This is a genomic window from Flavobacterium sp. UBA7680, assembly GCF_002482975.1.
Taxonomy (GTDB): Bacteria; Bacteroidota; Bacteroidia; order Flavobacteriales; family Flavobacteriaceae; genus Flavobacterium.
This window is the reverse complement of the sequence record NZ_DLHA01000034.1, coordinates 1-57,671: the sequence shown is the minus strand read 5'-3', so window position 1 is coordinate 57,671 and position 57,671 is coordinate 1. Positions and strand designations below refer to the sequence as shown.

General features: G+C 33.0%; 57 protein-coding genes and 2 pseudogenes (1 of these 59 running past the window's edge). 39 read left to right on the top strand and 20 right to left on the bottom strand.

The genetic code is table 11. The annotated features are described in order from the left end of the window. Together B3C18_RS16725 and B3C18_RS26060 are read left to right on the top strand one after the other, a co-directional pair. Nucleotides 1-195 carry part of the coding region annotated (locus B3C18_RS16725; RefSeq protein ID WP_349680586.1) for an RHS repeat-associated core domain-containing protein on the top strand (this coding region is incomplete at its 5' end). Its footprint begins 2,803 nt before the window's first position, so 195 of the 2,998 annotated nt are shown. Nucleotides 196-627: 432 nt separating this feature from the next. Beyond that, nucleotides 628-916, top strand: a pseudogene (locus tag B3C18_RS26060) (transposase); the annotation flags it as partial. A gap of 53 nt (nucleotides 917-969) precedes the next feature. On the opposite strand, the pseudogene B3C18_RS16720 reads toward B3C18_RS26060, so the two are convergent. Beyond that, nucleotides 970-1,151, bottom strand: a pseudogene (locus B3C18_RS16720) (pyridine nucleotide-disulfide oxidoreductase); the annotation flags it as partial. A 155-nt stretch (nucleotides 1,152-1,306) separates the two neighbouring features. Between B3C18_RS16720 and B3C18_RS16715 the strand changes: the two are divergent. Then, the gene (locus B3C18_RS16715) at nucleotides 1,307-1,912 is read left to right on the top strand and encodes a hypothetical protein (protein ID WP_256636566.1); all 606 of its coding nucleotides are present in this window, start codon (nucleotides 1,307-1,309) and stop codon (nucleotides 1,910-1,912) included. 19 nt (nucleotides 1,913-1,931) lie between these two features. Here B3C18_RS16715 and B3C18_RS16710 read toward each other — a convergent pair whose 3' ends face one another. After that, a complete protein-coding gene (locus tag B3C18_RS16710) occupies nucleotides 1,932-3,182 on the bottom strand; it encodes an NAD(P)/FAD-dependent oxidoreductase (protein WP_291149104.1) in 1,251 nt (416 codons plus the stop codon). A gap of 101 nt (nucleotides 3,183-3,283) precedes the next feature. On the opposite strand from B3C18_RS16710, the gene B3C18_RS16705 reads away from it, so the two are divergent. The 18 genes from B3C18_RS16705 (at nucleotide 3,284) to B3C18_RS16620 (ending at nucleotide 19,398) form a co-directional block, all read left to right on the top strand. Next, nucleotides 3,284-4,804, top strand: coding sequence for an HAL/PAL/TAL family ammonia-lyase (locus tag B3C18_RS16705; RefSeq protein ID WP_291149101.1), 1,521 nt, complete (start codon nucleotides 3,284-3,286; stop codon nucleotides 4,802-4,804). 27 nt (nucleotides 4,805-4,831) lie between these two features. Further along, nucleotides 4,832-5,941: a WG repeat-containing protein gene (locus tag B3C18_RS16700; RefSeq protein WP_291149099.1), complete on the top strand. Its 1,110-nt coding sequence runs from the start codon at nucleotides 4,832-4,834 to the stop codon at nucleotides 5,939-5,941. 39 nt (nucleotides 5,942-5,980) lie between these two features. Further along, complete coding sequence (locus B3C18_RS16695; RefSeq protein ID WP_291149096.1) at nucleotides 5,981-7,207, top strand: WG repeat-containing protein; 1,227 nt, start codon at nucleotides 5,981-5,983, stop codon at nucleotides 7,205-7,207. Nucleotides 7,208-7,309: 102 nt separating this feature from the next. Next, entirely contained in the window at nucleotides 7,310-8,041 is a 732-nt protein-coding gene (fabG, locus tag B3C18_RS16690) for a 3-oxoacyl-ACP reductase FabG (protein ID WP_053472934.1), read from the top strand. 59 nt (nucleotides 8,042-8,100) lie between these two features. Next, on the top strand, nucleotides 8,101-9,336 hold the full coding sequence (locus B3C18_RS16685) for a beta-ketoacyl-[acyl-carrier-protein] synthase family protein (protein ID WP_291149092.1): 1,236 nt from the start codon (nucleotides 8,101-8,103) through the stop codon (nucleotides 9,334-9,336). Further along, the gene (locus tag B3C18_RS16680) at nucleotides 9,329-9,583 is read left to right on the top strand and encodes an acyl carrier protein (protein WP_053472936.1); all 255 of its coding nucleotides are present in this window, start codon (nucleotides 9,329-9,331) and stop codon (nucleotides 9,581-9,583) included. The genes B3C18_RS16685 and B3C18_RS16680 overlap by 8 nt, the downstream gene beginning before the upstream one ends. Then, a complete protein-coding gene (locus tag B3C18_RS16675; RefSeq protein ID WP_291149089.1) occupies nucleotides 9,583-10,464 on the top strand; it encodes a lipid A biosynthesis acyltransferase in 882 nt (293 codons plus the stop codon). The genes B3C18_RS16680 and B3C18_RS16675 overlap by 1 nt, the downstream gene beginning before the upstream one ends. A 214-nt stretch (nucleotides 10,465-10,678) precedes the next feature. Then, the gene (locus tag B3C18_RS16670) at nucleotides 10,679-11,581 is read left to right on the top strand and encodes a dialkylrecorsinol condensing enzyme DarA (protein ID WP_291149087.1); all 903 of its coding nucleotides are present in this window, start codon (nucleotides 10,679-10,681) and stop codon (nucleotides 11,579-11,581) included. A 15-nt stretch (nucleotides 11,582-11,596) separates the two neighbouring features. Next, a complete protein-coding gene (locus B3C18_RS16665; protein WP_291149085.1) occupies nucleotides 11,597-12,730 on the top strand; it encodes a beta-ketoacyl-ACP synthase III in 1,134 nt (377 codons plus the stop codon). Then, a complete protein-coding gene (locus B3C18_RS16660; RefSeq protein ID WP_053472940.1) occupies nucleotides 12,730-13,161 on the top strand; it encodes a FabZ in 432 nt (143 codons plus the stop codon). The genes B3C18_RS16665 and B3C18_RS16660 overlap by 1 nt, the downstream gene beginning before the upstream one ends. A gap of 1 nt (nucleotide 13,162) precedes the next feature. Continuing rightward, on the top strand, nucleotides 13,163-13,630 hold the full coding sequence (locus B3C18_RS16655; RefSeq protein ID WP_291149081.1) for an ABC transporter permease: 468 nt from the start codon (nucleotides 13,163-13,165) through the stop codon (nucleotides 13,628-13,630). A 28-nt stretch (nucleotides 13,631-13,658) separates the two neighbouring features. Further along, nucleotides 13,659-14,063, top strand: a complete 405-nt coding sequence (locus B3C18_RS16650; RefSeq protein WP_291149079.1) for a hypothetical protein — start codon at nucleotides 13,659-13,661, stop codon at nucleotides 14,061-14,063. After that, a complete protein-coding gene (locus B3C18_RS16645) occupies nucleotides 14,063-15,061 on the top strand; it encodes a BtrH N-terminal domain-containing protein (protein WP_291149077.1) in 999 nt (332 codons plus the stop codon). The genes B3C18_RS16650 and B3C18_RS16645 overlap by 1 nt, the downstream gene beginning before the upstream one ends. 6 nt (nucleotides 15,062-15,067) lie before the next feature. Beyond that, nucleotides 15,068-15,820, top strand: a complete 753-nt coding sequence (locus tag B3C18_RS16640) for an ABC transporter ATP-binding protein (RefSeq protein ID WP_291149074.1) — start codon at nucleotides 15,068-15,070, stop codon at nucleotides 15,818-15,820. Next, entirely contained in the window at nucleotides 15,810-17,093 is a 1,284-nt protein-coding gene (locus B3C18_RS16635; RefSeq protein ID WP_073483973.1) for an ABC transporter permease, read from the top strand. Before B3C18_RS16640 ends, B3C18_RS16635 begins: the two co-directional genes overlap by 11 nt. Further along, nucleotides 17,068-17,517 carry an acyl-CoA thioesterase gene (locus B3C18_RS16630; protein ID WP_291149070.1) on the top strand — a complete coding sequence of 150 codons (450 nt, stop codon included), beginning with the start codon at nucleotides 17,068-17,070 and terminating at the stop codon, nucleotides 17,515-17,517. The genes B3C18_RS16635 and B3C18_RS16630 overlap by 26 nt, the downstream gene beginning before the upstream one ends. 156 nt (nucleotides 17,518-17,673) lie before the next feature. Next, a complete protein-coding gene (locus B3C18_RS16625; RefSeq protein ID WP_291149067.1) occupies nucleotides 17,674-18,813 on the top strand; it encodes a beta-ketoacyl-[acyl-carrier-protein] synthase family protein in 1,140 nt (379 codons plus the stop codon). Between the two features lie 3 nt (nucleotides 18,814-18,816). Further along, entirely contained in the window at nucleotides 18,817-19,398 is a 582-nt protein-coding gene (locus tag B3C18_RS16620; RefSeq protein ID WP_291149064.1) for a Fic/DOC family protein, read from the top strand. On the opposite strand, the gene B3C18_RS16615 is transcribed toward B3C18_RS16620, so the two are convergent. Then, entirely contained in the window at nucleotides 19,369-19,554 is a 186-nt protein-coding gene (locus B3C18_RS16615; RefSeq protein ID WP_291149061.1) for a hypothetical protein, read from the bottom strand. The two genes, B3C18_RS16620 and B3C18_RS16615, sit on opposite strands and share 30 nt — an antisense overlap. Nucleotides 19,555-19,578: 24 nt before the next feature. Between B3C18_RS16615 and B3C18_RS16610 the strand changes: the two genes are divergently transcribed. The 18 genes from B3C18_RS16610 to dusB all read left to right on the top strand — a co-directional run bounded on the left by B3C18_RS16610 (nucleotide 19,579) and on the right by dusB (nucleotide 38,438). Next, a complete protein-coding gene (locus B3C18_RS16610) occupies nucleotides 19,579-20,196 on the top strand; it encodes a 3-oxoacyl-ACP synthase (RefSeq protein ID WP_291149058.1) in 618 nt (205 codons plus the stop codon). 2 nt (nucleotides 20,197-20,198) lie between these two features. Then, the gene (locus B3C18_RS16605; RefSeq protein ID WP_012023174.1) at nucleotides 20,199-20,456 is read left to right on the top strand and encodes a phosphopantetheine-binding protein; all 258 of its coding nucleotides are present in this window, start codon (nucleotides 20,199-20,201) and stop codon (nucleotides 20,454-20,456) included. Nucleotides 20,457-20,592: 136 nt separating this feature from the next. Then, nucleotides 20,593-21,792: a beta-ketoacyl-[acyl-carrier-protein] synthase family protein gene (locus B3C18_RS16600; RefSeq protein ID WP_291149053.1), complete on the top strand. Its 1,200-nt coding sequence runs from the start codon at nucleotides 20,593-20,595 to the stop codon at nucleotides 21,790-21,792. 1 nt (nucleotide 21,793) lies between these two features. After that, the gene (locus B3C18_RS16595; protein ID WP_291149050.1) at nucleotides 21,794-22,855 is read left to right on the top strand and encodes a beta-ketoacyl synthase N-terminal-like domain-containing protein; all 1,062 of its coding nucleotides are present in this window, start codon (nucleotides 21,794-21,796) and stop codon (nucleotides 22,853-22,855) included. A 68-nt stretch (nucleotides 22,856-22,923) separates the two neighbouring features. Continuing rightward, nucleotides 22,924-23,637, top strand: coding sequence for a polysaccharide deacetylase family protein (locus B3C18_RS16590; RefSeq protein WP_291149048.1), 714 nt, complete (start codon nucleotides 22,924-22,926; stop codon nucleotides 23,635-23,637). 116 nt (nucleotides 23,638-23,753) lie between these two features. Next, on the top strand, nucleotides 23,754-24,380 hold the full coding sequence (locus B3C18_RS16585; protein ID WP_291149046.1) for an outer membrane lipoprotein carrier protein LolA: 627 nt from the start codon (nucleotides 23,754-23,756) through the stop codon (nucleotides 24,378-24,380). Beyond that, on the top strand, nucleotides 24,346-24,981 hold the full coding sequence (locus B3C18_RS16580; protein ID WP_291149043.1) for a hypothetical protein: 636 nt from the start codon (nucleotides 24,346-24,348) through the stop codon (nucleotides 24,979-24,981). The genes B3C18_RS16585 and B3C18_RS16580 overlap by 35 nt, the downstream gene beginning before the upstream one ends. Nucleotides 24,982-25,018: 37 nt before the next feature. Next, nucleotides 25,019-25,618: a porin family protein gene (locus B3C18_RS16575; RefSeq protein ID WP_291149040.1), complete on the top strand. Its 600-nt coding sequence runs from the start codon at nucleotides 25,019-25,021 to the stop codon at nucleotides 25,616-25,618. After that, nucleotides 25,618-26,238 carry an outer membrane beta-barrel protein gene (locus B3C18_RS16570; protein WP_291149037.1) on the top strand — a complete coding sequence of 207 codons (621 nt, stop codon included), beginning with the start codon at nucleotides 25,618-25,620 and terminating at the stop codon, nucleotides 26,236-26,238. Before B3C18_RS16575 ends, B3C18_RS16570 begins: the two co-directional genes overlap by 1 nt. Before the next feature lie 3 nt (nucleotides 26,239-26,241). Continuing rightward, nucleotides 26,242-26,883 carry an outer membrane beta-barrel protein gene (locus B3C18_RS16565; protein ID WP_291149034.1) on the top strand — a complete coding sequence of 214 codons (642 nt, stop codon included), beginning with the start codon at nucleotides 26,242-26,244 and terminating at the stop codon, nucleotides 26,881-26,883. A 9-nt stretch (nucleotides 26,884-26,892) separates the two neighbouring features. Next, a complete protein-coding gene (locus B3C18_RS16560; RefSeq protein ID WP_056207124.1) occupies nucleotides 26,893-27,264 on the top strand; it encodes a 3-hydroxyacyl-ACP dehydratase in 372 nt (123 codons plus the stop codon). A gap of 2 nt (nucleotides 27,265-27,266) precedes the next feature. After that, entirely contained in the window at nucleotides 27,267-27,752 is a 486-nt protein-coding gene (locus B3C18_RS16555) for a hypothetical protein (RefSeq protein ID WP_291149028.1), read from the top strand. Between the two features lie 18 nt (nucleotides 27,753-27,770). Continuing rightward, a complete protein-coding gene (locus B3C18_RS16550; protein WP_291149026.1) occupies nucleotides 27,771-28,958 on the top strand; it encodes a DUF2062 domain-containing protein in 1,188 nt (395 codons plus the stop codon). A 164-nt stretch (nucleotides 28,959-29,122) separates the two neighbouring features. Continuing rightward, nucleotides 29,123-32,803, top strand: a complete 3,681-nt coding sequence (locus B3C18_RS16545; RefSeq protein ID WP_291149024.1) for a 1-acyl-sn-glycerol-3-phosphate acyltransferase — start codon at nucleotides 29,123-29,125, stop codon at nucleotides 32,801-32,803. Beyond that, nucleotides 32,800-34,317, top strand: coding sequence for a phytoene desaturase family protein (locus tag B3C18_RS16540; RefSeq protein ID WP_291149021.1), 1,518 nt, complete (start codon nucleotides 32,800-32,802; stop codon nucleotides 34,315-34,317). The genes B3C18_RS16545 and B3C18_RS16540 overlap by 4 nt, the downstream gene beginning before the upstream one ends. A 5-nt stretch (nucleotides 34,318-34,322) precedes the next feature. Beyond that, nucleotides 34,323-35,990, top strand: coding sequence for a C45 family autoproteolytic acyltransferase/hydolase (locus tag B3C18_RS16535; RefSeq protein WP_291149018.1), 1,668 nt, complete (start codon nucleotides 34,323-34,325; stop codon nucleotides 35,988-35,990). Then, complete coding sequence (locus B3C18_RS16530; protein WP_291149014.1) at nucleotides 35,987-37,285, top strand: phenylacetate--CoA ligase family protein; 1,299 nt, start codon at nucleotides 35,987-35,989, stop codon at nucleotides 37,283-37,285. Before B3C18_RS16535 ends, B3C18_RS16530 begins: the two co-directional genes overlap by 4 nt. Nucleotides 37,286-37,445: 160 nt before the next feature. Next, nucleotides 37,446-38,438 (top strand): tRNA dihydrouridine synthase DusB, encoded by a 993-nt coding sequence (gene dusB / locus B3C18_RS16525; RefSeq protein WP_180857035.1) that lies wholly within the window; start codon nucleotides 37,446-37,448, stop codon nucleotides 38,436-38,438. A 296-nt stretch (nucleotides 38,439-38,734) separates the two neighbouring features. Here the strand turns inward: dusB and B3C18_RS16520 are convergent, their stop codons facing one another. From B3C18_RS16520 to atpG, 17 genes are all read right to left on the bottom strand, one after another. Beyond that, nucleotides 38,735-40,162 carry an MATE family efflux transporter gene (locus B3C18_RS16520; protein ID WP_291149011.1) on the bottom strand — a complete coding sequence of 476 codons (1,428 nt, stop codon included), beginning with the start codon at nucleotides 40,160-40,162 and terminating at the stop codon, nucleotides 38,735-38,737. A 169-nt stretch (nucleotides 40,163-40,331) separates the two neighbouring features. Then, nucleotides 40,332-41,531, bottom strand: a complete 1,200-nt coding sequence (locus B3C18_RS16515) for an ABC transporter permease (RefSeq protein ID WP_291149007.1) — start codon at nucleotides 41,529-41,531, stop codon at nucleotides 40,332-40,334. Nucleotide 41,532: 1 nt separating this feature from the next. Next, nucleotides 41,533-41,925, bottom strand: coding sequence for a 30S ribosome-binding factor RbfA (gene rbfA / locus B3C18_RS16510; protein ID WP_053472967.1), 393 nt, complete (start codon nucleotides 41,923-41,925; stop codon nucleotides 41,533-41,535). Between the two features lie 93 nt (nucleotides 41,926-42,018). Next, on the bottom strand, nucleotides 42,019-43,272 hold the full coding sequence (locus B3C18_RS16505) for a murein hydrolase activator EnvC family protein (protein ID WP_291149003.1): 1,254 nt from the start codon (nucleotides 43,270-43,272) through the stop codon (nucleotides 42,019-42,021). Between the two features lie 24 nt (nucleotides 43,273-43,296). After that, nucleotides 43,297-44,076, bottom strand: coding sequence for a DUF4292 domain-containing protein (locus B3C18_RS16500; RefSeq protein ID WP_291149000.1), 780 nt, complete (start codon nucleotides 44,074-44,076; stop codon nucleotides 43,297-43,299). Between the two features lie 12 nt (nucleotides 44,077-44,088). After that, on the bottom strand, nucleotides 44,089-45,435 hold the full coding sequence (locus B3C18_RS16495) for a tetratricopeptide repeat protein (protein ID WP_291148998.1): 1,347 nt from the start codon (nucleotides 45,433-45,435) through the stop codon (nucleotides 44,089-44,091). Between the two features lie 8 nt (nucleotides 45,436-45,443). After that, entirely contained in the window at nucleotides 45,444-46,460 is a 1,017-nt protein-coding gene (locus B3C18_RS16490; protein WP_291148996.1) for a sugar phosphate nucleotidyltransferase, read from the bottom strand. Between the two features lie 97 nt (nucleotides 46,461-46,557). Beyond that, on the bottom strand, nucleotides 46,558-46,992 hold the full coding sequence (gene dut / locus B3C18_RS16485) for a dUTP diphosphatase (protein ID WP_053472973.1): 435 nt from the start codon (nucleotides 46,990-46,992) through the stop codon (nucleotides 46,558-46,560). Between the two features lie 29 nt (nucleotides 46,993-47,021). Beyond that, the gene (locus tag B3C18_RS16480; RefSeq protein WP_291148992.1) at nucleotides 47,022-48,482 is read right to left on the bottom strand and encodes a lipopolysaccharide biosynthesis protein; all 1,461 of its coding nucleotides are present in this window, start codon (nucleotides 48,480-48,482) and stop codon (nucleotides 47,022-47,024) included. 95 nt (nucleotides 48,483-48,577) lie between these two features. Then, nucleotides 48,578-49,024, bottom strand: coding sequence for a GNAT family N-acetyltransferase (locus tag B3C18_RS16475; RefSeq protein ID WP_291148989.1), 447 nt, complete (start codon nucleotides 49,022-49,024; stop codon nucleotides 48,578-48,580). 577 nt (nucleotides 49,025-49,601) lie between these two features. After that, nucleotides 49,602-51,113, bottom strand: coding sequence for an AAA family ATPase (locus B3C18_RS16470; protein ID WP_291148985.1), 1,512 nt, complete (start codon nucleotides 51,111-51,113; stop codon nucleotides 49,602-49,604). An 8-nt stretch (nucleotides 51,114-51,121) separates the two neighbouring features. Continuing rightward, nucleotides 51,122-51,952 (bottom strand): ATP-binding cassette domain-containing protein, encoded by an 831-nt coding sequence (locus B3C18_RS16465; protein ID WP_291148982.1) that lies wholly within the window; start codon nucleotides 51,950-51,952, stop codon nucleotides 51,122-51,124. 2 nt (nucleotides 51,953-51,954) lie between these two features. Continuing rightward, on the bottom strand, nucleotides 51,955-52,725 hold the full coding sequence (locus B3C18_RS16460; protein ID WP_099710163.1) for an ABC transporter permease: 771 nt from the start codon (nucleotides 52,723-52,725) through the stop codon (nucleotides 51,955-51,957). A gap of 48 nt (nucleotides 52,726-52,773) precedes the next feature. Next, nucleotides 52,774-54,588, bottom strand: a complete 1,815-nt coding sequence (locus B3C18_RS16455) for an OmpA family protein (protein WP_291148973.1) — start codon at nucleotides 54,586-54,588, stop codon at nucleotides 52,774-52,776. 28 nt (nucleotides 54,589-54,616) lie between these two features. After that, the gene (locus tag B3C18_RS16450) at nucleotides 54,617-55,738 is read right to left on the bottom strand and encodes a hypothetical protein (protein WP_291148970.1); all 1,122 of its coding nucleotides are present in this window, start codon (nucleotides 55,736-55,738) and stop codon (nucleotides 54,617-54,619) included. Continuing rightward, a complete protein-coding gene (locus B3C18_RS16445; protein WP_291148967.1) occupies nucleotides 55,738-56,415 on the bottom strand; it encodes a hypothetical protein in 678 nt (225 codons plus the stop codon). Before B3C18_RS16445 ends, B3C18_RS16450 begins: the two co-directional genes overlap by 1 nt. Before the next feature lie 395 nt (nucleotides 56,416-56,810). Further along, complete coding sequence (gene atpG / locus B3C18_RS16440) at nucleotides 56,811-57,671, bottom strand: ATP synthase F1 subunit gamma (protein WP_291148963.1); 861 nt, start codon at nucleotides 57,669-57,671, stop codon at nucleotides 56,811-56,813.

Here is a 57,671-nt window from a genome sequence, read left to right as displayed (position 1 = left end):
CTGGAAGCAGTAAATGGTGCTGTTCCTGGAGGGGAAATAAAATACCAAACTACTGTTACAGCTGGTGGATTACCTGTTGTAACAGAAGATGGTACTAAAGATACTTATGCGCCAAAAGACTTAAATAGACAATTAAATCAAGCATCACAACAAAGTGGAACCAACGTACAAAAAGTAACAGATAAATATGACTAATAAACGTAAAGTAATCTATTTAATAATAGTAGGATTGATTTGTCTCTATATAATCTCATTCACAATGGATTTATTGTTGAACAAAAAATATGCTGTAGATGAAATACCTTATACAAATAGACAACAAGGTTTAGTAGGTATTCAGGAAGTTATCGAAAAAGATTATGTGCACATGCTTTATCTAAATATAGGATATGTGTTTGTACTAATTATAATTTCTATTATTATATTAACTATTAAGAAAAAATAGGTAGTGTTAGTGATTATTAATTTCACCTAACGTTTAGAGATTGGGTAATGTATCAGATGTGTTGGTGATTAATTATTGCATAAAAAATTTACAGATTATCAATGATTTATAGTATTATTGCATAAAAATTAAAACAACCTCCGGGTTGTTTTTTTATTTTATAATATTTTAAATCAAAAAAAATGGAGTCAAACCAGACTAGGTGTTACAGATGTGTTGGTGATATTCGAAAGATGATAAAGTCTGGAAAGACAAAGTCTGGCAGTCAAAGATATATTTGTAGAGTTTGCGAAAAAACTAGAGTTGAAAATTATGCTTATCAAGCTTATAAGGCAAAGAACAAACCAGAAGATTATCCAATTAACCAAAGAGGGATTAGGTATAAGAAGCACTGCAAGAATACTAGAAATATCAGCCACAACATTATTGAAAAGAATTGTTTCTATTGCTAGAAGTATTAGTAAACCAATCTCCTGCTGACGCGAGCATCTTGCTCGTGAACACAATCATAAAAAAAGCCCTGATTATTCAGGGCTTTGTTCTTTTTGCATATTCAGTAAATACGCCATATTAGCTATTACATTGTCATGTTTCTTGACAAACGAATTCTCTTCGTTCCAGACATACCCGGCTAAAACAGTACATATTTTTTTTACTTCAGGATTTTCTGCTGGTAGAAAAATAAAGTCTGAAGATTTCCTGTATATCATTCCCTTATGTAAATTGCAAGTATCCTGTGCTCTTCTTTGGGATCCTTTTTTATTTCTCATATTTAAATCCTAATTATAATTTAACAAGAAAAAAGCATTCATATAATCATTTTCGTTATTTTTAAACCCGTAATTAACTAACACAGAAAAAATGAAAAAACTAATTTTTGCTTTATTTATTATTTCCGGAACCGCTTTTGCTCAGGACATGGAAGTAGTAAAAGGAAACTTTGATTTCTTAAAAGATCAAAAAGAAATCAATACAATATTTGATTATAGCAGCTTCACTATGATGAAAGAAAAAAAATCTGAAGCACAATACATTAAAGAACACAAAGCCGATTTAGACGAAAAAGCAAAAGGAAACGGAAATCTTTGGGAAAAAAGATGGGTTGTTGCAAAAGACCAAATCTGGACTCCTAAATTTTTAGAAATAGGAAACATCGTATTATCTAAAGCTGGAAAAGATGTAAATTTTCAGGAAGGATTAAATACTCCTTATACTTTAATTGTACAAACGGTATGGATTTATCCGGGCTGGGATGCAGGAATTATGAAACAGCCTGCAAAAGTTACAACAAATCTTAAATTTGTTGAAACAGCAAACAAATCAAATGTTTTACTGGAAATTACAAGCGAAGAAGCTCCCGGAGATCAATGGGGAAGTAATTTTAGTAATGAAACGAGAATTGGAGAAGGTTTCGCCAAAACTGCAAAATCGTTATCTAAGCTTTTATTGAAAAAAGCATTCAAATAAAACCAAAAAAAGCCCTGAATTATTCAGGGCTTTTTTCTTTTTGCATATTTAGTAAATACGCCATATTGGCTATAACGTGATCATGTTTCTTGACAAACGAATTCTCTTCGTTCCAAACATATCCAGCTAAAACAGCACATATTTTTTCTTTTACTTCAGGATTTTCCGGCTGATGGAAAAATAAAGTCTGCAGATTTCCGGTATACCATTCCTGTACATAAGTCGTGAATACCGAAATTCCACGTTTCATATATTGCGTAAACTCCACTTCCCAGTCAACAGGAATTCCCTGCGATTCTTTTAAGTATAATTTTGCTGCCAGCATTCCAGACTCCGTTGCAAAAGCTACTCCAGACGAAAAAACAGGATCAAGAAATTCAGAACTATTTCCTGTTAAAGCAAAACCATCTCCGTACATTCTTTTTACGGCTCTCGAATAATTTTCCAGTTTTACAGGCTCGAATAAAAACTCTGTTCCTTTAAATCTTTGAATATAATAATCTGATAGCTGAATAGCGTTTTTCAAAGCCTCGGCATTATCTTTATTTTCAGAAAGCGAATTAATAAAATCTGTTGGCCCAACAACACCTAAGCTAGTATTTCCGTTAGAAAACGGAATTACCCAAAGCCACACTTCCGTTTCTAAAATATCAAACGAGATCTGCGTTCCTTCCTCACCTTCTGGTCTGTTAATATCTTTTACGTGTGTAAAAATCGAAGAATGCGGGTCTAATTTCGAAGGCGTATCTAAATCTAAAAGTCTTGGCAAAACCCGTCCATATCCGCTGGAATCGACAATAAATTTAGCATGAATCTCTTTTAAATTTCCGGCTGCATCTTTTACAATTGTTTTTGAATTTTTTCCTTCAAAAGAAACTTCTAAAACTTCCGTTTCAAATTCAAGGTCAACACCTTTACGAACCACTTCCTGCGCCATTGTGTTGTCAAAATCAGCTCTCGGAATCTGCCAGGTCCAATCCCAGCCTTCTCCAAATTTCTTGCTGAAATCAAAAACACAAATCTCTTCACCTCTAATAAAACGGGCTCCCAGTTTCTTTTCAAAGTTCATCGAATTAAGAGCATCAAACAATTCTGCTTCCGCAAAATGATCCATTACTCTTGGAATTAAGCTTTCGCCAACAACAAGTCTCGGAAACTTCTGTTTCTCAACAACTTTCACCTTAACATTGTTTTTATGAAGATACGATGCCGATACACATCCGGATGGTCCGGCGCCTATTACTAAAACATCTACAAACTCCTTTATCATAATAAAAATATTATCAATTATTAACCTACATTTGCCATCATCAAAATAACTACATTTATTTTGATAAATAAAATTAAATTAGCACAACCAAAAACGAGTTAATGAATACAATTAATGAATATTTAAGTTTAGCAGAGTTTGAAGCCATAATCTTTGGAAATCAAAAAGTTACAATTAGCGATGTAGTTCTAAACCGAGTAAACGAAAGCTTCAATTTCTTAAAAGAATTCTCTGGAAATAAAGTAATTTACGGCGTAAACACAGGCTTTGGCCCAATGGCACAATACAGAATTAAAGAGTCTGATCAAATTCAGCTTCAATATAATTTAATCCGCAGCCACTCTTCTGGAACCGGAAAACCATTAAATGCAGCTTGTGCAAAAGCAGCAATTTTAGCTCGATTAAACACACTTTCATTAGGAAATTCTGGTGTACATCCGTCAGTAATTCATTTAATGTCTGAACTTATTAATAGAGATATTACACCTTTAATCTTTGAACACGGCGGTGTTGGTGCCAGCGGTGACTTAGTACAATTATCACATTTAGCTTTAGTTTTAATAGGCGAAGGCGAAGTTTTTTATAAAGGAGACAGGAGATCAACTCCGGAAGTTTTTGAAATTGAAGGTTTAAAACCGATTCAGGTAGAAATTAGAGAAGGCCTTGCATTAATCAACGGAACTTCTGTAATGACAGGAATTGGCGTTGTAAATGTATATCACGCTAAAAAATTATTAGACTGGTCATTAAAATCTTCTTGTGCCATCAACGAATTGGTTCAGGCTTATGATGATCATTTCTCTGCAGAATTAAACCAAACAAAACGCCATAAAGGACAGCAGGAAATTGCGGCAAAAATGCGTCAGAATCTTTCAGACAGTACTTTAATCCGTAAAAGAGAAGACCATTTATATTCTGGAGAAAACACCGAAGAAATCTTCAAAGAAAAAGTTCAGGAATATTATTCATTAAGATGCGTTCCTCAAATTTTGGGGCCGGTTTTAGAAACGATTAATAATGTAGCTTCTATTCTTGAAGATGAATTTAACTCGGCAAACGACAACCCAATTATCGATGTAAAAAACCAACACGTTTATCACGGAGGAAATTTCCACGGAGATTATATTTCGCTGGAAATGGATAAACTAAAAATTGTTATTACAAAATTAACGATGTTGGCAGAACGTCAGCTGAATTATTTATTGAATTCAAAAATCAACGAATTACTGCCTCCGTTTGTGAATTTAGGAACATTAGGATTTAATTTCGGAATGCAGGGAGTTCAGTTCACAGCAACCTCAACAACTGCCGAAAGTCAAATGCTTTCAAATCCAATGTACGTTCACAGTATTCCAAACAACAATGACAATCAGGATATTGTAAGTATGGGAACAAATGCTGCTGTAATTACCTCAAAAGTAATCGAAAATGCTTTTGAAGTATTAGCAATCGAAATGATTACGATTGTTCAGGCAATTGATTATTTAGAACAAAAAGATAAAATTTCATCGGTTACCAAAAAATGGTACGATGATGTTAGAAATATAATTCCAACATTTAAGGAAGATCAGGTAATGTATCCATTTGTTCAAGGTGTAAAAGATTATTTGATTAACAATTAATTGGACTGGAATCATACTTTAAAAAACATGAAGAAAATATTTTTTTTATTTCTAATAGCTTTCCAATTAGTTAATGCTCAAGAACTTGCTTTAGTTAAAAAAGACGGTAAATTTGGTCTTATCACAAAAGAAGGAACTTTTGCCGTTGAACCAAAATTTGACAGCGCAAGAGATTTTTCTGATGGCTTAGCGGCTGTTAAACAAAATGGAAAATGGGGATATGTCGACAGAAAAGGGACTTTTGTAATTCCTCCAACATTTGACAATGCCAGAGATTTCAACAGCGGAATTGCTGCTATAGAAAAAAAAGCGGTTTGGTATTACATCAACAAACAAGGTGAAATATTAAAGGGTAATCCGGAATCTGATAAATTATTTGATTTTCATTACGGAGCAGCTTTTTTTAGACAAAACAATAAAGTAGGGATTATCAATAATAAATTTGAAATTCTTCTGGCTCCAAAATACGATGTTATCAGAGCTTTTTATAAAGGTTATGCAAGAGCTGCCGTAAATGGAAAATGGGGAATTGTTGACCCATCAGGAAAAGAAGTTGTGGAAGCAATTTATGATGAAGTTGGAGATTATTACAACAACACAACCTGGGCAAAAAAAGGAAAAGATTATGGACTGGTTCATAACGGACTGTTTATTAAAATAGACGATGTAAATGAATTTGGCACTTTTGGAACGCAGGATTTAATTGCTGCGAAAAAAGGAGCAAAATGGGGATTTGTAAATTTTGAAGGACAATGGGTTCTTACACCAAAATTTGACAAAACAAAACCATTCTCTAATAATTTAGCACCTGTTTGCATGCGTGAAAAATGGGGTTATACCAATTTAGAAGGAGTATGTGTGGTACAAACGATGTTCCTTGATGCAGAACCTTTTAGCGAAAGTGGACTTGCAGCTGTAAAAAAAGAATTCGGCTGGGGATTTATTAATGAAACAGGAGTAGTAGTTATTCCGGCAGATTATGATATTTCTGCAGCATTTGGAAGCTATATGCGTGAAGAAAAAGGATTCATCGGCGGAGTAGCAAGAGTAAAACGCAATGGTAAATGGGGTTTTCTTAAACCAGATGGAAAGCTTTTGATTGAATGGTTTCAGAATGCTGAACTCTTTCAGGAATAAAAAAGCATTTTTATATTATTAATATTGAATCTTAAAATCATGAAAAAAACACTTATTTTTTTGTTGCTAGGTTGCATTCAATTCGTTAATAGTCAAGAACTGGCATTAGTTAAAAAGAATTCAAAAATTGGATATATTTCCAAAGACGGATCCTTTAAAATAGAACCTCAATACAAATCTGCTAAAAGTTTTTCTGAAGGTTTAGCAGCCGTAGAAGACAACGGAAAATGGGGTTTTATTGATGCTAAAGGAAGCTGGATAATTCCGGCGTCTTTTAATAATGCTAAAGATTTTAACAGCGGAATTGCAGTTGTACAAAAAGATAAGGACTGGGTTTATATTAATACAAAAGGTGAAATTTTAAAAGCGCCTGCTACCGAAAAAATATTCGATTTTAATAATGGCGTTGCTTTTATAAGACAAGGAAACAAAGTTGGATTAATCAATTCAAAACTGGTCGTGGTTTTAGAACCGAAATACGATCAGATCAAACCTTTTGAAAATGGTTATGCAAGAGTGGAACTCAACAAAAACTGGGGAATTATAAATACTTCCGGAAAAGAATTAGTTGAACTGGCTTACGCAGAAATTGGAAACTATTTTAAAGGTACAACCTGGGCAAGAAAAGATAAAACCTTCGGACTTGTAAGCGGCGGAAAATTTATTCCGGTTGATGGAGCTGAAAAAATATGGGATTTTGAAAATCAGGATTTAACGTATGCCAAAAAGAACGGAAAAATTGGTTTTATTGATTTAAACGGAAATTGGGTAATTCTGCCTATATATGATAAAGGAAAAGCGTTCTCAAAAAATTTAGCTCCGGTTTTAGTTGGAAAAAAATGGGGTTACATCAATTTAAAAGGAACATTTGTAATTGAGCCAACGTACAGCGATGCAGAAGTTTTTAGTACAAATGGTTTAGCTCCTGTAAAAGAGAGTAATTGGGGATTTATTAATGAAGCGGGAAAACTGGTAATTCCAACTCAATACGGAATCACTTCAAACGGATTCGTCATTGCGCTTTTTGTACAACAGGACAAAGGATTTATTGATGGTCTTGCCAGAGTAAAAAATGAAGGGAAATGGGGTTTTCTAAGACCTGACGGAACTGTATTAGGAAACCAATGGTTTGAAAACGCCGAACTGTTTTCTCAAACAGCAGAAAGAGAAAAAAAAGAAATAAATGTTGCTGCTGAAAGCCCAAAAACGGAAACAAAAGCAACAGTTAAAGCGGCGAGTAAACCAGCAACTAAGAAAAAGAAATAAAATCTACATAAATGAAATCGTCAATAAATAAACCGTTTGTAAAACAAACACCAATAAAAAAGCGATAACATTTATGACCTATAAAAAATAAAATCTACATAAATGAAATGTGTATTAGTAACAGGCGGTTCAAGAGGAATTGGTAGTGCTATTTGTAAAAAATTAGCCGTTGAATCTAATTATCATATTTTGATCAATTATCATTCAAACAAAACCGCTGCCGAAGAAACACTTCAGGAAATACAAAAATTAGGCGCAACAGGAGAAATTTTAGGTTTTGATGTTGCCAATTTTGAACAAGTACAAACTGTTTTAACGCAATGGCAGGAATCAAATCCTGAAGCAATTGTGGAAGCTATTGTAAACAATGCCGGAATTACAAAAGACGGTCTTTTCATGTGGATGACTCCCGAAGACTGGAACGGTGTTGTAAACACAAGTTTAAACGGGTTTTTTAATGTGACACAGTTTTTTATTCAAAAAATGCTTCGCAATAAATACGGCCGAATTGTAAATATGGTTTCTGTTTCCGGAGTAAAAGGAACGGCAGGACAAACCAATTATTCGGCTGCAAAAGGAGCAATTGTTGCGGCTACAAAAGCATTGGCACAAGAAGTTGCAAAACGTAATATAACCGTAAACGCTGTTGCACCAGGTTTTATTAGAACCGATATGACAAGCGCGCTTGACGAAAAAGAATTATTAAAGCTGATTCCGGTAAATCGTTTTGGCGAAGCCGAAGAAGTGGCAGATTTGGTAAGCTTTTTGATTTCAAAAAAATCGAGCTATATTACCGGCGAAATTATCAATATAAACGGAGGAATATATTCTTAAAATACTATGTTTGCATAATAAAAAAATGCGCCTTTGTTTAAAAATTACTTTGAAAGACGATGAATAAGAGAGTTGTAATTACTGGAATGGGAATTTATTCTTGTATCGGAACTTCTTTAGATGAAGTGAAGGAATCATTGTATAACGGAAAATCGGGAATTCAGTTTGATGCTGAACGAAAAGAATTTGGTTTTCAGTCAGCCTTAACCGGAATGGTTCCAAAAGCTGATTTAAAAAACTTATTGACCCGAAGACAGCGTATGAGCATTGGTGAAGAAACCGAGTATGCTTATATGGCTACTATCGAAGCATTGAAAAATGCCAATATCGACGATGCTTTTTTTGATACTCGCGAAGTGGGAATTATGTACGGAAACGACAGCGTTTCTAAAGCCATTATAGACGCTACAGATATTGTGCGTGAGAAAAAAGATACTGCCTTAATTGGTTCTGGAGCGATTTTTAAATCGATGAATTCTACGGTTACGATGAATCTTTCAACGATTTTTAAACTTCGCGGAATCAATTTAACCGTAAGTGCAGCCTGTGCGAGCGGTTCACATTCTATTGGATTAGCTTATTTTTTAATAAAAAGTGGTTTTCAGGATATCATTATAACTGGAGGAGCGCAGGAAATCAACAAATATGCAATGAGCAGTTTTGATGGTTTAGGCGTTTTTTCTAACAGAGAAAGCGATCCAGAAAAAGCTTCAAGGCCTTTTGATTCTGGCCGTGACGGATTAATTCCGAGTGGCGGCGGCGCAACTCTAATTTTGGAAAGTTACGAATCTGCAATTGCGCGTGGTGCCAATATTATTGCCGAAGTTTCTGGTTACGGATTTTCATCAAACGGCGGACATATCTCAACTCCAAATGTTGAAGGTCCCGCCACAGCAATGCAAAGAGCACTTGATGATGCTAAACTAAAAGCATCAGATATTGAGTATATAAATGCACACGCAACCTCAACTCCGGTTGGCGATGCAAACGAAGCCAAAGCAATTTTTGAAGTCTTTGGTGAGAAAAATCCTCATGTTAGTTCAACAAAATCAATGACAGGCCACGAATGCTGGATGGCAGGAGCAAGCGAAATTATCTACTCTATCATTATGATGCTGAACGATTTCATTGCGCCAAACATCAATTTAGACAACCCAGATGAAGATGCTTCAAAATTAAATTTAGTTAAAACTACGTTAAACAAAAAATTTGACATATTTTTGTCCAATTCTTTCGGTTTCGGAGGAACCAACTCGGCGTTGGTGGTTAAAAAGTTTAAATTGAACGATGAATAAAGAAGATATTATAGCAAAAATCAATGGTTTTTTAGTTGATGAATTTGAAGTAGACAATGACGACATTGAACCAAATGCTAATTTAAAAGATACGCTTGGCTTAGATAGTTTAGATTATGTTGATTTAGTAGTTTCAATAGAATCAAACTTTGGCGTAAAACTAGTTGAGGCAGATTTTGTTGGAATTTCTGATTTCCAAAGTTTCTATGACCTTATCGAAACCAAATTAAAAGCCAAAACAGCTTAATGAGTGAATGGGATGGCAAATCAAAAGGAACTGTTTTAGGTTATAGAATATTCGTTTTTTTGATTCAAAAAGCGGGTGTTAAATCTGCTTATGTTTTACTTTACTTTGTTGCTTCTTATTACTTTTTATTTTTAAAGAAAAGCAATCGCGCTATTTTTTATTACTTTAAAGAAAGGCTTCAATATTCCTATTTTAAATCAAAAAAAATGGTTTTCAAAAGTTACTACACTTTTGGACAGACCATTATTGATAAAGTTTCCATTTCTGCCGGAATGCGAAACAAATTCACCTATGAATTTGATGGAATTGAGATTTTAAAAAATCTCTTAGCCGAAAAAAAAGGCGGTGTTTTAATTAGCGCACACGTTGGGAATTTTGAAATTGCAGAACATTTTTTAGGCGATATCGATCTTGATTTTCAAATCAATTTAGTCACTACAGATTTAGAACATTCTGCGATTAAAAATTATCTGGAAAGTATTACCCAAAAACCAACCGTAAAATTCATCATTATAAAAGATGATTTGTCTCATATTTTTGAGATCAATGCGGCTTTGGCCAATAACGAATTAGTTTGTTTTACAGGCGACCGTTATTTTGAAGGCACAAAATCCCTTTCTGAAAACATTTTAGGCAAAGAAGCAAACTTCCCTGCCGGGCCATTTTTAATTGCATCAAGATTAAAAGTTCCGGTTGTGTTCGTTTATGTTATGAAAGAGCCAAATTTACATTATCATTTATACGCAAGAGAAGCCACAGTGAAACACCGTGACGAAAAAGCATTGCTAAAAGAATACGTAACAAGTGTAGAAAGCATCCTGAAAAAATACCCTTTACAATGGTTTAATTATTTCGATTTTTGGAATGATTTGAAGTCTTAAAGTTTTGTTTTGCCACGAATTACACAAATTTTCACTAATTTAATATTCTCTGAAATTTTGTAAATCTCAACGCGTGGCATAAAACACTCTTTTTTACGCAATACATTCGTGAAAATTTGTGTAATTCGTGGCAAACCCTCAATCCGTTAAACAAGAAAAATCCGTTTAAATAAATTTACTTATTTTTGTTCGCAACCAAAGCAAACAAACCTCAATGAAAAATGTTCTTGTTATTTATTATTCTCAATCCGGACAGTTAGAAACCATTGCGCAAAACATCGCAAAACCATTTCTAAATTCAGAGAATATAAAAGTGACTTTTCACGAAATACAATTAGAAAAACCTTTCCCGTTTCCGTGGAATAAAGATGCCTTTTTTGATGCCTTTCCAGAATCGTTTTTACAAATTCCAACAGCCTTAAAACCTGTTCCTGAAGAAATTTTAAATACAAAATTTGATTTGGTACTTTTCCATTATCAGGTTTGGTATTTATCACCCTCAATTCCAATAAACTCGTTTTTAAAAAGCGACGAAGCCAAAAAAATCCTGAACAACACGCCGGTTGTAACCATCAGTGGTTCAAGAAACATGTGGATTATGGCGCAGGAAAAAATCAAAACATTACTGAAAGAAGCCAACGCACAATTAGTGGGCAATGTTGCTCTCGTAGATCGAGTTGGAAATTTAATAAGTGTTATTACAATTGTAGAATGGATGTTTTCTGGCGTTAAGAAAAAATATTTAGGTATTTTTCCATTGCCGGGAGTTTCAGAAAAAGACATTAATGAATCACCAAAATTTGGAGAAGTAATACTTTCATCATTTAATGAGAATAATTTAGACCATTTACAGCCAAAATTGGTAGAAATTGGAGCTGTAAAAATTAGTCCGTACTTAGTAACAGTAGATAAAACGGCCAATAAAATTTTCAATAAATGGTCAAACCTGATTTTTAAAAATCAAAAAAACCGAAAAAAGCTTCTAAAAGTATTTAATGTTTATTTATTCTTGGCAATTTGGTTAATCTCACCAATAGTGTATATATTGCACTTTATTTCCTACCCTTTTAAGTTAAAAACCATAAAAAGACAAACTCAATATTATCAAGGAGTTTAGACGAGAATATAGATTATGTTTGAAGTATATATAACAAAAGCTGCAAAATATTTGCCTAACGAAGCTGTTTCAAATGACGAAATGGAAGCTTATTTAGGACTTATCAACGATACTGCCTCAAAAGCAAGACGTATTATTTTGCGCAACAACAAAATTACAAGCCGTTATTACGCTGTTGACAAAACAGGAAAAAGCACACACAGTAATGCCGAATTAACACGAAATGCTATTTTACCGTTATTCGACGAAAATTTTACGCCTCAGGATTTAGAAGTACTTTCATGTGGAACCTCAACTCCGGACATTTTTCTGCCTTCACACGCAGCAATGGTTCATGGTTTGCTAAAAAATAAATCGATAGAACTAAACTCTTCAACAGGAGTTTGCTGTGCCGGAATGAACTCTCTTAAATTTGGTTTTCTTTCCGTACGTTCTGGAAATTCAAAAAACGCAATCTGCACAGGATCTGAAAAAGTTTCTACGTGGCTGAATGCTCAAAAATACAATCACGAAGCCGACAATTTAAAAAGTCTGGAAGAACAGCCCATTATCGCGTTCAAAAAAGATTTTTTACGCTGGATGTTATCTGACGGTGCCGGAGCTTTTCTTTTAGAAAATAAACCAAGAGGAACTGTCTCTCTAAAAATAGAATGGATGGAAGCTTTTTCGTATGCATACGAATTAGAAACCTGCATGTATGCCGGAGGTGATAAATTAGAAAATGGAGAAATAAAATCATGGAGCGATTACGCGCCAGAACAATGGTTGAACGAATCTGTTTTCTCAATTAAACAAGACGTTAAACTTTTAGATGAATTTATTCTTTCTAAAGGTGCCGAAAGTATGAAAGATGCGATGGATAAAAACAACATCAAATCTGAAGATATCGATTATTTTATTCCTCACGTTTCATCTAACTTTTTTGTTGAAGGATTAAAAAAAGGATTAACGGAAAAAGGAATTGGAATGAGCGACGATAAATGGTTCATGAACCTTTCCAGAGTTGGAAATGTTGGTTCTGCTTCTATTTATTTAGCTCTAGAAGAATTAATGAATTCAGGAAATTTGAAAAAAGGAGATAAAGTTCTTTTATCAGTTCCGGAAAGCGGAAGATTTTCTTTCGCGTATGCGTATTTAACAGTTTGCTAATGGAAACAATGGCACTTTTAGAAAAAGAAACAGTCGAAAATTTATTACCTCAAAAGTTCCCTTTTGTAATGGTCGACGCTATGCATTCTTATACCGAAACTTCTTTGGTTTCAGGTTTAAAAATTCAGCAGGATAATATTTTCGTGAAAAATGATATTTTTCTGGAAGCCGGTTTAATTGAACACATGGCACAGTCTGTGGCACTGCATACCGGATATCAGTTTTTTTTAAGAAACGAAACTGCACCAACTGGATATATTGGTTCTATTAAAGAAATTGAAATTAAAAAACTGCCTCAATTAAACGATAACATTCAGTCTGAAGTAACAATTTTGCAGGAATTTGCCGGAATCACTTTGGTGAATATTGTGACTACATTAAACAATGAAGAAATCGCAAACGGACAAATGAAAACCGTTTTAGCTAAATAATATGATTTTGAATACCGGAGTTGACATACAAAATTATTTACCACACCGAGCACCAATGCTTATGGTAGATTTAATTTTGGATATTGATGCCAACTTCGTAAAAACCACTTTTTTGATAAAAGAAGACAATATTTTTGTCCAGAATAATGTTTTTATCGAAGCAGGTTTAATTGAAAATACGGCGCAGACTTGTTCGTCGATTGTTGGAAAAAAATATTTTTTTGACGAAGACGGAACAGAAAATGAGAACGTAAATGTAATTGGATTTATCAGTGCCTTAAAAAACGTAAAAATTCATTCGCTGCCAAAAGTCGGCGATACCATAATTACCAAAGCAAATTTAGTTTCAAAATTTGCCGGCGACGATTACACTTTATGCACAATGAGCTGTCAAAGTTCAGTAGAAGATCAGATACTCTTAGAATGCGAAATTAATTTGTTCATTCAAAAAACAGTTTCGGTTTCGTAATAATTCCACTTGAAAATATAACTAGGTAATGGAAAAAGATAAAGTACCTCAGGATAAAAGCAACTTAACTAAAAACAATGTAAAAGAGCTTTTATACGCAACTGATGAAAACGGCAATTATACCACAACGCTAAGCACAGGCTGGGAACCCAAAACAATAGCACTTTCAAATTCTATTGATGAAATAAACGAGCGTATTGCCGAAGCTAAACAACAAGTTTTAGATGGCGAGGTAAGCCCGATTGTTTATTTTATGGAAGTCAATAAAATGGATCTTACTATTTTATCAAGTTATGTAGGACTTTGGAAATGGCGCGTAAAAAGACATTTTAAACCTAGTGTTTTTGCAAAACTAAACGATAAGATTCTGCAGAAATATGCCGACACATTTGAAATTTCAATTGAAGAATTAAAAAACAGCATCACCAAATAATGGAATTAACTTTCACACATCATCAGTCTGCTCATTGCGAGAATGGAGTAGCGTCGAATCTGCTAAGAAACAGCGGACTAAACATCAGCGAACCGATGGTTTTTGGTATTGGCTCAGGGTTGTTTTTTGTATATCTGCCATTTATAAAAGTTAATTATGCTCCGGCAATTAGTTACAGAACTTTGCCTGGACAAATTTTCAATAAAGTGGCCAATCGTTTAAATTTAAAAATAAAAAGACAAAAATTTTCTTCTGTTTCAAATGCCAATAAAGCATTAGACGAAAATTTAAAAAATAATATTCCAACGGGATTACAAGTTGGAGTTTACAATTTAAGTTATTTTCCTGACGAATATCGTTTTCACTTCAACGCACACAATTTAGTTGTTTACGGAAAAACCGAAACAGATTATTTAGTAAGCGATCCCGTTATGGAAACCGTTACAACTTTAACCCACGAAGAATTAGATAAAGTTCGTTTTGCAAAAGGTGCGTTTGCGCCGCGTGGACAAATGTATTATCCAATTCAGGTTCCAAAAGACGTTGATTTAAAAAGCGCGATCATTAAAGGAATAAAAAATACGTGCAGAGACATGCTGGCGCCAATGCCAATTGTTGGTGTTCGTGGTATCAAATTTGTTTCTAAGCAAATTAGAAAATGGCCAATAAAACACGGCACCAAAAAAGCCAATCATTACTTGGCACAAATGGTTCGTATGCAGGAAGAAATTGGAACCGGAGGCGGTGGTTTCCGTTTTATTTATGCGGCATTTTTACAGGAAGCTTCGGTTATTTTAGGTAATGAAGAACTAAAAGAACTTTCAAAAGAAATGACAAAAATTGGCGATTCATGGCGTGATTTTGCTGTTGAAGCTTCGCGTATTTATAAAAACAGAAGTGCCAAAGAAGACGCTTACAACACTATTGCCGATGAACTTTTGGACATTGCCAACAGAGAAGAAATCTTTTTCAAAAAACTAAAAAAAGCCATCAGCTAAGATATTTTGCAATCCATAATAAAAATAGAATCCCTTTCGAAAAAGTACAAAGATGCCGATCAGTTTTCTTTGAACGACGTTTCGTTAAATATAAATGAAGGAGAAATTTTTGGTTTACTCGGTCCAAACGGCGCCGGAAAAACAACCTTAATTTCAATGCTCTGCGGATTGGTAAAACCAACTTCGGGGCATTTTACAATTGATGGTTTAGACTATCAGCATCATTCTTCAAAAATTAAAAAAATTATAGGCGTTGTTCCTCAGGAATATGCCTTATATCCTACTCTTACGGCAAGAGAAAACCTGCACTATTTTGGAAGCATGTACGGTTTAAAAGGTTCTGATTTAAAAGATAAAGTAATCGAAACTTTAGATCTTTTAGGCTTATTAAAATTTGCCGATAAACCTGTTGAAACTTTCTCCGGCGGAATGAAACGCCGTGTGAATTTAATTGCCGGAATTCTGCACAAACCAAAAGTTTTATTTTTAGATGAACCAACCGTTGGCGTTGATGTACAGTCTAAAAATGCCATTATAGATTATCTAAAAGTGTTGAACCAAAACGGAACATCCATAATTTATACTTCGCATCATTTGGCTGAAGCCGAAGATTTCTGCACCAATATTGCCATTTTAGACCGAGGCCGAATTTATGCAAAAGGAACGCCGTCAACTTTAATTGATTCTGTTGAAGATGCCCATAATCTCGAAGACGTTTTTATTTCGTTAACCGGTAAAGACTTGAGAGATGCTATATAAAATTTGGATGTCGATCGTAAAAGAATTTTTACTGCTTAAACGCGATTTAGGCGGATTAATCATTCTGTTTATAATGCCATTGGTTTTGGTCATTACTGTTACGTTAATTCAGGACAGTACTTTTAAAACCGTAAGCGATTCTAAAATTCCAATTTTATTGGTGGATTACGACAAAGGTTCTGTTTCAAAAACCGTTTTTGAGAATTTAGAAAAAAGTAATTTGTTTAGCGTTGTAACGCAAATAGACAATAAAACAATTACCGAAGATGTTGCCAGAGAAAATGTTTACAAAGGAAAATTTCAATTGGCAATTATAATCCCGAAAAATTTAAGTTCTGATTTGCAGGCGAAAGTTGATCAAAATGTCGAAAAAATTGTCAGCAGTTTAGGCATGACTGATAGTACGGCAGCAAGCCAACCGCAGCGAATTATTAAAGAAAAAGAAGTAAGACTGTATTTTGATCCTGCGGTTCAAATGAGCTTTAAAAACGCGGTCATGAGTTCAATCGACAAAATGATTTCGCAAATTGAAACCAAATCTATTTACACTACTTTTCAGAATCAGTTAGGCGAAGGAACTACCAATTTTGAGCAAAAGAGTTTCATTTCTTTCAAAGAGATAATTCCAAAGATTAATAATAAAGAAGTACGTCCAAATTCGGTTCAGCATAACGTTCCGGCGTGGACACTTTTTGCGATATTTTTTATCGTAATTCCATTATCAATTAATATTGTAAAAGAAAAATCACAGGGAACTTTCGTTCGATTAAGAACCAATCCAGTTTCTAGTTTAGTCGTGATTATTGGCAAAACCATTACTTATTCTGTAATCTGTATGATTCAGTTTTATATGATGGTTGCTGTTGCTGTATTTTTATTTCCATCCATCGGACTTCCGTCTTTAAATATCGAAGGACATTTAGCCTTAATGAGTGTCGTTGCCTTATTTTCAGGTTTCGCCGCCATTGGATTTGGGATTTTATTAGGAACCATTGCGAGTACACAGGAACAATCAGCTCCGTTTGGCGCAACGAGTGTTATCATTTTAGCAGCAATTGGCGGAATCTGGGTTCCCGTTTTTGCCATGCCGAAAATCATGCAGATTATTGCCAAATCGTCTCCAATGAATTGGGGATTAGATGCTTTTTATGACGTTCTTTTACGCAACGTTTCTTTCCTGGAAATCATCCCAAAAATAAGTTTACTATTTTTGTTTTTCATTCTCACAACAGCCATCGCATTATTTTATGACAAAAAGAAAAGAGCAGTTTAACGAAGCTACAAACCTGACCGTTACACACGAAATCAGAATTCGTTTTAACGAAACTGATCCGCTTGGAATTGTTTGGCACGGCAACTATATAACCTATTTTGAAGATGGACGCGAAGCGTTTGGCCGTCAGCACGGACTTACGTATTTGGATATTGCCAAAACCGGATATACAACGCCAATTGTAAAATCGACCTGCGAACATAAATTGTCTTTACGTTATGGCGATGTTGTAACAATTGAAACAACCGTTGTCGATACGCCCGCTGCAAAAATGATTTACCGTTTTAAAATTATTGATGATAAAGGTGAAATTGCCTGTACAGGAGAAACCGTTCAGGTTTTTTTAGATAAGGAAGGGAATTTAATGCTGACAAATCCGCCTTTTTATGCTGAATGGAAAAAGAAAGTGGGATTGTTATTATAAAACACGGATTACACTAATTTTCACGAATAAAAAATAAAATAATCTGTGTAAATCCGCTTAATCTGTAAAATCTGCGAGCCATTTTTTCAGACAAAGCTTTAAAATAAATACCTACAAGGTTTTGTAAACCTTGCAGGAGAAATCGAGAATCATAAAATGTTAAAAGAAATATACATCACAGAAACGAATTGTATCACACCTTTAGGTTTTGATGTCGAATCGAATGTTGAAGCTATTCTTCGTGGCGATTCCGGCATTCAGCTTCATAATGACATTTCTTTGATGCCTAATTCATTTTATGCTTCGATTATTAATGATGAAAAAATAAACAGTGCTTTTTCAAAAATCAGCACTGAAATAAAATATTCCCGTTTAGAGAAAATGATGATTTTGGCTTTAGAACCGATTATCAAAAATTCTGGAGTTGAATTAAATTCGAAAACTGCTTTTATACTTTCTACAACAAAAGGAAATGTTACAGCTTTACAAAATGATTCTGAAGAAAGTTTTAATAACGCACATTTAGATGTTTTAGCAAAAAACATTTCAGATTTCTTCAGATTTAAAACACAACCAATTGTTGTTTCAAATGCCTGCGTCTCTGGAATTTTAGCGGTTTCAATTGCTAAAAGAATGATTCAATCTGAACTTTACGACAATATTTTTGTAATCGCTGGCGATGAAGTTTCAGAATTTGTTTTATCTGGATTTAATGCATTTCAAGCCATGAGCGATCTGCCTTGTAAACCGTATTCTAAAAACAGAACCGGAGTAAGTTTAGGCGAAGCAACAGCAGCAGTTTTAGTTTCGGCGGAAGCCAAAAATGCCAAAATAAAAGTGATTGGCGACAGTTCGATAAACGATGCGAATCATATTTCGGGACCGTCAAGAACAGGTGAAGGTTTGTTTAGAAGTATTCAAAATGCTTTAAAAGAAGCTCAACTCGAAGCCAACAAATTAGATTATATTTCAGCACACGGAACCGCAACTCCCTTTAACGACGAAATGGAAGCGATTGCTTTAAATCGTTTAGGTTTACAAAATGTTCCCGTAAATAGTTTAAAAGGATTTTACGGTCATACATTAGGCGCTTCGGGATTATTGGAAACGGTTATTGCTATTGAATCTGCCAATCAAAATATACTTTTTGAATCAAAAGGTTTTGATGAAATTGGGGTTAGTGAGACTGTAAATGTTATTGAGAAAAATGAAGAAGCGACTATTGAATATTTTTTGAAAACGGCTTCTGGATTTGGCGGTTGTAATACGGCGGTTGTTTTTGAAAAGATAAAATGAGAAATGGAAAATCAAACTAATTGGACTCCTTTTCCAGACGATAATTTACTTGGTTTGACTGATAAAAATCAAATCAATGAATTTGAAGCATCTGGAATTGCTAAAGCAGAACTTTTTACTTTTGAATTAGAAACTGATGTTGATATTTCAACAACACTTGTTTTGGAAATTCATAAAATTGCATTTGAACAACTTTACGATTGGGCTGGAAAATGGAGAATAACAGAAGTTTCTGTTGGACAACTAATTCCACCAAAACCAGTAATGGTTTTACAAGCCATGTATCAGTTTCTAGATAATCTTAATTTTAAAATTTCCATTTCTAAAACTTTAGAAGATCATATTGACTGCTTAGTGTATTCACACTATGAGTTTATAAAAATTCATCCTTTCAATAATGGAAATGGAAGGACTGGAAGGATTTTGATGAATCTTATAGCATTAAAGTTTGGATATCAACCTTTAGAGTTATATCACAGAGAAGGCGAAAGCAGAAAATTTTATATTAGCGCAATGAAAGCTGCTGACAATGGAGATTATAAATTATTAAATCAATTAATTAGTGAAGAATTGATTTCCTTTTAATTCTTTCTCCTTTAAAATGGCATCAACAATTTTGACAACTTTACTCTTAGAAACCTGTTGGTCTTCCAAAGACATTGTAGAGAATACAGTATCAGCAAGCACTTTTGACAAAAAGCTTTTCTGTTTTAATTGCGGATATTTTTCGTAGAATTTCATAACTTGACAAAGTTACAAAAAATAATGACTCAAAATAAAACCAATATACAATCCTACATCACCATCCAAAACAATGAAATTGTTTTGAACGGAACTTCTGTATTCAAAATTGAACCAACAGATTTTGCTGATTTCTCCAAACAATCGTATCGCAATTTTGAAATGCAATATCCAAAATTTTTCAAAATGGATGCTTTGAGTAAACTGGCTTTTTTAGGATCAGAATTGCTTTTGAGTCCAATAACTTCAGAAGAAAAAGAACATAATATCGCTTTGGTTTTAGCAAATAAATCGTCAAGTTTAGATACCGATGTAAAATATCAGGAATCAATTTCAGATAAAGAAAACTATTTTCCGAGTCCGGCGGTTTTCGTTTATACGCTCCCAAATATTTGTCTGGGCGAAATAAGTATCCGTCATCAGCTGAAAAGTGAAAATTCTTTCTTTATATTTGACACCTTTAACACAGAATTTATGTCGAATTATTCAGATATTCTGTTGAATACAAATAAGGCAGATATGGTTTTATGCGGCTGGGTAGAATATTTTAATGACAATTATAAAGCTTTTCTCTGCACAATCAGCGCAGCAGAAAACACAAAATATACAAACGAAACTATCAATACATTATATAATAAATAATCATGGAAGCATTAAAAGAAGAATTGAAAAACAAAATTATTACTACTTTAAACCTTGAAGATATCACAATTGAAGACATTGCTGATAACGATCCTTTGTTTGGAGATGGTTTAGGTTTAGACTCGATTGATGCGCTTGAATTGATCGTGATTTTAGATAAAGATTACGGAATTAAATTAGTAGATCCGAAAGAAGGGAAAACAATTTTCCAGTCTATCGAAACTATGGCGGCGTACATTAGCGCTAACAGAACGAAATAATTTTAGATTTAGACTTCAGATTTTAAATTTCCTATTGGAATCTAAAATCTAACATGTTTTAAAATCCGTCAACTTTGTCAAAGTTTAAAACTTTGACAAAGTTCTAGAATCTAAAATCAAAACTCTAAAATCTAAAATGACAAAAGGTGTTGCAATAACGGGAATGGGAATTATCTCCGCAATCGGGAATTCGGTTGAGGAAAATTATCGTTCGTTAATCGAAAATAAAATCGGGATTTCCCGTATCTCTAATATTTCTACAGTTCATGCAGATGTTATCAAAGTAGGTGAAATCAAAAAAACCAACGATGAACTTATTGCTGAACTGGAATTAAACAGCGATAATAATTTTTCGAGAACCGCTATGATTGGTACTTTGGCAGCAAAACAAGCTGTTGAAAATGCCGGCATTACCTCTATCAACGAATTTAGAACTGGACTTATTTCGGCTACAAGTGTGGGCGGAATGGACATGACGGAAAAACATTATTACGATTATTTCGAAAAGCCTGAATTGGTTAAATATATCACTTGTCACGACGGCGGCGATGTTGCAGATAAAATTGCCGAAGAACTGGGTTTAAAAGGAATGGTTTCGACTATCAGCACGGCTTGTTCCTCTGCTGCAAATTCAATTATGCTGGGTGCAAGATTAATTAAAACCGGAAAATTAGACCGTGTTATTGTTGGCGGAGCCGATGCTTTGTCAAAATTCACCATCAACGGATTTAAGACTTTGATGATTTTATCTGACGATTACAACAAACCTTTCGACAATAACAGAAAAGGATTAAATCTTGGAGAAGCTGCGGCTTTTTTAGTTTTAGAATCGGATGAAATTGTTGCCAAACAAAATAAAAAAGTACTGGCAAGAGTTTCCGGTTACGGAAACGCAAATGATGCTTTTCACCAAACGGCTTCTTCTGAAAATGGAGACGGTGCTTATTTAGCAATGAAAAAAGCTTTTGAAGTTTCGGGTTTAAAACCTTCTCAAATTGATTATATCAACGTTCACGGAACGGCAACTCCAAATAACGATTTATCTGAAGGAAGAGCTTTACGCCGTATTTACGAAGACGAAAAAGTTCCTGATTTTAGTTCAACAAAACCTTTTACGGGACATACTTTAGCGGCAGCAGCGGCAATTGAAGCTGTTTACAGTGTTTTGGCGATTCAGAATAATGTTGTTTATCCTAATTTGAATTTTGAAACGCAGATGGAAGAAATCGATTTGACTCCGCAGACTTCATTAATAACAAAAAATATCGAACACGTTTTATCTAATTCTTTTGGATTTGGAGGAAATTGTTCAACTCTTATATTTTCAAAAAGCTAAAATGAAAAAAACATATATAAATGGAGTAGGCTGTATTTCGACTCAAAAAACATTTGATACTGTTTTTTTAGAAGAAGCCAATGTTAATCATGATGAAAATGTACTGGCGATTGTTTCACCTGCGTACAAAGAATATATTTCGCCAGCTGCAAGCCGCAGAATGGCAAAAGGAGTGAAAAACGGAATTGTAGCTTCGGCTTTGGCAATGAAAGATGCTAATGTCGAAAAAGTTGATGCAATCATTACCGGAACCGGTTTAGGCTGTATCGAAGATTCTGAAAAATTCCTGAAAAGCATTTTAGATAATAAAGAAGAGTTTTTAACGCCAACTTCTTTTATTCAATCTACGCACAATACAGTTGGTGCGCAAATTGCACTTTTACAGCAATGTAAAGGTTATAATTTTACTTATGTAAACGGCGCGGTTTCTTTTGAATCGGCGCTTTTAGATGCTAAAATGCAGATTGAAGAAGATGAAGCCAATTCGATTTTAGTCGGCGGCGTTGATGAAAATGGAGAATACACTACTTCTCTTTTTAAATTAAACGGCCGAATCAAAGCAGATAATACTGCACCTTATGATGTTTTAAATTCTAAAACCAGCGGAGCTGTTTATGGTGAAGGTGCCAGTTTTTTTGTTTTAGAAAACGAAAGAAAAGAAAACACTTACGCTGAACTTTTGGATATTGCAATCGTAAATACGCTGGAAGAAAACGAAATTGAATCTGAAATTAAATCTTTTCTGAAAGTCAATAATTTAGAAATTTCTGATGTTGATGCTTTGGTTTTAGGTTTTGACGGAAATGCTTCTTTCGAAAATTATTATAAAAATCTGGCAGAAAATGCTTTCGCCAAAACTCCTGTTTTATATTACAAACATTTGAGCGGCGAATATGATACGGCTTCGGCTTTTGCTTTTTGGATGGCTTCAAAAATTTTAAAAACTCAGGAAATTCCAGAAATTATAAAAGTAAATTCGGCTGCAAAACCAGCTTATAAAACCATTTTATTGTACAATCAATTAAACGGAAAAAATCATAGTTTTACGTTACTTTCAAAATGATAACGCATAAAAACATCTCGATCTTTTTTATCTTTTTATTGCTTTTAGTTTTTCTTTTGAATCTTTTTATGGCAATAAATCTGTGGTATTTTTTTGCTCTAGTTTTTATCTGGATTGGAATTAATGCTGTTGGTTCTTCGATAATTTCTTCCAATTATCATGTAAAAGCTTTCTGCAATAATCCACTGGAAACAGAGAAAAAAATTGCCTTAACTTTTGACGACGGCCCAAGTGAATTTACTTTGGAAGTTTTAGAACTTCTGAAAAAATACAATGCTAAAGCCACATTTTTCTGCATTGGAAAAAACATTGAAAAGCATCCTGAAATTATTCAAAAAGTTATTGCAGAAGGACATTTGGTTGGAAATCATTCCTATTCTCACTCTAAATTTTTCGATTTTTATCATGAAGATAAAATAACGGAGGAACTTCGCAAAACAGATAAATTACTGGAAAAATATACTTCAAAAAAAATAAACTTCTTTCGTCCGCCTTACGGAGTTACTACGCCTTCGATTCGAAGAGCTTTAAAAATCACCGGACATAAAACAATTGGCTGGAATATTCGTTCTCTTGATGGAGGAACTAAAAATCAGGAATTAATTTTCAATCGAATTATAAAACGTGTTTCTCCGGGCGGAATTGTACTTTTGCACGATAAGGGATCACACTCTGTTTTAGTATTGGAACAGTTTTTGCAATTTTTACAGCAAAATCATTATGAAGTGGTTTCGATTGAAGAATTACTGAATCTTAATGCTTATGAAATTGAACGCGGATAATACGGATTCGCTAAAGCGAAGACGCTGATTAAAACGGATTTTTATTAAATATATAATCTGTGTAAATCATTTTAATCTGTGGCAAAAAAAATTTTAAAGTACAATTTTAAAAAAATATGAAAACTAAAATAGCATTACTAATTCTATTTATTTCAAGCTCATTGTTCGCTCAGGAACAAAAAATGACCGATGCTGAAATTGCTTCTTTTAAACAAGATGTAAATGTTGTGTCCAAAAAAATCAAAACTTTAAGTACTGATTTTGTTCAGTACAAACATTTAGATTTTTTATCAAAAGACATTGAAACTTCTGGAAAAATGGTTTTTAAAGAACCTGCACTTTTGCAATGGCAATATAAAAAACCATATAATTACAGCATTGTTTTCAAGAACGGAAAAATCCTGATTAACGACGAAGGAAAGAAAAGCGCGGTTGATATTGGCAACAGCAAGATCTTTGCCCGAATCAATAAATTAATTATTGGAAGTGTAAGCGGAAATATGTTTGACGATAAAGAATTTACGATTTCGTATTTTAAATTGAAAGGTCAAAACTTAGCGAAATTTATTCCGAAAGATGCGACGCTGAAAAAATACATCAAACAAATCGAACTGACTTTTGACAAGGAAGAAGCAACTGTGGTTCAAGTAAAATTATTAGAATCATCTGAGGATTATACCCGAATTGTACTTAAAAATAAAGTGATCAATGCAAAAATCGACGATTCAGTTTTTACTAATTAATTGTTTTCTGGCAATTGTTTTGGTTTCTTGCGGCTCGGTCACAAAAAACTATACGCCAAAAAAATTAGACAAAACGTCTTATGACGTTCCGTATTTTTCAGATTCAAAAACCGATTATGTTTATAAAACTAATATATCTGTTTACGGAAATGAATTGTCGGGAATTTTCATTGCTAAAAAAATAAACGACATTACGCATCGAATTGTTTTTACAACAGAATTCGGAAATAAATTAATGGATTTTGAAATTTCTGAAAATGATTTTAAAGTCAATTCGATTGTTTCAGAATTAGATCGAAAAATTTTAATTAATACATTAAAAGAAGATTTCCGACTGCTTTTAAAAAAACAATATTTGATTCAGGAACAATTTGAAAACGAATCAAATGATATTTATAAATCGGCAGATGGAAAACGGGACAATTATATTTTTATCTCCAAAAAAGATCAAAAATTAGAAAAGATCGTTCACGCATCTAAAACAAAAGAAAAATTTACGCTGTTTTTCAATTCAGAAAACAATATTTTTGCTGAAAAGATTCAGATAATTCATCAAAATATTAAGCTTAAAATTGAGCTAAATTATTTTAAATCAGAGTAGAAACTTAAACTAACCATAAAATTAAACTAATCAAAAGATGAAAAAAATAACCTTAATTGCATTCGTTTTATTTATCGGTCTTGTAAAATCACAAGCACAGGTAAAAGTTAGTCCCGGCCTTAGAGGCGGTTTGAATATTTCAACATTAACCAATATTGATGATAACAGATCTAAAACAGATTTTTACATTGGTGGACTAGTAGACATTAAATTTAACAAATATTTTTCGCTGCAGCCTGAGATAACGTATTCAAGACAAGGTGATGAAGGAAGATATTTCGAAAACGGCCGTTATTATTCTGAAAAGTATGAATTAAATTACCTAACACTGGGGGCCGTTGCCAAATATCATTTTGGAGGTAAAGGTTTTCATGTTTTAGCCGGTCCATCTTTAGATATAAAAGTTGGTGACAATTACATAAACAGCAATCCTGAAGGTTTTGACCTTGCTATTGTTGGAGGTGTTGGTTATACGTTGCCAAATGGATTGACTTTTGAAGCTAGAATCAAACAAGGTATGATAGATATTTATGGTTATGACGGACTTGATAATAACAATGATGATTACTATTACAATGATGTTATTTTAAATCAGGTTTTCCAAATCGGTATCAGCTATACTTTTAAAGTAAAATAATGTATAAAAAGAAATTAGCGTTTGTCTTATTCGTTTTTTTTGCAATCGTAAAACTGCAAGCCCAAGTCACTTTTACTCCTGGTTTAAGAGCTGGTTTGAGCCTTTCGACCATTTCAGAAACGCATGCTGATTACAAGCCTGATTTTTATGTTGGCGGTTTTGGAGAAATAAACTTATCGAAACGTTATGCGCTTCAGCCCGAAATAAATTATATCAGGCAGGGTTCTAATAATGTTGCCCGAAATTTTTTCGATTCAAATACGCAGACAGAAAGAGTCGTTTATCAGGATTTGCAAATTAGTTATTTGTCGATTGGTTTGATTAACAAATTAAAATTTGGGCAAGGTTTTCAGGTACAGTTTGGTCCTGCTTTAGATGTTCTTTTAGACGACAATTTAGCTTTTAGAAAAACAAATAATGATCTTTCGTTTGTTACTGGTCTTGCTTATAAAATGCCTTCGGGACTTGGATTTGAGATTCGATTTAAAAAAGGTCTTTATGATGTTTTAGACAGCGATTATTATTATAATAATTCTAATAACAATGATTACTTTTTTAGTGATTATAATAGTAATGTCAATTTTCAAATAGGTGTTACCTATTCTTTTAACGTAAAATAAATTATGAATATTAAAAATTTAGCCATTATTGCATTGTTGTTTTTTGCATTTTTAAGCACACAAGCTCAAGTAACTTTTAGACCGGGAATTAACGCCGGAGTTAATATTTCTAAAATAACAGATACTGATCTGGGTAACAAAACAGATTTTTATATAGGTGCTTTTGGAGCTTTAAAACTTGGCAAAGTTTACACGCTGCAGCCTGAATTAACATATTCAAGACAAGGAGGAAAAGGTAATGCAAGTATGGGTACTACCAGCACTTATATTCCGGAAACAAACTCATATGTAACCACTTATGACAGCGGAAGTGTAAATGCTTCATTACAATATATTTCGGCACTTACTATAAATAAATTTAATTTTACGGAAAGTATTTATGCATTGGCTGGGCCTTTTGCCGATATTTTAATTGCTGATGATATTAAAGTAGATCCTAAAAATAAAGAACACAATTTTAATAAAGGTGATGATATCGATTTGGGAATTATTGCCGGGTTAGGATATAGCCTGAAAAATGGAATTGCATTTGAAGCAAGAGTAAAAAAAGGATTTACAAATGCTTTTATAAATTATTACGATGAAAGTGGTGACAGCAATAATTTAGTGTTTCAATTTGGTGCCGCATATACATTCGGAAAATAATAAAAAATTATGGTTTTAAAAGACTTTTACAAAGTCCTTTCAGAGGAGAAAACAGGCGATGCTAAATATAATTTTCGTATATTAGTTAATGCCAATCATGAGGTTTTTAAAGGTCATTTTCCTGGAAACCCAATAATGCCGGGCGTTTGCATGATTCAAATTATTAAAGAACTTGTCGAGTCAATCACAAAAAGTTCCTTGATAATACAAACACTTTCGAATGTAAAATTCATGGCATTAATTAATCCGGAGACCAATCCGGAACTCCGTTTAGAACTTGACATAACAACCACAGAAGATGATTTGGTAAAGGTGAAAAACACCACATATTTTAACGATACCACCGCTTTAAAATTAAGCAATGTGTATAAAAAATTATAATTATGAAATTACTATTGTCATTACTTCTATGGATAAATTTTGCGGGAACTCCAGATTTGGCTTCCATTCGCAAAATGTATACTGATGTTACCAAATCAGAAACCAATTCTAAAGAATTTATCGAAAAACTTTCCGGCGTTTCAAACAACGATGATAAAATTTTAGTGGCTTACAAAGCAGCTTCTATTTTATTAGATTCTAAATTTGAAAGCGTTTTAGGAAGCAAAATTTCCCGTTTTAAAGAAGGCGCAAAGCTTCTGGAATCGACTATAAAAAGCGAGCCTAATAATATCGAAATCAGAATGATTCGATTAAGTATTCAGGAAAATGTTCCCGGAATTACAGGTTATAGAAAAAATATTAAAGAAGATAAAAAATTTATCACAGCACATTATGCCGAGCAAAATGGTGCTTTGAAAGATTATCTAAAAGACTTTGTTTTACAATCAAAAAGTTTCCCTGAAAAGGAAAAACAATTTGTAAAATAAGCTCATGAAAAATTCTCAATGAAACCTATTTTATCAAAGCAGGAATTGCTCGATTCAACTTCTTTTTGTGTTATTGTACCAACATACAATAACCATAAAACATTGAAAAAAGTGTTGGATTCTATTTTAGATTTCACTCAAAATATCATTATTGTCAATGATGGTTCAACAGATGAAACCAACGAAATTTTAAAACAATATTCGCAGTTTACGCAAATTCATCATCCTAAAAATTTAGGAAAAGGAAGGGCGCTGCGAAATGGTTTTAGAAAAGCAATTGAACTCAACTTTGAATACGCCATCACGATAGATTCTGACGGACAACATTTCGCATCAGATATTCCGAGTTTTATTGAGGAAATTCAAAACGAACCGAATTCGCTTTTAATTGGAAGCCGAAACATGACGCAGGAAAATGTTCCTAAGAAAAGCAGTTTCGGAAACAAATTCTCCAATTTCTGGTTTAAGTTTGAAACCGGAATTGAACTTCAGGATACGCAATCCGGTTTTAGATTATATCCTTTAAAATTAATTCCAAAACGATTTTATACCAATAAATTTGAGTTTGAAATCGAAGTGATTGTTCGTTCTGCATGGAAAGGAATTGTGGTAAAAAATATTGCAATTCAGGTTTTGTATGATCCCGCAGAACGTGTTTCGCATTTTCGCCCTTTCAGGGATTTTACCCGAATCAGTATTTTAAATACGGTTTTGGTAACTAATGCTTTGCTGTATATTAAACCTCGCGATTTCTTTCGGCGAGCAAAAAAAAAAGGTTTTAAAAAGTTTTTTCTAGAAGATATTTTAGAAAGCAACGATTCTAATTTCATAAAATCGGCCTCAATTGCTCTGGGAATTTTTATCGGGATTTCGCCTTTTTGGGGATTTCAAACTATACTTCTTTTTACTTTTGCCGCTTTATTCAGGCTCAATAAAGTAATCGCTTTTTTGTCTTCAAATGTGAGTTTTCCGCCTTTTATTCCGCTGGTCATCTACGGTTCTTTAAAAACAGGAAGTCTTTTTATTACGAGCGATGCGCCGTTAATTTTAGATAGTTCGGCCACACTCGACGATATTCAAAAAAACGCTGCACAATATATCGTCGGAAGTCTTATTTTAGCATCCGTTTTAGCACTATCAGCCGGGCTTATAAGTTATTTGCTTTTAAGCGCTTTTAGTTCTAAAAACAAAACGAATATTAAATAAGGTTTTGCCACAGATTATATGGATTAAAATGATTTTTACATCCAGTTTGTCAGGCTGAGCGAAGTCGAAGCCCACGTCCAATTGGAACGCCCTTCGACTTCGCTCAGGGTGACAAACTAAAGCTAAACTTTTAATCTGTGGCAAAAAAACAATAATAAATAATTATGCATCAATACTTTTACGCCATTCATTTATTTGTAAACCGAAGAAAATCTCTCTCGGTTCTATTGGCTGTTTTGATGCTTTTGGTATTTGGATTTTTTGCTTCGCAGATTAAGTTTGAAGAAGACATTACCAAACTTATTCCAACAAACGACAAAGCCGATGCAACCGCAAAAGTTTTAAAACAATTAAACTTTGCCGATAAAACGACCGTTATTTTCAAACTCGAAAAAAATGGTTCTACCGAAGATTTAAAAGAAATAGCCACAGCTTTTTCAGACAGCGTTGCTAAATCTTGTAAACCTTACATAAGCGGAATTCAGGGAAAAGTTGATGAAGAAAATATTCAGGAAACCATCGATTTTGTTTACAACAATCTGCCGCTTTTTCTTGAAGATAAAGATTATGCTGCTATTCAAACTAAACTTCAAAAAGACAGTATTGCAGCAACTGTTCAGGGAAATTACAAATCGATTATTTCACCGTCGGGATTTATTACCAAAGATTTTATTCTGCAGGATCCGCTTGGGATTTCTTTTATCGCTTTAAAAAAATTACAGCAACTAAATATTGGCGACGATTTTACGCTCGACAATGGTTTTGTAATGACAAAGGATAAAAAGAAATTACTGCTTTTTATAACCTCAGATATTTCTTCAAGCGAAACAGAAAAAAACAGCATTTTTGCCGAAAAACTAAAATCAATTCAGGAAAATTTAAACACACAGTTTAAAGGAAAAACTTCTGTAAGTTATTTTGGTTCAGCATTAATTGCGGCCGCAAATGCAAAACAAATTAAAAGCGATATTGTTTTAACGACAACAATCGCAATGATTACGCTGATGCTGATTTTGATTTTGTTTTACAGAAAAATATTGATTCCGTTAATCATTTTCCTTCCAACCGTTTTCGGGGCTTTATTTGCAGTGGCGTTTTTATATTTTGTAAAAGAACAAATCTCAGCCATTTCTCTCGGAATTGGTTCTATTTTATTAGGAATTACGATCGATTATTCGCTTCACATTCTTACACATTATAAGCATAACAGCGACATCAAAACGTTATACAAAGACATTACGATGCCAGTAATTATGAGCAGCTCAACAACTGCCGTTGCCTTTTTATGTCTGCTTTTTGTAAAATCTGATGCGTTGAATGATCTCGGAATTTTCGCCGCCGTAATCGTTATGGCAACCGGAATTTTTTCTCTTTTGATTGTTCCACATTTGTATAAACCAAAAGAAAACAATGTTGAACACAAGAAAAATGCGATCGATAAACTGGCTCATTTTTCATTTCACAAAAATAAATTCTTAATTGGATTTTGTGTTTTAATTACTATCATTTGCTGTTTTACGTATAACAATGTTGGTTTCAATAACGATTTGTCGCAGTTAAATTTTGTTCCGAAAGATATTAAAGCGGCCGAAAAACAATTGGAAGAAAGTACCAGCTTAACTTCAAAAACCATTTATGTTGCGGCTTACGGAAAAAGCATGGAAGAAGTTTTGCAAAACAACAGCAAGCTTTTTGCCGATTTATCCAAAGAAAAACAGCAAGACAAAATATTGAATTTTAGTTCCGTTGGCGGAATTGTGCTTTCTCAGGCAGCACAAAAACAGAAAATCGCAAAATGGAATTCATTTTGGAACTCAGAAAAAAAACAAATTTTAAAATCTCAATTAATTGCAGAAGGTTCAAAACTCGGCTTTAAGCCAAGCACTTATTCTTTGTTTTTTGATCATTTTGATTTTGATTTCAAACCAATTTCTACCGAAGATTATTTAAAAATTCAAGCGTTGCAACTTAAAGAATTCGTAACCGAAAAAAATGGTTTTTACACGATTTCTACTTTGGTAAAAGTTACGCGGGAACAACGCGACAAATTTGTAAAATCGACTTCTGCAAAAGAAAATCTTATTGCGATTGATCGTCAGCAAATGAACGAGACTTTTTTCAGCACTTTAAAAACCGATTTTAATTCGCTTGTCAATTATTCTTTTGTTGCCGTAATTTTAATTCTGTTTTTCTTTTTCCGAAGAATTGAATTGGTGATTGTAAGTTGTATTCCAATTGCTTTAACGGGAATTGTAACAGCCGGAATTATGGGCATTTTTGGCATTCAAATGAATATTTTTAGCATGATTGTCTGCACATTGATTTTTGGTCACGGTGTCGATTTTAGTATTTTCATGACAAGTGCTTTACAGAAAGAATATACAAACGGAAAAAACGAAATTGCCATTTACAGAACGTCAATTATTCTGGCGGTAATAACAACCATTTTAGGAATTGGCGCAATGGTTTTTGCCAAACATCCGGCGCTGCGTTCTATTTCTTCTGTTTCCTTAATTGGGGTTTTTGCGGCGTTAATTATTACGTTCATTTTTTATCCAATTCTGTTTAAATTATTTCTGTCGAATAGACCTAAAAAAGGAAATCCACCATTTCAATTACGCACTTTTCTTTATGGTGTAATGTCGTTTTTCTATTACGGTTTGGGCGGAATTTTAATGTCGTTTTTCAGTTTCACATTAATGCCGATTTTACCGCTTAGCAAAAAAACAAAAATGAAAGGTTTTAGATATGTGGTTTCAAAATACATGAAATCGGTATTATATTCTAACCCATTTATTCGCAAAAAAGTCGTTAACAATTTTAACGAAACGTTTGAAAAACCAGCGGTTATTATTGCCAATCATTCTTCATTTTTAGATATTTTATCAATAGGAATGCTGAGCCCAAAAATTATATTTCTGGTAAGCGACTGGGTTTACAACTCTCCTATTTTTGGCGGCGTTGTTAGAAAAGCGGGTTTTTATCCCGTTTCTGAAGGTTTAGAAGGCGGCGTTGAACATTTACGTAAAAAAGTAAACGAAGGCTATTCTTTAATGGTTTTTCCGGAAGGAACTCGTTCAGAAAATAATGTTGTAAAACGATTCCATAAAGGTGCTTTTTTCCTTGCCGAAGAATTTAAATTAGATATTATTCCGGTTGTCATTCATGGTGCTTCAGAGTTAATTCCTAAAGGCGACTTTGTTATTCATGACGGAAGTTTAACGGTTACCATTTTAGAGAGAATTACTCCTGAAAATACTTCTTTTGGAAATAATTATGCCGAAAGAACAAAACAAATAAGTACCTTTTTTAAAGCAGAACATCGCAAAATTCGTCAGCAGTTAGAAGGCCCGGATTATTTCAAAAAAATGCTGGTTAATAGTTACGATTACAAAGAAATTGAAATTGGCGATGCTGTAAAAAAAGACTTAAAACAGAATCTGGAAACCTATTTCAATTTAAATAAATACATAAATCCTAAAGCTAAAATTTTGCATCTTGGGAACGATTATGGGCAATTAGACGTTTTATTGGCATTGCAGGAACCGCAGCGAAAAATAGTTTCTTTTATAAGTGATGAAGAAAAAGTATTGGTTGCCAAAACAAATTATTTTCTAAAAAAGAGAAAAATATCATATCTGGATTCACTAGATTCTGTAGTTGAAAATCAATATGAAATAGTTTTAATTTCTGATGAAAATTATGCAGGAGATCTTGAAAAAGTGATTGCCGCTTCTTCCATAATTTTAGTTAATTCTTCTAATTTAAAAACTAAATTGGTTGATTCTGGTTTTGCAATTGTTGCAGAAGAAAATGTGATAATTGTATTAAATAAAAAGCAATGAAAGAGCAATACGATGTAGTAATTGTTGGCAGCGGTTTAGGCGGATTGGTTTCGTCTATAATTTTGGCTAAAGAAGGCTACAGCGTTTGTGTGCTCGAAAAGAACAATCAATACGGCGGGAATCTGCAGACTTTTGTTCGCGATAAAACTATTTTTGATACCGGAATTCATTATATCGGAGGTTTAGCCGAAGGTCAAAATTTGTATAAATATTTTAAATATATTGGCATTATTGATCATCTCAATTTAAAAAAATTAGATGAGAATTGTTACGATATGATTTCGTTTGAAGACGATCAAAACGAATATCCACATGCGCAGGGTTATGAAAATTTTGCGGATCAACTAACTGCTTTTTTCCCTGAAGAAAAAGCAAATATTGAAAAATACTGCGAAAAGCTTCAAACCATTTGTGATGCTTTTCCGCTTTATAATTTAAACTGGGAAGGGAAATACGACAACGAAATTCTGGCATTAAATGCAAAAGAAACGATTGAAGAATGTACACAAAATGAAAAACTAAAAGCAGTTCTTGCTGGTTCTAATTTTCTGTATGCGGGCATTCCTGATAAATCGCCTTTTTACGTTCATGCGCTTTCTGTCAACTCTTATATTCAAAGTTCGTGGCGATGCATTAACGGCGGAAGTCAGATTACAAAACAGCTTTTAAAGCAACTTAAAAAATACGGCGGCGAATTTTATAAATACAAAGAAGTTACGCGCTTTAATGTTGAAGATAATAAAGTCGATTTTGTTGAATTAAAAGATGGAATGAAAGTTTTTGGCTCAATGTTTATTTCGAATATTGAACCGAAAACAACGCTAAAAATGGCGGGCGAAGAAAACTTTAGAAAAGCTTTTGTTAATCGTGTTCAAAGTTTGGAAGGCGTAATTTCTGCCTTTAGTTTATATATCGTTTTTAAGCCTCACACTTTTAAATATATCAATCATAATTTCTATCATTTTAAGAAAAGCAGCGAAGTCTGGACGGCACATGAATATGATGAAGATTCGTGGCCAAAAGGTTTTATGGCTTCGATGAACGCTTCAAAAAAAGAGGAAATCTGGGCGGAAGGAATGACGTTTATAACCTACATGAAATATGAAGATGTTACGCCCTGGATTGACACTTTTAATACAACAGCCGAAGAAAGCGATCGCGGTGAAAGTTATGAGGAATTTAAATCGCGAAAAACAGCTAAATTTTTAGCTGAGATTGAAATTAAATTTCCGGGAATAAGGGATTGTATAAAATCAATTCATACTTCTACTCCGCTTTCTTATCGCGATTATATTGGCGGTTACAACGGAAATATGTACGGGTATGTTAAAGATTCCAACAATCCGATGAAAACGCTGATTCCGGCAAAAACCAAATTGGATAATTTATATCTTACAGGTCAAAGTATCAATATGCACGGCGTTTTGGGCGTTACGATTGGTGCCGTTTCGACCTGTTCTGAAATTGTAGGCAAAGAATATTTAGTTACGAAAATCAACTCCGAATCTGAATAGAAATCATGAAAAACCGAATTTTACTTTTCTTCTTTATCGGTTTTTTAATGTTCTTTATTTCTTGCGGAACATCAAAATCAATGCATCATAAACCTGATCTTTCAGCTTATAATGCATCGAAACCAATTGTTGTAAAAAAATCAGATTCAGTATTTATCTCGGGAAAAAATTCTCTTTTAAAAAATAAACAAGGCATTTGGGAATTATACGCCGAAGGCGATCCGCTGGAAATTGGTTTAAACACCGGAGCTTTAACTGATTCTCTTTTAAAAAATCAGCAGCAAATTTTTTTCTCTAAAGTAAAAGATTTTATTCCGTCTGCTTTTCAGCAAAAAATACTCCGCCAGTTTTTAAGATGGTACAATCGAAAATTATATTTGAATGTTCCTGAAGAATATCAAACGGAAATTTATGGCGTTTCTGAATACACTTCGGATGAATTAAATAACATTGCCCCTAAATATCAGCGTGGTTTATACCTTCATGCGGCGCACGATATTGGCCACGCTTTACAAGATTTGGCTTTGGTTGGCTGTTCCTCTTTTGCGGCGTGGAATGAAAAAACGGAAGATGGAAATTTAATCCTCGGACGCAATTTTGATTTTTATGTAAATGACGCTTTCGCGGAAAATAAAATCGTGGCGTTCATCAATCCGAAAGCAGGTTATAAATTTATGATGGTTACCTGGCCGGGAATGATTGGTGCTGTTTCTGGAATGAATCAGGAAGGTTTAACAGTGACGATTAATGCTTCAAAATCTAAAATTCCGCTAATTGCAAAAACGCCAATTTCCATTTTGACACGCGAAATTTTGCAGCACGCCAAAAATATAGACGAAGCCATTTCGATTGCAAAAAAGAGAAAAGTTTTTGTTTCTGAATCAATAATGGTAGGAAGCGCAAACGACAACAAAGCCATTTTGATTGAAGTTTCACCTACAAAAATGGACGTTTACGATGTTCCAAACACCGATCAGTTAATATGTTCGAATCATTTTCAGGGTGATGAATTTAAAAATGATAAACGAAATCAGAAACAAATTATAAACAGTCATTCTGAATATCGCTTTGAAAGAATGCAGGAACTTCTGGCAGAAAATCCAAAAGTAAATCCGGAAATTGCTTCGGAAATTCTTCGAAATAAAAACGGTTTGAAAAATATTCCGCTTGGTTACGGTTCCGAGAAAGCTTTGAACCAATTAATGGCGCATCACGGAATTATTTTTAAACCGAAAGAAAAATTAGTTTGGGTTTCGGCAAATCCGTATCAATTGGGCGAATTTGTTTGTTACGATTTGAATTCTGTTTTTGGCGAAAGAAAAAATGATTCCTTAAATTCTTTTCAAAAAGAAAATTTAAATATTGCCAAAGATCCGTTTTTAGAAACTGCCGCTTTCCGCAATTATAAAAAATTCAAAGTTGAAGATCATAAAATAGATTCGTTTCTTGAAAATAAGGAAACGATTTCTCCAGAATTCATTCAAAACTATCAATCATTAAACCCTGATTATTGGGTTGTATATTATAAGGCAGGATTGTACTTTTACCAAATAAAAGATTTTCAGCAGGCAAAACTTAATTTTGAAAAAGCTTTGACCAAAGAAATTACAACACTGCCTGAAAAAGAAAAAATTGAAAAATATTTAAAAAAAATCAAAAGAAAATTAAAATGATTCCAGCAATAGAAAAAGATTCTTTAGAAGAAATTAAAATTTTTCAAGAAAAAAAACTATCTGAACTTTTACAATATATCAGTCAAAATTCTCCTTTTTATAAAAGACTTTTTGCCGGACAAAATATTGATATCTCAAAAATTAAAACTTTAGAAGATTTACAGCATTTACCTGTTACTACAAAAGAAGATTTACAGCAATATAATGATGATTTTGTATGTGTTCCGCAAAATAAAATTATCGACTACGCTTCGACTTCAGGAACTTTAGGCGATCCCGTAACTTTTGGTTTAACCGATTCTGATTTAGATCGTTTGGCTTATAATGAAGCCATCTCGTTTGCCTGCGCCGGAATTGCTGAAGGTGATGTTGTTCAATTAATGACAACAATTGACAGAAAATTTATGGCTGGTCTGGCTTATTTTCTAGGTCTTCGAAAATTGAAAGTCGGCGTAATTCGTGTTGGCGCCGGAATTCCGGAAATGCAATGGGATTCGATTTTAAAATACAATCCGAGTTATTTAATTACCGTTCCTTCTTTTTTATTGAAGTTAATTGAATATGCCGAAATTCACGGAATCGATTATAATAATTCAAGCATAAAAGGGGCAATTTGCATTGGAGAATCTTTGCGAGATCAGGATTTTTCGATGAATACTTTGTCTAAAAAAATCACGGATAAATGGAATATTAAGTTGTTTTCGACTTATGCTTCTACCGAAATGAGCACGGCTTTTACAGAATGTGAACACGGAAATGGTGGACATCATCATCCGGAATTAATCATCGTTGAAGTTTTGGACGAAAATAATTTACCTGTTAAAGACGGAGAAACGGGTGAACTTACTTTTACTACTTTAGGAATTGAAGCAATGCCGTTATTACGTTTTAAAACCGGAGATATTGTACAGCTTCATAACGAACCTTGCGCCTGCGGAAGGAATACTTTGCGTGTTGGTCCTGTTTTGGGCCGTAAAAAGCAAATGATTAAATATAAAGGAACAACTTTGTATCCGCCAGCGATGAACGATGTTTTAAGCGGATTTGACAATATCGAAAATCATATCATTGAAATCTCTACAAACGATTTAGGCACTGATGAAATCGTGATAAAAATTGCCGTTAAAAATCAAACTCCAGAATTTCTGCAGGAAATTAAAGATCACTTTAGAGCAAAATTGAGAGTAACGCCAAAAATAGAATTTGCTTCAAAAGAAACTTTAAATCCAATGGTTTTTAATCCGATGAGCCGTAAACCAATTCGTTTTTTTGATTACCGAAAAACTACTGTATAAAATTTTTTACCATATAAGTGATATAAGTTCATTTAATTAAAGTGTTGTTCTGCGCAATCTTTTAAATGAACTTATATCACTTATGTGGTTTATTTTCAGCTTCTTGAATGTTTTGCTGTGAATTAAACTAAATGTTGTAATTTTGCAAAAAATTATGAAGATGGTCAAGATTGGCAACATAGAATTACCCGAATTTCCTTTATTACTCGCACCGATGGAAGATGTTAGTGATCCGCCGTTTCGCAGATTATGCAAAACGCATGGCGCTGACATGATGTATTCTGAATTTATTTCGTCGGAAGGATTAATTCGTGATGCTATAAAAAGCCGCATGAAGCTGGATATTTTTGATTATGAACGTCCGGTTGGAATTCAGATTTTTGGTGGTGATGAAGAAGCAATGGAGATGTCTTCTAAAATTGTTTCTACTGTAAAACCTGATTTAGTGGATATCAATTTTGGATGTCCGGTAAAAAAAGTAGTTTGTAAAGGTGCTGGAGCCGGGGTTTTAAAAGATGTTGATTTGATGGTGCGTTTGACGCAAGCCGTTATCAAAGGGACAGATTTACCTGTTACAGTAAAAACGCGTTTAGGCTGGGACGAAAGTTCTATTAATATTGATGAAGTTGCCGAAAGACTTCAGGATATTGGTGTTCAGGCTTTGACAATTCATGCCAGAACTCGCGCTCAAATGTACAAAGGTCATTCTGACTGGTCACACATTGCAAGAGTAAAAAATAACCCAAGAATTACAATGCCTATTTTTGGAAACGGTGATATAGACAGTCCGGAAAAAGCATTAAAATATAAAAATGAATACGGTATTGACGGTATCATGATTGGCCGTGCGGCAATTGGTTATCCGTGGATTTTTAATGAAATCAAGCATTATTTTAAAACGGGTGAACATTTACCTGCTCCAACGGTTATTGATCGTGTTGAAGCTGCTAGAAATCATTTGCAATGGTCAATGGACTGGAAAGGCGAGCGTTTGGGAATTGTAGAAATGCGTCGTCATTATACGAACTATTTTAAAGGAATTCATTCTTTTAAAGAATTCAAACAAAAATTAGTTACAACTGATGCTCCAGAAGATTTGTTTGCGATTATGAAAGAAATCGAACAGGTTTATGCTGGATATGAGTTTGTTTAAAATATAATCTTTGTCAAAGTTTAAAACTTTGACAAAGAACTGATATACAAAAAAGACCTTCTATTTGAAGGTCTTTTTTTATACTCATATTCTAATTTTAATATTAAAAAAATTATTCTAAATTATTTTCATCATAGAAATGAAATTCAAGATTTCCTTTTTCATTTGTTCAATCGACTCTAAAAGCCTTTCTCTATTCTTCTTAGATGATAATAAATACTGTGTCTCTACATCTATCTCCGATGTTTGTTGTTCTTTATGTAAATCGCTTTCCATATATAATAACATCTTATTAATTACACTTGAACTCTTTTCCACTTTCCTCTTTTATAGAAAAAGATTCCGGCTAAAGTTATAGCGGTTTCGGCAACGGGAATTGCGATAAAAACTCCAGTTGGTCCCATATTGAAATGTTTGGCTAATACAAAAGCAAGCGGAATTTGAAACAGCCAAAACCCGAAGAAATTAATTCCGGTTGGTGTCCAGGTATCTCCTGCTCCGTTGAAAGTATTGATCAAAACCATTCCTATTCCGTAAAAGATAAATCCGATGCTCATAATTTGCAGCGCTTCGACCGCAATGGTTTTAACCATTTCGTCATTGGTGAAAAATGAAATAATATATTGGCCAAAGCCTAAAGTAATAATCATAATTGTGGCCATGAAAATTACGTTATATCTTGCTGTTGTATAAACCGATTTTTCGGCACGTTCAATTTGTTTTGCTCCTAAATTCTGTCCAACCAAAGTTGCCGCAGCATTACTCAATCCCCAAGCCGGAAGAATAAAAAACATCATAATTCTAAGTGCCGTTTGATATCCTGCAGAACCGTGGTCTCCACCAGTTGTTGCGACTAATTGTGCTAAGAAAATCCAGCTGCATGATGCAATTACGAATTGTAAAATTCCCGGTGCAGCTATTTTAACCAAAGCTTTTATTTGTTTAAAATCTGGAGCGAAATAGGCTATTTTAATTTTTAAAATTCCGTTTCCAGAGAACAAATGATAAACCTGATATAAAACTCCAATGCTTCTTCCTAAAGTTGTTGCCAAGGCAGCTCCAACTAAGCCAAAGGCAGGAATTGGTCCAAGACCGTTAATTAATATCGGACATAAAATAATATTGCAAATGTTGGCAATCCAAAGACTTTTCATTGCAATTGCTGCATTTCCTGCTCCGCGGAAAATTCCGTTAATCAAGAATAAAAGCATAATGCATAAACTTGAGCCCATCATAATCTGCGTAAATCTGAAACCATGTTCGGCAGCATCAACAGAAGCGCCCATCAAAAGCAGAATATCTTTGGCATAAATAACTCCCAAAATACTCAAGGCAGCGTTAACGGCAAATGCTACAATTATGGCCTGCATTCCGGCTTTTGCGGCAGCGACCGGATCTTTTTCTCCAATACGTCTTGCTACAACTGCTGTTGCGGCCATGCTCATTCCTATTGCAAGAGAATATATAATAGTCAACACAGATTCGGTCAAACCAACGGTTTGAATCGCAAAACTGCTATGCTCCAAATGTCCAACAAAATATAAATCGACTAAGGCAAAAACCGATTCCATCATCATTTCTAAAACCATCGGAATGGCTAATAGAATTACGGCTTTCTTTATACTTCCGGCAGTATAATCAAATGATTCGTCGCCTTTTAAGGCTTGTTTTAAAGTGGTAAAAAATTTAGAAAAAAAACTTTTTTGTATAGTTGTTTCTGTCATGATATATTAGGATAAATGATAAAATTGGTCCAGATGTTTTATCTGAACTGAAAAGTAAAAAACGTAAGTATCCTAATTATTCTTAAAAATAAAATAGGATTAGGCAGAAACTATCATATGCTGTAGATTTTCAAGGCGGTAAATATAAGTAATATTTTGAAAGAAAAAATTAATCTAATAATTTTTTACTTACACGGCTGCTGGCGATTAGAGAAGCTATAAATCCTAAAGAAACAATTGTTGTCATCACGATTACAACATTTTCAAGTGTAAAAACTACTGGGTAGGCCAGCGTTGGCGTGATCATTATCAGCTCATATTTTTGCTGTAATGTGACTAATATAATTCCGTAATAAAGTCCGATCAAACCTCCAAAAACACTAAGCAAAGTTCCTTGTAATATGAAAATTTTTCTTACGCTGTTTATTTCTGTACCCAGATTAACAAGGGTTTTTAAATTTGCCCTTTTGTCTAAAATCATCATAATTAAAGCTCCAATTAAATTGAAAAGTGCAACGATAATTACAAGCGTAAAAATTAAATAAACAGCAATATTTTCGGTATTGAGCATTTTATATAAAGACTCATTTAATTGCTCCCTATTTTTTATAGTGACTTTATTATTAAAAATCTTTTTAATCTGTGCATTAACCGCATTTTCATCTGTGTTTGATTTTAACCTGAATTCGATTCCCGAAATTTGATTTGGCTTATACATTAATAATTCCTGTGTTAAACCTAAATCGGCAAAAACATATTTTGAATCTAAATCTTCGCTAATGGAATAAATTCCAACGGGTAAAACATCTGTTTTATTAAATGCTTCTTCGGGATTGTCAATTGCTCCTTTTCCAGGTTTTGGGGCAAATATTTGCAGCGGGTTTTCGAAATCAAGAATTCCCAAAGAAAAATCCTGAGCAATTCCGTAACCAATCACAACTTGATACGAATCTGGTTTTAGCCATTGTCCGTTAAAAAGTTTTACTTTAATATTGTTTACAACCGGGTAAATGCTGTCAACACCTTTTAAATAAGTAACGCGTTGTTTGTCTTTAAATAAAAACAAAACCCTTTCTTCAATAATTTTTGTGTAACAGGCAACACCATTAATTTCTTTCAGCTCTTTTTCTTGCTGGGGTGAAATTAAAAATGATTTTCCGTACGTACTTGTCATTTTTAAATCCGGATCAATCTCATTTGTAAACGAAAGACTGAAAACTTTTAATCCGCTAAAAACAGATAAAACCACAAACAAAGCCATTGTACCAACAATAATTCCCAAACTGGCAATTAAATTGATGATGTTAATCGCGTTATTTTTACTAAGGCTGAAAAGATAACGTTTGGCTATGTAAAATGGGAAATTCAATTTATGATTTTCTTCTTTTTTCTAAAAGATCACGGTTTTCTATTGGATTTTCTCTGTTTGCTAATGCATTGTCAATTTTTTCGATATAATCTAAAGAGTCATCGATAAAGAAAACCAAATTTGGCACACGACGCAATTGAAGACGAACGCGCTGCGACAAATCATGTTTTATTAAAGTTGTATTTGATTTTATTCCTTCTAAAGTTTCCTTTGCTTTTTCTTGAGGAAAAATGCTTAAATATACCGTTGCCACAGATAAATCTGAGGTTACACTAACTTTGGATACTGAAATTACCAAATTGCTAACTCCATTTTTTCGCACTTCACCTTGCAGAATATCAACCAAATCTTTTTGGATGACACTGCCTATTTTTTTCTGTCTATTTGTTTCCATAGTGCAAAAATACTATTTTTAAATTCATTCAATGCAATTCACAATTAACAATTGTGGCAATAAAAAAGGGAACTAATAAGCTCCCGTTTTTTATTATCTATTTTGTAACCAATTTTCAGGATCGGTATTTGTTGTATTTTGAAGAATCAAGAATTTGATAACCGTTTTTCCGGAATCGCCGCTGGTTCTTACTTTTCCAATATTTTGTTTGATAGAAACTTTTTCTCCTTTACTTACAAATACTTTACTCAGGTTTTGATAAACGCTAAAGTAATCTCCATGCTGGATCATAACTACGGTATTTACCGGAGATAAAACCATTACACTGAAAACTTCACCAGCAAATACCGATCTTGCATTTGCACCATCTTCGGTCGTAATTTCAACTCCTGAATTATGAACTTTAATATCTGGGTAAAGTGGGTGCTGCTGATCTCCATAACCTAATGAAATAAATCCTTTTTCTACCGGCCAAGGCAGTCTTCCTTTGTTTGCTTTAAAATCAGCTGCTAAAACTTTATCTTCTGGTGTCATTGCGATTTTAGAAGATGAAACTGGTTTTACAGTTGCATTAGACCCAGGATTTTCTTTTGCTTTTTCAAGTGCTGCTTTTCGGTTTGCTTCGGCAATTGCTTCACGAATCAAACGATCAATTTGTCTGTCAATTCTTTTTGATTCGCTTTGTTTTGCTTTAATATCAGATGCGATTCTGTTTTTATCTTTTTTAATTGCGTTAACAAGTTTTTGCTGTTCTTTTTTCTCTACTTCTAAACTTTGTTTTTCTTTTTCATTTTCAACAATAATCTTTTTCTTAACCTTTCTCTGTCCGTCTAATTTTGCATTAAAATCAACTAATTGAGCGGTTTTTGACTGAATTTCTAAACCTTGGTTTTTTCTGAAATTTGTATATTGTTTTAAATATTGTGCTCTTTTGTAGGCTTGTAAAAAACTTTCTGATGATAAAATAAACATCGCACGACTTTGTTCAGAACGGCTTTTATATGATTTCAAGATCATTTTTGCGTAATCTTCTTTTAAAACCGCCAATTCTTTTTTCAGTTTATTAACCTGTACCTGGTTAATATACATATCGTTGCTTAAAATCTTTTCCTGTTTTGCTGTTGTATTGATCAGCTTTTCTTTAAGCTTGATTTTATTTGCCTGAATTAAATATTCATTCACTGCTGATTTTTCTTTTTTCCTTACAGACTGCAGCATTTTTTCGTTGTCTTTTATTTCCTGAAGAATCTGCGCTTTACGCTGTTCAAGTTTTTCTTGCTGCGAATCTTGTGCCCAGACAAAAGTCGTGGCGCAAACAAAAATTAGGCTTAGGAGAAATTTTGGCATCTTTCTATTTTTCTTTTTACAAATTTACTTAATTAAAACTTTTTTATAACCGCTTGGCACACTATACGGAAAAGAAAGTTCTTCGTTAAATGATATATTGTTATAATTCAAATTAATATTGGTTGTTCCTTTTGGCTGCAATGCATTAATTACCAATGTTGTTGGAATAGTTCCCTGACTGAAAGTTTTAGTATCTGAATAATTGATTTCTAATTTTATATTTTCAGCTGACTGAGAAATCTGTTCTTTTTGTACTAAATATTTTTCAGGATCTAAATAAAATGCTTTTTGAATCTTTTGACTTTTTTGATCTTCTAAACGAATAAGATTTTCTACAATTGTCTGCGTATACTCTCCTTTTCGTAAATCATCAAAAGCTTCTCCAATTAATAAATTCTGAACTTTATTATAATCCAGGTCAGTTCCAAGCCATTCGCTTAAACTGCTAAAATCTCCTTCATAATAAGTCCCTTTTATTTTTTCGTAATAACTTACTGTTGTTGGAGTTATCAAAGCTTTTGCCATTGTAATTCCCAGAAATTTAACACTTATTAAAATCTGTTTGTCTTTTTCGATTTTTATATCGGCGGTAACATTTTGACTTTGTTTTTCGTCTTCATATCTCGCGCTGGCCCTTATGTTTAAGGTCGAAAAATCTAATTTATTTTCGTAATGTTTTTCGATGGCTTTATTGTCTTTTTTCGCAACAACTTCGGTAGTATTATTGTTTTGAACAGCGACGGCTTTGGATTTACACGAAACTATAAAAACCGACATTAATACTATTATAATATATTTTTTCATCTTAATTTCTCCTTACTTCTTTTTTAATAATTCATTAGCCTTCAAAAAGTATTCCTCTTTTTTCTTAGCATCTCCTAATCCATTATATGCCTCTCCCAATTGAATATTAAAATTTGCCTCTAGTTTTTTATCATCAACAACATAATCAAGTCCCATTTCTAAAACGGTTTTTGCATTTTTAAATTGCTGTAACTGATTGCTTCCCAAACCTGCATAATAATAAAATTGCGGCTGGCTTGGATAAACTTCAATCATTGTCATGGCTCTTTTTGTCATTGGCGCAAATTGTTTTGCCTGAGTATAAGCTTCAAGCAAAAGCAGATTCGTTTCACGATCTGTGTCTGAATTAGTCATTAAATCTTTTTCGTAATATTTAATGGCGTTTTCAAACTGATTTTTACTGTGATAAAATTTTCCAATTTCTTTCGCAACATCAACTTCTTTATCATTGTCAAAATAAGAAATGGCTTTTTCTAACTCTGCTCCGTATTGCGGATTTTTATTTACATAAATCAAAAACTCATTTAAGGTTCGATGTTTAATTTTTGAATCAATTTTTGAACTTGATAAAATTACGTTCATCGACTTAATAGCTTTGTCTGCCTGATTTGCATCTAAATAACTTTTGAACAAACTTACCTGTCCCCATTCTGAATCTGGAATTTCTTTTGCCAATTGTTTTGCAACATCAACGGCTTTGTCAGTTTCGTCAGATTTTGAATATAGAAAAATCAGATTTACATAATTTGATTCTTCTTTTGGATTCTTTTTAATCTGCTCAATTAAATTTGAAATCTCTGCATTTTGATATTTCCCTTGCGATAAAATCTGCATTTTATAACGATCACGATCTTCTGATTTTCCGAATTTATCATTCATTTCGTTAATCGTCAAAAGCGCTTTATCATATTGGTTTGTCAACATATATAAAGAGATCAAATCGTCTTTATATTCTTCATCAAAAACAATAATTTTCTGAATCGTTTCTATTGCCAAAGTGTAGTTTTTGGTTTCGTAACTTACATCGTAAATTCCGAGCCAATACCATTTGTTTTTTGGATTTAACTGTGTGGCTTTTTCAAATGCATTTTGGGCATTTTGATATTCTTTTAGTGCCAGATAATTTTTTCCAACTTCAAAATAAGCGACAGCATCAGAAGGTTTTATTTTGATACATTTTTCTAAAGATGCTATTGCTTTATCGTAGTTTTCGATTCCTTTTTGTTTTAAAGATTCGTAAAAAGCATCTTGATATTCATCTGGTGCCAAAGCAATATCTTCCGGTTCCGTTTGTGCGAAAACCGAAGCTGAGTTGCTTAGTAAAGCAAAAAATAAAATTATCAAAACTCTTTTTTTCATCTGTTTTTTTATTCTAAAACCGAATAATCTCCAATGCTTATACTTGTGAATTTTCCATCATAACTAACATGATTTCCAATCATTGCATTATCTAAGTTAGCATTTTTTATTTGAGAATTAGTTTGTATTAAGCTATTTTTAATAGAACTGTCGGTTACATGGCAGCCTTTTCCTATCGAAACATTTGGCCCAACTGTTGTATTTTTCAACACTACATTTTCACCAATATAACAAGGAGGAATAATTGTTGAATTTTCAAGCGTTACATTATAATCTACTAAATGTTCTCCGTCATTATGTAAAAACCCTAACATTCTACTGTTCGTTTCAACCGTAACATCTTTGTTTCCACAGTCCATCCATTCGTCAACACTTCCGGTTTTAAAAACTTTTCCGTTTGCCATCATGGCTTTGATACCGTCGTTGATTTGGTATTCACCGCCATTTTGAATATTATTATCTAAAACTCCCTGAAGCTCTTTTTTCAGATCTCCAACTTCTTTAAAATAATAAATTCCGATAACGGCTAAATCACTAACAAACTCTTTTGGCTTTTCAACCAATTCTATAATTTCATTATTCTGGTTTAATTTTACAACTCCAAAAGCTTCCGGCTGATCGACTTGTTTTACCCAAATTACAGCATCGGCAGATGGATCTAATTCAAAATCGGCTCTGATTAAAGTATCCGCGTAAGCGATAACTGCTGGTCCTGATAACGATTCTTTTGCACACATAATAGCGTGCCCGGTTCCTAATGGTAAATCCTGACGATAAATTGAAGCTTTTGCTCCTAAACCTTGTGCCAAATCTTGCAGACTTGTAACAACATCATCTCCAAAGAATGCTTCGTCTCCAAGAATGAATGCAACTTCTTCTATTGGCTGTTTTAATATTTTAGCGATATCTTCTACTAAGCGGTGAACGATAGATTTTCCCGCAACCGGAATTAATGGTTTTGGTACTGTTAAAGTATGTGGGCGAAGTCTTGATCCACGACCCGCCATTGGAACGATTATTTTCATCTAATTCTATTTTATATGGGAAGATCCTAAAACCTTCGTTTGTTTGGTTAGTTCAAGTTTTTAAATACAGTAAAGGACTGTCAACTGCGACTGAAAACTACTTCACTCCAGTACTTCCAAATCCGCCTGCTCCTCTTGAAGTTTCAGTTAATTCTTCAACTTCAATCCATTCTGCTCTTTCGTGTTTGGCAATAATTAATTGTGCAATTCTTTCTCCGTTTTCAATTACAAATTCTTCATTTGATAAATTTACCAAAATCACCCCTATTTCACCTCTGTAATCAGCATCGACAGTTCCCGGAGAATTTAAAACTGTAACTCCTTTTTTTGCTGCCAATCCGCTTCTTGGTCTTACTTGTGCTTCGTAACCAATTGGCAATTCAATAAAAAGTCCTGTTTTTACAATTGTTCTTTCTAAAGGTTTTAACGTAATTGGTTCTGTAATATTGGCACGCAAGTCCATTCCTGCAGAAGCAATTGTTTCGTAATTTGGTAAATCGTGTTGTGATTTATTGATAATTTGTATTTTCATTTTTATTATAAAAGATTAAAAAAGCACTTTTACTTTCTATTCATTATTCCTTTGATTGTGTCTTTTTCGTTGTGATAAACAAAGTACATAAAGGCTAATAATAACGGAATTCCAACAAAATAATTTTCTCTAAATCCATAAAAAGAAATGGCAGAAAATAAAATTGAAATTCCTAAATAAGCCGAAATTTTATTCATGTCGTAAGGAATAGGATAATATTTGTTTCCTAAAACATACGATATTAACATCATACTTCCGTAAGCAGAAATAGTTGCAATTGCAGATCCGTAATAACTGTATTTTGGAATTAAGAAGTAATTTAAAACCAAAGTTACGATTGCTCCAACAATTGAAATATAGGCTCCAATTTTTGTTTGGTCTGTAAGTTTGTACCAAACTGATAAGTTATTGTAGATTCCTAAAAAGAAATTTGCCAGAATAATTAACGGTACCACTTTCATGGCTTCCCAATAGGATTTATTGTCTAATAAAAGATATTTTAAAATGTCTGCAAAAACGATAACTCCCAATAAAATCAGTGAACCCAGAATCACAAAATATTTTGTAATTACGGCATAAGTCTGAGGTGCATTTTCGTTTTTTGCGTGGCTGAAAAAGAAGGGTTCAATTCCTAATCTAAAAGCGGTTGCAAACAAAACCATAAATAAACCTAGTTTATAACAGGCAGAATATGCTCCAACTTCTGATTTTGCAAGATTTTCAGGAAGTAAATATCCTAATAAGATTTTATCGAAATGTTCATTAACCGCAAATGCAAGTCCGGCCACTAAAATTGGCAGGCCGTATTTCATCATTTTTTTCCAAAGTACGGGATCAAATTTTCGTCCAAGCGAAAGATAATTTGGAGAAAGTACAATGAAAGTGGCTAAACTTGCCAGCAGATTGGCGATGAAAATATAGGCAATCTGGAAATTTTCTACATATAAATTATCCCAAACTGAATTAGGATTTGAAGCTGCAAGTTTTGGCAGATACAGTAAAAAGAAAATATTCAACAATAGATTAATTACTACATTTCCAATTTTAATAGCAGCATAAACCATTGGTCTTTGATTTGCTCTTAGCTTTGAAAACGGTACCAAAACCAATGCATCTAAAACTAAAATCCAAACAGAATAGGTAATGTACTGCGCATCAACTTCGGCCCAGTTTGCCAGTGTATTTCTAAAAATTAAACCTGCAAACAAGAATCCAATTGACGACCAAAATATTGATATTGTAGAAGTTGCGATTACATTTTTCTTATCTGTTTCGGCACTGTAGAATCTAAAAAATGCCGTTTCCATTCCGTAAGAAAGAACTACGTTAAAGAAAACCATCCAAGACAAAACAATCGAAACTTCGCCGTATTCGGCAGTTGGTAAAATACCTGTATATAATCTGACCAATAAAAAACTGAGCATTCGCGGTAAAACGGTTGCCAGTCCATAAATTGCAGTTTGTTTGAATAGATTTTTATATAATCCCAAAATAATTAGTAATAAAGTTCATGAAACAAAAATAACCAATTCTTTGGTTTTATTAGTGTTTTTGAAGATGCAATAAAAAAACTTACAATATGATTTTAATGTGTCATTTTATTTTCATCCAAAATTTTCACAAAATGAAAACCTCTCGGGTTATAACCTTGGTTATAATAAAAACGATGTGCTCCAAAATTTCCTGTAAAAGCATCAAGGACTATACTGCTGCAGCCTAGATCAAGCGCTTTTTGTTCGATAAAATCTGTAAGTAATTTTCCGATTCCTTTAGAACGATACTCCGGATTTACTACAAAATTGTCTATTTCGAGATATTTTCCCGTCCATAATTTGGTTGCTGACCAGCATCCTGTAATGCCCAAACAAACTTCATTTTCAAAAACTCCAATCTGTGTATAATTGTGTGGAACCATCTCAGAAAGAAAGGATTGGTATTTTTCTAAAGTTATATTAGGATATAGAAATCTGATGGTGTCAATTTGAGCCATCATTTCGTCAACCGTAGTAAATTCGCGTATTTGTAAAGCCATTGTGATAGATATAGACCTCAAAATTAATTATTTTTTTTAAGTAAGTTATATAATTAACAACACACTAACATGTGAAATATGTAAATTAAGGCAGAAAATTATGTAACTTTTTTTAAACCGTATTTTCTTAAATTTGTTTCACAGGGATTGAGAAAGCTAAATACAACCCTTATAAAAAAGGAAGCACTGGGACTAATAAAGCTTGTTTGTTCCCATAAAAGACAAAGCACAAGGGATTGATTCTGCTGAAATGTAACCCTAATAAAAACAGAGCACCGGGACTAATAAAGCTAGTTTGTTCCCATAAAAGACAAAGCACAGGGATTGATTCTGCTGAAATGTAACCCTTAAAAAACAGAGCATTGGGATTTATAAAGCTAGTTTGTTCCCATGAAAGACAAAGCAACAGAGTGATAAAATCTGTGTCAATAATTTTATAAAATGGTATTGATTCTCAATTTTGGGTAAATTGAGAATCACCATTTTATAAATTTTCTTGTTTATAGATGATATTCTTAAAAAAGAAAAACTTCCAAAAAAAAAAATAGCCGACAAATATTTGTCGGCTATTTTTTTATCAGGAACCAGAATTATATTCGATTTCTTTTAATTCCGGAATATCGTCATCCGTTAATGTTTTTAAAGTCTTGCTGCTTAATTTTTTCAGAGTTATAATTCTATTTGCTTGATTTTGTACACATTTTTCAAATATGTTTCGTACTAATCTGGCATTTCCAAAACTTTCGGTTTTATCTCTATATAATAATTCAAAAGTATCTGTTAGTTTTTCTTTAGCGTCTGTAGAAATTATAAAATCTGATTTTACACAAAACGATTCAAAAATTTCATACAATTCATTAGGAGTAAAATCTTTAAAATAGAAATATCTATTAAAACGAGATCGTAATCCGGGATTCGATTCTATAAAAACCTTCATTGGTTCTGTATATCCTGCAACCACAACAGCCAGATCTTCCCGGTGATCTTCCATTCTTTTCAAAAGTGTATTTACAGCTTCTGCTCCGTAATCGTTTCCAAATGCATTTTGAGTTAATGCATATGCTTCATCAATAAATAATACTCCGCCAAGACTTGATTCTACCGCGTCATTGACTTTTGTTGCTGTTTGCCCAACATAACCCGCAACTAAACCTTCTCTGTCTGTTTCAAACATTTGGCCTTTGGATAAAAAACCCAAATGTTTAAAAATTCTACTTAAAAGTCTTGCTACAGAAGTTTTTCCAGTTCCTGGAGGACCTAGAAAAACGGTATGCAAAGTAATTTCAACATTTTTTAATCCTTGCTCAGAACGCTTTTTTTGTATTTCTAATAAATTGATTAGTTCAGAAACATCTTTTTTTACTTCTGCTAAACCAACTAATTCGTTTAATTCTTTAAGTACTTTTTCCAGCGTATCTTCTTCAGGAAGATTGTTTATTTCTTTTTTATCTGTTTGCGATGTCTTCGCATTTAAACCCAAATAGCTGCTGAAAGCTGTTGTGTTTTCAAATTTTTTACCAAACGTAAAATAAATGAAGTTTTGATATTTAACTAGAATTTCATCTAACTTGTTATGCTTTTTTATAGATAATAATTCTGGCAGTAAGTACTGATTTTGCTGCGCATTTGATGTTATTATCTTGTTCTCTTTTTTTATTTTTACAAGAAGATTTTTGAAATTCTCTGTAAAAATCAACTGATTCAATTCGTTTATAGAATTTTTGTCTGCAAAATGTTTGTTGCGCAAAGCATCATAATAATACGCCAGAACAAATTCTTGCTTTTCATTTTTCGCTCCAGATTCTCTTTCATAAAGATTAATAATATCCGAAAGAAAAAAATGTTCTGCTTTAAACAATAACCCTTTAGAAAAATCTGGATTTACTGTTTCATTTAGCTTTTGAATAAAATCTGCATCTTGATTTAATATATCACATATTTCAAGAATCTGCTTTGTTTCTTTTTCAAGCGCTATAATAAATGAAGCCGTAAAAACGGCTTCATTAGTAGATATATTTGTTTCTAAATATTTTTTTAGAGACAAAAACGAGTCTTCAATAATCGATATTGGATTGTTCTTCTTTGCCATATTTTTATTTAAGAAATCATCATTTGATGAATAATTTCTTTTGATAATTTTAAGTGGTCATCACAATAATCTTTCCAAGAAAGTCCCATGTCTCTTAAATCATATTTTGCTACAATGGTTCCGTAGTTTTCTTTTTTTCCATTAATAGTTGGATGTCCAATAACGTAAATAGTTTGCGCTAATTCAATTGCCAGCTCAATATCATGAGTCGAAAAAATAACCGTATTAGATTCCGAAGATTTTCCTAGTAACTCAAATGATTTTTTTACTTCTTCAATATTTCCAACATCTAATCCTGAAAAAGGTTCATCTAAAACAATAAATTGATCAGACGAAAACAGCTGTTCTATAATAGCCGTTCTTTGTCTTTGTCCTCCAGAAAGTTCATTAGGATATTTATCTTTACAATTTTCTAATCCCCATTCTTTTAGATATTGCTTTATTTTTTCGTCTTTTTCAGTATTCGAAAGCGTTGTTTTTCTTAACGAAAATTTCAAAGCTTGAGTAACTGTTTTATGTCTGAACAAAGTATATTTTTGATCTACAAAACCAATGTCTCCTTCGCATACCGCTTTAGCGGCATTTGGTTCTTTGTTTTCGAAATCTCTAATTAATATTTTTCCGGAATTAATCGGAATTAATCCTGTCAACGCTTTAAAAAAAGTTGATTTTCCTCTTCCTGATCTTCCAACAAAAGCTATAACTTGACCTGTACAATCAACACCTTCTCTAATTACATCTTTTTCTACAAGACTTATATCTTTTATAATAATAGTGTCATCATAACCAACGCTAAGATTTTCTACATACAAAAGCGTCTCTTTATATTCGTGTTTCATGATTATATTTTTGAATATCTAAATACTGCTTTTCTTAAGAAATTTATTCCTGCATCTAAGCCAAGACCTATTAATAAAATAATTATTTGAAGTGCAATGATTCTTCCGGTATTCATAAATTTATCCGAGTTTTTTATTAAAAATCCTAATCCTCCAGAAGCTACCACAATCGATTCTACTGTTACAAGCATCATCCAGGTAATAGCCAGATTTTGTCTGATTACATCAATTACATAATCTATTCTTCCTAAAATAATGACCTGCACGAGAACTTCCCAACGGTTACATTTTAACATTTTTGCGTGATCAAATTCTTCTTGCGGAATATCTTTGATAACTGCAATTAATGACGTTGTTAAAAATGTAGTCAGGAAAATTACTAGAATCCAAACCTGCATCATTCGTGCTTCATGAATTACCATTGTAATATAAAATGAAAGTCCTGTAAAAGGCAGGAATCTAAATTTTGTGATAAATTCAGAAACTGATTTTAATAGCGGAATTGGCCATGCATACGCAAAGAACAAGGAAATAATTGTCGCTAAAAAAATCGAGATAAAACACAATTTCAACGAATTGAAAATATGTACCACCAAACCTTCTTTATACAAATCTGAAAAACCGGTTAAAACCTGAGCCGGAGAAGGAAATAAATGCTTTTCGCCAGATGTTGCTGCAAACCAAATAATAATCAAAAGAACTAACCAACCTATCAAAATAAGTGTCTTGTTTAGTTTTGATATTTTTTCAAAAGGAGTTAAAATTTTTATCATGCTCATTGTAAAAAAAGGCTATCTATTAAGATAGCCTTTTAATTATTTTTATTTTAAGAAAGTAATAACTACACGTCTGTTTAGTGCTTTTCCAGAAGCAGTATTATTATCTGCAATTGGATTACTTTGACCTTTTCCGTCAACTAATTGGAAACGATTTGCAGGAATACCTTTTTGTTTTAAATACTCTACAACTGCTTGTGCTCTGCTTTTTGATAAAGCTAAATTAGCATCAGCATTTCCAACATTATCAGTATGTCCAACAACCGTTAATTTTGTGTTTTCAGCTTGTACTAAAAGATTGTAAATTTTCTCTACTTCTTTACTAGATGTATTAGAAATTTCAGAACTTCCTGTGTTAAAATTAATTTTCCATTCTCCAGAAGCTACAACTTCTTTTGCTTCCCCACTATAATCTGCTTTATCTGCAGAAGTAGATTCAATATCGTTGATGTTTTTCAAGAAGAATAAATTTACTGCCTGATCGTAAGGTACAACAGCTCCAACATTTTCATTAAATCCAAATGGATTCAATTCTGTCAAATATCCTGCAACTTGATTGTAAACTGATTTATATCTGTTCACACCATCAGATAAACCATAATATTGCATTGCATCAGCATAGTTAAATACTTTTGAACCTCCCATATTATAAGTCAATCCGCCTTTTGTTCCTTGTTGTCCTTTGAACATTTTATACCAATATTCAGGAGTTTCAAGTTTATAAGTTGCCGCAACCGCTTCAGAAGCTCTTACTTTCCAATCTTCGTAATTTTTCATTTGGTTTGAAGCCGTCAATGCCGATTTCAAAATATTAGAAACAATATCAGGATTTTTTACCGCCCATTCTTTCACACCAATAATTGTAGTTGGCATTTGGTTGTTGAATTCTTTTGTAGAAACGATATCAACAAAACCTGTCAATTTATCAAATACTGTTTTATCACCAGGTGTCCATGTTGCACAACCATCGATTTTTCTGTTAACAGATTTTCCAGTTAATTTTCCATCAACTACTTCTTTCAAAGTAACAGTCCATCCTGTAGTTTGGGATTTAATCAACTCTTCTGCCGATTTAATATAATCATCATTTTCTGATGGATAAATATTTACCGCTTCTGCATCATAAGTTGTTGGATCAGGGTTTACTTTTAATCCGTTAGCAAAACAATAGTTTACAGTAGTAACCCAGTCACCATCTCCAAGAACTGCAGATATAACTGAACCTTTCATAGATTTTGGATCTGATTTCCAGCTTGGAGGTCCAATCAATTTATCTTCTCCATAACTCATACCTACTGCTCCCATTACCTGAACATGGTATTTATCTTTTCCGTATTTTTCGTCAAGTGATTTTTGAACAGAACTAATGTAAAATGGCGCACCATCACCCATAATAATAACAGCAAAAACACTTTTTTCTGAAGATGGAAAAGCTTCGCCTTTATCAAATTCTTCGATAAATTTCATTTGCATGTTACGCAATTCTGAAAGCCAGTCCTGACGGATAATTTCAAGATTAACTCCGTTTTTTTCCATTAATGATCCTTTTGTTGTTTTTGGACCACCATTAGAAACAATAATTCCAGACTGAGCATTCCATGCATAAGCACCGATTCTTACTAAAGGTTTGTCTGCAACTTCTGAAGATAATTCAGTCGATGGAAGTGGAATTTTTGCAGCATTGGTAACATTATTAACATCTGTCTGATTCAGTTCAATTCCATTTAATTGCTTTGAAACTGCTGTTTTAATTCCTGGAGATATATAGTAAACTCCTCCTAGAATTACACCAATTCCAACAATAACGATTAATAATTCAGAAAAGGTTGTTAATTTTTCTGTTCTTAAAATTTTTCCCATTTTTATTTAAAAATTAAATTTAATTGTATTAAAAAATATCACCAAAACCACCACTAGATAATTTATCTTCTTTGGTCATTTTATAATTTGGACTTGTATATTTTGTTGAATCCGGAATTGTATTATCGCCTGTTTTAATTTCATCTGCTAATGAATCTAATCTTGAATAAAGCTCATCATTATCAACAGAATATTTAGATGTTAATGCATCGATATCAATCAGGTTTTCTGAAGTTCTTGCAATATCCTGAGCAATAGTAGACGTTACCACTTCAAGGGCATATTCTAATTCCCAGTCTTTAGTAAACATCATAGCACTTTTTGCACTTTCTGTTGCTTCTTTAGCATTTCTGGCAAATTCATATTCTTTTTGAAGCATTTTAACCGTAACATCAAAATCAGCAATTTTAATATCAATGGCTGTTCCTGCTAAAGTCAGTTTACGATCCATTTTTCCTAAAACATTAGCACGAACACCATATTTCTGAATAAAACTTTTGCTTTGTTCGTATTGAGTCGAAACCCTTTGAAAATCACTTAACTTTCTGGCTAACTCACTTTGCAGGGCTACATATTCATCTGTATCTTTTGCCGCAACTCCATTTTGTTTCACCATTTCATCCATCGCCGATTTCAATTTTTCTGACTGGCGCTGTAAACTCAACACATCTTCCTGAAATGCTTTTGCTTCTTTTTCAGACTTACTAGCTTCAATTTCCATTTCATTTTTAAGACCTTTTAGCTTTGCTTTAGTATTCTTAAAAACTTCACGGTTTTTAATCATTTTTTGTTTTTGCTCTTCTAATTCATTAAAAGGATTACTTTGAATTAGTGCTTTATGAAGATTTTTTGTTGCAAAACGAAGGGCTTTCATTATTACTGGAGCCATCATAACTAAAAAAACCAAAAATACTCCTGTCGCAGATAAGGCTATTGCCTGACCAAGCATTGTAAATAATGGTGGGATAATATAAGTCCAGACCAAATATCCTCCAACTCCTAATAAACCTAATGCTAAAGCCAAAAACAATGACTTCTCTCCTTTTTTAAGTGCACCTGATTTCAAAGCAATTTCTCCTTTAGACTCGTCAAAATGTTTAAGTATTGGCAGCGTCAAAAGAGTGCTTCTTTCTTGTTCGAATTTATCCATTATTGTAAATATTGATTTATTCCTGTAATTACAGTATTGATTGATGATAATATTTTTTGTTTTGCCAAATCATTTGCTTCCATTTTCAATTGAATCTCCGAAAGTTGTTCCCTATTAACAGGATCAATTTTTTGAAGTTCTATTTTTTTCGCTTCTAATTCTTTTTGAAGATCAAGAATTTTGGCTTCTAAATCAGAAATACTTTTAGATAAATTATTTTTTTCTTTTGTAATCGTATTGTCTAATTCTGTTTTTTTATTTTTTCCAACAGTATCATATTTAGTATGTACTTTTTCAATTTCTGTAATATAAAAACTTCCTTTTTGCAAAAGAAAATCTTTAGTCAAATCAGATTTAATTGATTTTCCCATTGCAAAAGCCATCTGATAACTTTGCGGATTTGTTACTCCAACAGCCATAACAGACTTATAAAGTTCAAAAAAATCAAAACCTTCTTCATTCAATGAATCAAAACCTTTATCATAAACTTCAAAAATTTCGTTTAAAAAAGGGTTTGCCAATGAATTTGCTGGAAATGATTCTGTAACTTGATTCGGAAATTTATTGTCTGAGGTTGGTAAAATGGGAGCTGATGGTGGAGTTGCAGCTTTGCCCTCTGAATTATCAGTCTCATCATTAATGAAAAGACTCTTCCAATTAAAACTTTCTTTTGCCATCGTTTGTAGGTGATCTATTTTTTAATAACTTTTTGGTTGTTAAATGTTATACGCAGAAAGCGTTAAAAAGTTACTAATTTTAAAAACATAAATATATACTTTTTTAAAAATATAATGTAACTAATTTATTATCAGATCTTTTTATTATAATCAAATTTTAAAAAATTTCTTTCATTATTCTGCTTCTCATTAAAAAAACTGGTATAAAACAGAATCCAAAAATACTTAATAAAAAATCAATTTCAGCATAAACAATAACAAAAAGTAAGAATTAACTTAAATTATTTGTTTTGAAGAATATTTAAAAATCATCACCATTTTTCGTTCAACTAATAGTATAAAAAAAGAGCCAACAAATTAATGTCAGCTCTTTTTAAATTTTAAAAAAAATTATCTTATCCGTTCAAGGCTTCTGCACCACCAACGATCTCTAAGATTTCGTTTGTAATTGCAGCTTGACGTGCTTTGTTGTAAGTTAATTTCAATTGGTTTCTTAATTCTGTTGCGTTGTCAGTTGCTTTGTGCATAGCTGTCATACGCGCACCATGCTCAGAAGCAAATGAATCACGAATACCTTTGTATAATTGTGTTTTTAAAGACTTTGGAATTAAAGTCAAAACAATTTCTTCTTTTGAAGGTTCAAAAATATAATCTCCAGCAGAAACTGCAACATCAGTTTTAATAGGTGCTAAAGGCAAAAACTGCTCTGTCTGAACAATTTGAGTTGCAGCATTTTTAAACTGATTGTAGATCAATTCGATTCTGTCATAATCTCCAGATAAGAATTTTTCAATCAGATTATCTGCAATTCCAGCAACATTATCAAAAGTTAAATGATCGAAGATTGCATTATGATGCCCGTGAACTTTATAAGTTTTAGCTAAAACATCATTTCCTTTTTTACCAATAGGAAAAACATCAACCTGTTTTCCAGCGTAAAATGCAGTACGGTTTTTAACTTCCTTAATAACATTTGAATTGAATGCACCACATAAACCTCTGTTTGAAGTTATAGCTACAAGCAATACTTTTTTTACTTCACGTTGAGTTGTGTAATCTCCTCCAACTTCACCTTCAAGTGTAGCAGAAAGATTTTGTAATAACTCTGTTAATTTCTCGGCATAAGGGCGCATTGCAGTGATTGCATCTTGTGCTTTCTTAAGCTTTGCAGCAGAAACCATTTTCATTGCCGATGTAATTTGCATCGTCGATGAAACGGAAGTAATTCTATTACGGATTTCCTTTAAATTTGCCAT

Excerpts from the sequence above, each read along its gene's own strand:
- B3C18_RS16490 (WP_291148996.1), bottom strand. The coding sequence starts at position 46,460 with ATGAAAATAATCGTTCCAATGGCGGGTCGTGGATCAAGACTTCGCCCA.
- B3C18_RS16605 (WP_012023174.1), top strand. The coding sequence starts at position 20,199 with ATGGAAGCATTAAAAGAAGAATTGAAAAACAAAATTATTACTACTTTA.
- B3C18_RS16715 (WP_256636566.1), top strand. The coding sequence starts at position 1,307 with ATGAAAAAACTAATTTTTGCTTTATTTATTATTTCCGGAACCGCTTTT.
- B3C18_RS16565 (WP_291149034.1), top strand. The coding sequence starts at position 26,242 with ATGAATATTAAAAATTTAGCCATTATTGCATTGTTGTTTTTTGCATTT.
- B3C18_RS16450 (WP_291148970.1), bottom strand. The coding sequence starts at position 55,738 with ATGGATAAATTCGAACAAGAAAGAAGCACTCTTTTGACGCTGCCAATA.
- B3C18_RS16445 (WP_291148967.1), bottom strand. The coding sequence starts at position 56,415 with ATGGCAAAAGAAAGTTTTAATTGGAAGAGTCTTTTCATTAATGATGAG.
- B3C18_RS16500 (WP_291149000.1), bottom strand. The coding sequence starts at position 44,076 with ATGAAAAAATATATTATAATAGTATTAATGTCGGTTTTTATAGTTTCG.
- B3C18_RS16505 (WP_291149003.1), bottom strand. The coding sequence starts at position 43,272 with ATGCCAAAATTTCTCCTAAGCCTAATTTTTGTTTGCGCCACGACTTTT.
- B3C18_RS16685 (WP_291149092.1), top strand. The coding sequence starts at position 8,101 with ATGAATAAGAGAGTTGTAATTACTGGAATGGGAATTTATTCTTGTATC.
- B3C18_RS16670 (WP_291149087.1), top strand. The coding sequence starts at position 10,679 with ATGAAAAATGTTCTTGTTATTTATTATTCTCAATCCGGACAGTTAGAA.
- B3C18_RS16710 (WP_291149104.1), bottom strand. The coding sequence starts at position 3,182 with ATGATAAAGGAGTTTGTAGATGTTTTAGTAATAGGCGCCGGACCATCC.
- B3C18_RS16550 (WP_291149026.1), top strand. The coding sequence starts at position 27,771 with ATGAAACCTATTTTATCAAAGCAGGAATTGCTCGATTCAACTTCTTTT.
- B3C18_RS16520 (WP_291149011.1), bottom strand. The coding sequence starts at position 40,162 with ATGACAGAAACAACTATACAAAAAAGTTTTTTTTCTAAATTTTTTACC.
- B3C18_RS16665 (WP_291149085.1), top strand. The coding sequence starts at position 11,597 with ATGTTTGAAGTATATATAACAAAAGCTGCAAAATATTTGCCTAACGAA.
- B3C18_RS16475 (WP_291148989.1), bottom strand. The coding sequence starts at position 49,024 with ATGGCTTTACAAATACGCGAATTTACTACGGTTGACGAAATGATGGCT.
- B3C18_RS16675 (WP_291149089.1), top strand. The coding sequence starts at position 9,583 with ATGAGTGAATGGGATGGCAAATCAAAAGGAACTGTTTTAGGTTATAGA.
- B3C18_RS16590 (WP_291149048.1), top strand. The coding sequence starts at position 22,924 with ATGGCAATAAATCTGTGGTATTTTTTTGCTCTAGTTTTTATCTGGATT.
- B3C18_RS16695 (WP_291149096.1), top strand. The coding sequence starts at position 5,981 with ATGAAAAAAACACTTATTTTTTTGTTGCTAGGTTGCATTCAATTCGTT.
- rbfA (WP_053472967.1), bottom strand. The coding sequence starts at position 41,925 with ATGGAAACAAATAGACAGAAAAAAATAGGCAGTGTCATCCAAAAAGAT.
- B3C18_RS16645 (WP_291149077.1), top strand. The coding sequence starts at position 14,063 with ATGGAATTAACTTTCACACATCATCAGTCTGCTCATTGCGAGAATGGA.
- B3C18_RS16635 (WP_073483973.1), top strand. The coding sequence starts at position 15,810 with ATGCTATATAAAATTTGGATGTCGATCGTAAAAGAATTTTTACTGCTT.
- B3C18_RS16655 (WP_291149081.1), top strand. The coding sequence starts at position 13,163 with ATGATTTTGAATACCGGAGTTGACATACAAAATTATTTACCACACCGA.
- B3C18_RS16575 (WP_291149040.1), top strand. The coding sequence starts at position 25,019 with ATGAAAAAAATAACCTTAATTGCATTCGTTTTATTTATCGGTCTTGTA.
- B3C18_RS16680 (WP_053472936.1), top strand. The coding sequence starts at position 9,329 with ATGAATAAAGAAGATATTATAGCAAAAATCAATGGTTTTTTAGTTGAT.
- B3C18_RS16660 (WP_053472940.1), top strand. The coding sequence starts at position 12,730 with ATGGAAACAATGGCACTTTTAGAAAAAGAAACAGTCGAAAATTTATTA.
- B3C18_RS16630 (WP_291149070.1), top strand. The coding sequence starts at position 17,068 with ATGACAAAAAGAAAAGAGCAGTTTAACGAAGCTACAAACCTGACCGTT.
- B3C18_RS16615 (WP_291149061.1), bottom strand. The coding sequence starts at position 19,554 with ATGAAATTCTACGAAAAATATCCGCAATTAAAACAGAAAAGCTTTTTG.
- B3C18_RS16455 (WP_291148973.1), bottom strand. The coding sequence starts at position 54,588 with ATGGGAAAAATTTTAAGAACAGAAAAATTAACAACCTTTTCTGAATTA.
- fabG (WP_053472934.1), top strand. The coding sequence starts at position 7,310 with ATGAAATGTGTATTAGTAACAGGCGGTTCAAGAGGAATTGGTAGTGCT.
- B3C18_RS16460 (WP_099710163.1), bottom strand. The coding sequence starts at position 52,725 with ATGATAAAAATTTTAACTCCTTTTGAAAAAATATCAAAACTAAACAAG.
- B3C18_RS16625 (WP_291149067.1), top strand. The coding sequence starts at position 17,674 with ATGTTAAAAGAAATATACATCACAGAAACGAATTGTATCACACCTTTA.
- B3C18_RS16700 (WP_291149099.1), top strand. The coding sequence starts at position 4,832 with ATGAAGAAAATATTTTTTTTATTTCTAATAGCTTTCCAATTAGTTAAT.
- B3C18_RS16545 (WP_291149024.1), top strand. The coding sequence starts at position 29,123 with ATGCATCAATACTTTTACGCCATTCATTTATTTGTAAACCGAAGAAAA.
- B3C18_RS16465 (WP_291148982.1), bottom strand. The coding sequence starts at position 51,952 with ATGAAACACGAATATAAAGAGACGCTTTTGTATGTAGAAAATCTTAGC.
- atpG (WP_291148963.1), bottom strand. The coding sequence starts at position 57,671 with ATGGCAAATTTAAAGGAAATCCGTAATAGAATTACTTCCGTTTCATCG.
- B3C18_RS16530 (WP_291149014.1), top strand. The coding sequence starts at position 35,987 with ATGATTCCAGCAATAGAAAAAGATTCTTTAGAAGAAATTAAAATTTTT.
- B3C18_RS16620 (WP_291149064.1), top strand. The coding sequence starts at position 18,817 with ATGGAAAATCAAACTAATTGGACTCCTTTTCCAGACGATAATTTACTT.
- B3C18_RS16470 (WP_291148985.1), bottom strand. The coding sequence starts at position 51,113 with ATGGCAAAGAAGAACAATCCAATATCGATTATTGAAGACTCGTTTTTG.
- B3C18_RS16555 (WP_291149028.1), top strand. The coding sequence starts at position 27,267 with ATGAAATTACTATTGTCATTACTTCTATGGATAAATTTTGCGGGAACT.
- dusB (WP_180857035.1), top strand. The coding sequence starts at position 37,446 with ATGGTCAAGATTGGCAACATAGAATTACCCGAATTTCCTTTATTACTC.
- B3C18_RS16560 (WP_056207124.1), top strand. The coding sequence starts at position 26,893 with ATGGTTTTAAAAGACTTTTACAAAGTCCTTTCAGAGGAGAAAACAGGC.
- B3C18_RS16495 (WP_291148998.1), bottom strand. The coding sequence starts at position 45,435 with ATGAAAAAAAGAGTTTTGATAATTTTATTTTTTGCTTTACTAAGCAAC.
- B3C18_RS16540 (WP_291149021.1), top strand. The coding sequence starts at position 32,800 with ATGAAAGAGCAATACGATGTAGTAATTGTTGGCAGCGGTTTAGGCGGA.
- B3C18_RS16595 (WP_291149050.1), top strand. The coding sequence starts at position 21,794 with ATGAAAAAAACATATATAAATGGAGTAGGCTGTATTTCGACTCAAAAA.
- B3C18_RS16580 (WP_291149043.1), top strand. The coding sequence starts at position 24,346 with ATGCAAAAATCGACGATTCAGTTTTTACTAATTAATTGTTTTCTGGCA.
- B3C18_RS16600 (WP_291149053.1), top strand. The coding sequence starts at position 20,593 with ATGACAAAAGGTGTTGCAATAACGGGAATGGGAATTATCTCCGCAATC.
- B3C18_RS16610 (WP_291149058.1), top strand. The coding sequence starts at position 19,579 with ATGACTCAAAATAAAACCAATATACAATCCTACATCACCATCCAAAAC.
- B3C18_RS16585 (WP_291149046.1), top strand. The coding sequence starts at position 23,754 with ATGAAAACTAAAATAGCATTACTAATTCTATTTATTTCAAGCTCATTG.
- dut (WP_053472973.1), bottom strand. The coding sequence starts at position 46,992 with ATGAAAATACAAATTATCAATAAATCACAACACGATTTACCAAATTAC.
- B3C18_RS16570 (WP_291149037.1), top strand. The coding sequence starts at position 25,618 with ATGTATAAAAAGAAATTAGCGTTTGTCTTATTCGTTTTTTTTGCAATC.
- B3C18_RS16650 (WP_291149079.1), top strand. The coding sequence starts at position 13,659 with ATGGAAAAAGATAAAGTACCTCAGGATAAAAGCAACTTAACTAAAAAC.
- B3C18_RS16535 (WP_291149018.1), top strand. The coding sequence starts at position 34,323 with ATGAAAAACCGAATTTTACTTTTCTTCTTTATCGGTTTTTTAATGTTC.
- B3C18_RS16705 (WP_291149101.1), top strand. The coding sequence starts at position 3,284 with ATGAATACAATTAATGAATATTTAAGTTTAGCAGAGTTTGAAGCCATA.